This is a genomic window from Nakamurella sp. GG22 (assembly GCF_052976845.2).
In genome coordinates this window covers 1-57,671 of record NZ_JBRIIO020000016.1, presented here as the reverse complement: position 1 = coordinate 57,671, position 57,671 = coordinate 1, and the positions used below count along the sequence as shown (strand labels likewise).

Below are 57,671 nucleotides of genomic sequence, written 5' to 3'. Positions count from 1 at the left end.
TCTCAGTGACGCCCACCCTGGAATCCGCACTGGCGGGTCTGCCCGCAAAGCCGCGTGTGCACGAGCTCTCGAAGCGCATCGGCATCACCAACAAGGAGCTGTTGGCCGCGCTCGCCGAACGCGGCCTGACGATCAGCAGCGCATCGTCATCGGTACCCCTCCCGGTTGCGCAGGAGGTCATCCAGACCCTGCTCGGTGGCGCCGACACCGCAGTCCCCGCGGACAGCGAGCCGGCATCGGCAGCCGAGCCCGATACCGCCGAGTCGGCCGCGGGCGACTCGGTGACGGCCGGATCGAACATCCCCGGAGACTCTCCCAGCAGCGGTGGGCACGCCATCAACCCGCTGTTCCTGCCGCCGGCAGATGCGCCCGCAGCGCCCGCCCGGTCGTCGGACACCGATCAACCCGACCAGGACCGGGCCGAGTTAGAGGCCGACGCCGACGCCCCCACCGGAGGCGGCAGGCGCCGGCGCGGCAGATCCGGCAAGGGCCGCAGGTCGGCCGCCGACCGCGCTGCCGACCAGGAAACGGCCGAGCCGACCGACAGCACAGACGGTGCACCGGCGGATGCGACTCCGGTCGTCGAGACCGACACCGCCGCTCCAACCGAGCAGGACGGCGCCGCGCCGGCCCTGTCCGACGAGTCCGACGACGAATCGTCCGCACGCGGCAGGCGCCGTCGGCGTGGACGCCGTGGGCGTGGCCGGGTCGGCGACTCCGACAACCAGTCGGCGGACGACGGCCCGGACTCCTCTGCCACCGACGCCACGCAGGGCGACGCAGCTCCGGATGCCGACGACGCCGAACTACTGCCCCAGCATGCCGACGCGGCCGGCGGTGAGTCTGCGGAAACCTCGGATGACGCCCCCGACAACTCCGATGGCAACGGCGCCGATAGGGACACCTCCGACAGGAACGACTCTGATAGAGGCGACTCTGATAGGAACGACGCCGACAGCGAGCAGGACAGCGACGACGGTTCGCAGGGCGGTGCCGGCGGCAACCGCCGTCGCCGGCGGCGGCGCCGTCGCACGTCCGGTGACGAGACCCCTCGCGAGGACGATCCGGACAACACGGTGGTGCACGTCAGGGAGCCGCGGCTGTCCCAGGCGGCGACCGGCGGTTCCACCGGCGGCTCGAACACCGGAGCCTCCGACGAGGTGCAGGGCGTCCGTGGGTCGACCCGTCTGGAGGCCAAGCGGCAGCGTCGCCGGGACTCCAGGGACTCCTCGCGTAGGCGCCCGCAGATCCTGACCGAGGCCGAGTTCCTGGCCCGGCGGGAGTCGGTCGAGCGGGTGATGGCGGTGCGCCAGCGCGGCGGTCTCGCGCAGGTCGCGCTGCTCGAGGACGGCATCCTGGTCGAGCATTTCGTCTCGCAGACCGGGTCCGACTCGATGATCGGCAGCGTCTTCCTCGGCAAGGTGCAGAACGTCCTGCCGTCGATGGAGGCGGCCTTCGTCGACATCGGGCGCGGCCGCAACGCCGTCATCTACGCCGGCGAGGTCAATTGGGACGCAGCCGGTCTCAACGGCAAGGCGCGGCGCATCGAGACCGCACTGTCCAGTGGCGACACCATCCTGGCCCAGGTCTCGAAGGACCCGGTGGGCCACAAGGGCGCCCGGCTGACCACCCAGATATCCCTCCCCGGCCGGTTCGTGGTCTACGTCCCCGGGGGCGGTGCGACGGGCATCTCCCGCAAGCTGCCGGACACCGAACGCAAGCGACTGAAGTCGATCATGGACCGGATCGTCCCCGAGGACGCCGGCGTGATCATCCGCACCGCGGCGGAGGGCATCGCCGAGGAGGAGCTGGCCCGGGACGTCGAGCGACTCAAGTCCCAATGGGAGGAGATCTCCCGCCGGGCATCGGAGAAGACCAGCGCCCCGACCCAGCTCTATGCCGAACCGGGGACGCTGATCAAGGTCGTCCGCGACCTGTTCAACTCCGACATCACCAGGCTGGTCGTCGACGGCGACGAGGCGTACGAACCGGTTGCCGACTACGTCAACGCAGTCGCACCCGAACTCGCCGACCGGCTGGTCCGGTACGAGAGCGCCACCCCGGGCGGAGCCGACGTCTTCGCCGCCTACCGGATCGACGAGCAGATCGCCAAGGCGCTGGAGCGCAAGGTGCACCTGCCCTCCGGCGGCTCCCTGGTCATCGACCGCACCGAGGCGATGACGGTCGTCGACGTCAACACCGGCAAGTACACCGGCTCCGGCGGCAACCTCGAGGAGACGGTCACCAAGAACAACCTCGAGGCCGCCGAGGAGATGGTCCGCCAGCTCCGGCTGCGCGACATCGGCGGCATCATCGTCATCGACTTCATCGACATGGTGCTCGAGTCGAACCGGGAACTGGTGCTCCGCAGGCTCACCGAGGCCCTCGGCCGGGACCGCACGCGGCACCAGGTCGCCGAGGTCACGTCGCTGGGCCTGGTCCAGATGACCCGCAAGCGGATGGGCACCGGGCTCGTCGAGGCGTTCTCGGAGCCCTGCCCCCATTGCGGTGGGCGCGGCATCGTGTTGCACGACCTGCCGGTGGTGGCCTCCCCGGCGGAGGAGAACTCGTCCGAGCGCCGCACCGGCAAGGCACGCCGCTCACGCGGCAGGGACAGCGAGCGCGTCGAGGAGATCGTCGTGCCGCGGGTGGTGGAGCAGACCCCGGGTCGTCGGCCGGACCCGCGTGGTCCGAAGCCGCCGTCGTTCGGCAGCACCGAACGGGAACCCGTCGCGGCCATGGGGATCGAAAACGAGATCGACGAGCGTCCGGCCCGGGATTCCGACGGCGGCGGTCGCTCGCGCGGTCGGCGTCGGCGCGGATCGAGCCTGGAACGCGCCGCGGAGGTCAACGCGGCCGGCGACGAGATCGATTGGATCGAGGCCGCGGCACGGGCGGGTATCGCAGCGGCCGACGCCGCCGATTCCGACGACGAGGAGTTCGGTCACGCCGATTCGAGGCCGTCCGGCTACGAGGGGTCGGATGCCGGGTCGGACGGTGCTGCATCGGATGGCGCTGGATCGGACGGTGCCGCATCGGATGGCGCTGGATCGGTTTCGGAGGACCTGGGCACCGAGCCCGACGGTTCGGTTGACGCCGGGTCGGCCGATGGGGACGGCATCGAGATCATCGTCGCGGCGGACGACGTCCAGCCGACCGAGGTCAGCGTGACGATCGAACCCGTCGAGGCTGCTCCGGAAGCGGCAGCGGCCGCGGAGCCGGCCCCCCGGCGGCGCGGTCGGCGAGCGGCCGGGCGTCCCGCGGGTGCACCGGCAGCAGCGTCCGGTCCGGTGGACATCATCGTTCCGGAGGCGCCTGCCGCATCGGCCGCCAGCGGGGCGAACGGCGCCGCGACTGCTGGTTCCGGCTCGGTGGCTGCGGGATCCGAGCAGAGCAGGAACGGCGAGCCGGCCGATGTCGGGTCTGCGGCCGGCACCAACGGCGATCCGATTCAGCCCGCGGCCCCGGCTGCTCCGCCGCGGCGCCGTCGGGCAGCGTCAAGGCCTGCCGGCCCCGCGGCCGGCCCGGCCGGCGACGCGTTGGTCGTCACCCTTCCGGCCGAAACGCCGACGGGGTGAGCCGGTCGATGCGGGTCGGGTTTGCCCCGGCCCGCACCGGCCGCGTACTGTAGGCGGTCAGCACGCTGCTGCGCAGCGGGCTTTGCGATGCCCTGGTTCGCTTGCAGGTTGAGGCGGATCGAAGACCTCTGTGTTCTGCGGGTGGGATTCTCCGAGGGCGTCACCATCACGTTCGCCAGCACACCGGGGTCCGCCCCGGTGCCCCGCGGCGGGCACACCAGAACGAACAGAAGTCCACCGAACCGGGAACACACCGGCATCACAACAGGCAGGAAGGCGCGTCCAGCATGTACGCGATCGTCAAGACCGGCGGCAAGCAGTACAAGGTTGCCGAGGGTGACGTCATCGAGATCGAGAAGCTCGAGGGTGAGCCAGGTGCAGCGGTCACCCTTCCGGCCGTCCTGCTCGTTGATGGCCCTTCGGTCACCGCGACGCTCGACGCCCTCGCCGCGGTCACGGTTTCCGGCGAGGTCGTGGCCCACACCAAGGGCCCGAAGATCGTCATCCACAAGTTCAAGAACAAGACCGGGTACCACAAGCGGCAGGGCCATCGCCAGCCGTTGACCCAGGTCAAGGTCACCGGGATCTCCGTCGGGTCGGCTGCGGCCGCGTCCTCCTGATACACGGCTGAGTCACTTCTCTGTCAGAAAGGCGCCACCACCATGGCACACAAGAAGGGTGCTTCCAGCTCCCGGAACGGCCGCGATTCCAACGCACAGCGGCTGGGCATCAAGCGCTTCGGCGGTCAGACCGTGTCCGCGGGCGAAATCATCGTCCGGCAGCGCGGCACCAAGTTCCATCCGGGTGAGGGAGTCGGCCGCGGCAAGGACGACACCCTGTTCGCCCTCGTCCCCGGCGCCGTCGAGTTCGGCTCCAAGCGCGGACGCAAGACCGTGAACATCGTCGTGGAGGCCGGGTCGCTCGCCGACCAGACTCCCGTGCCGGTCGGGGCCTGACCCCGACGCATTTGTCGACAGTGCTGCGAGGGGCGGGCCCGGCCAACGGGTCCGCCCCTTGCGGCGTCTGACGACCGAAACACCTGCCGCATCGAGCGGCAACTGTCGTTGTCCCACTGACCGGAGCTGTCCGGTCCAGCACCCGAGGAGGTGTCCGTGGCCAGGTTCGTCGACCGCGCCGTCCTACATCTGCAGGCCGGCGATGGCGGCCACGGCTGCGCCTCGGTGCATCGCGAGAAGTTCAAGCCGCTCGGCGGACCCGACGGCGGGGACGGCGGCAACGGCGGTGACGTCACGCTGGTCGTCGACGACAACGTGCACACCCTGCTCGACTTCCATTACCGCCCGCATGCCAAGGCCGGCAACGGTCGCCCCGGTCAGGGCGACGACCGTGACGGCGCTAACGGCGAGGGCCTGGAACTGCGGGTCCCGTCCGGCACGGTCGTGCTGACCGAGGACGGAAGGGTGCTGGCCGACCTGGTCGGTCCCGGCGCCCACTACGTCGCGGCCCGCGGCGGTCGCGGTGGACTGGGCAACGGGGCGCTCGCGTCCCGCGCCCGGAAGGCTCCCGGCTTCGCCCTGCTCGGCGAACCCGGTGAGACGGTCGATGTCGTCCTCGAGCTCAAATCCGTCGCCGATGTCGGGCTGGTGGGCTTCCCCAGCGCCGGCAAGTCCTCGTTGGTGTCGGTGTTGTCGGCGGCCCGGCCGAAGATCGCCGACTACCCGTTCACCACGCTGGAGCCCAACCTCGGCGTGGTCACCGCCGGCTCCGAGGTCTACACCATCGCCGACGTTCCCGGTCTGATTCCCGGCGCGAGCCAGGGCAAGGGGCTGGGTCTGGAGTTCCTGCGGCACATCGAGCGGTGCTCCGTGCTCGTGCATGTCATCGACTGCGCGACGTACGAGGCCGGCCGCGACCCGCTGTCCGACATCGTGGCCCTCGAGCACGAGCTCGCCGAGTACACACCGGCCCTGAGCAGCGACCTCGCGGACCGCCCCAGGCTGGTCGTACTGAACAAGATCGATGTCCCCGAGGCGCGTGATCTCGCCGAATTCGTGCGGCCCGATCTGGAGAACGCGGGCTACCGGGTGTTCGCGATTTCCGCCGTCACGCACGAGGGTCTGCCGGAGCTGCGCTACGCGCTGGCCGAGGTCGTCGCCGCAGACAGGGCCGCCAAGCCGCTGGCTCCGGTGCCGCGGATCGTCGTGCGCCCGGCACCGGTGGACTCCGAGCAGTTCCACGTCGAACCGGACCGTGAGGTCGAGGGTGGTTTCATCGTCACCGGCCCGCGCCCGGAGCGCTGGATCCTGCAGACCGACTTCAACAACGACGAGGCGGTCGGCTACCTCGCCGACCGGCTCGCCAGGCTCGGTGTCGAGGCGCAGCTGGCGGCCCAGGGCGCCCGCCCGGGTGCGCCGGTGACCATCGGCCACGTCACCTTCGACTGGGAACCGACCACACTGGCCGGTGTGGACATGGTGCCGACGGGTCGCGGAACCGATCTTCGGCTCGACCAGCTGGACCGGATCGGTGCGGCGGAGCGGAAGGCGATGCACCGTCTACGCCGTGGGCTCGAGGTCGACGGGCACAGCTACGACTACGAGTCCGAGATTCCCGGCGTCCTCGGCGAGGACGGCGGCAGGTGACCACGGGTTCGGCGGTCGGTGCTGCGGTTGCGGCGACCCCGGACCCCGCGACCCCTGATTCCGGCGGACTCCCCACTGGAACCGCGGCTGCCTTGTCTTCGGCGCGGTTGTCGGTCGGCAGAGCGAAAGTCGTTGTGGTGAAGGTGGGCTCGTCATCGTTGACGACCTCTGCCGGTGGGCTCGATCCGGCCCGGCTGGATGCGCTGGTGGACGCGGTCGCGGGCCGGGTCGCCGCCGGATCGCAGGTCGTGCTGGTGTCCTCCGGTGCCATCGCTGCCGGGCTGGCACCGCTCGGACTGCAGAAGCGCCCGCGCGACCTCGCCACCCAGCAGGCCGCCGCGTCGGTCGGCCAGCAGTTGCTCGCCGAGCGGTACGCAGGCTCCTTCGCCCGGCACCGGCTCACGGTCGGCCAGATCCTGCTCACCAGCGACGATGTCGTGCGGCGCGCGCATTACCGCAACGCCCAGCGCACGTTCGGCAAACTCCTGACCTTCGGGGTGGTCCCGGTGGTCAACGAGAACGACACGGTCGCCACCGCGGAGATCCGCTTCGGCGACAACGACCGGCTCGCCGCACTGGTGGCGCACCTGGTCGGTGCCGGCGCCCTGATCCTGCTCTCCGACATCGACGCGCTGTACACCGGTGATCCTCGGCTCGCCGGGTCCGTGCCCGTCCGCGAGGTGCCGGACGCGGAGGCGCTGTCCGGTATCGGGATCGGCGCACCGGGCAACGACGTCGGCACCGGCGGCATGGAATCCAAGCTGACCTCCGCGCTGACCGCGACCGGTGCGGGAATACCCGTTCTGCTCGCGTCCGCGGCCGATGCCGTTGCCGCCCTGCGGATGTCGGATCCATCGGAGGACACCGACGGTCCAACGGTCGGTACGGCGTTCGCACCGGCCACCCGGCGGACCAGCGCCCGGTTGTTCTGGCTGCGGCACGCCGCCAGCGCGTCCGGCTCGATCAGTCTCGACCCTGGGGCGGTGGCGGCGGTGCTGCGTCGCCGGAAGTCGCTGCTGCCCGCCGGGATCACCGCGTGCACCGGCGACTTCGAGTCCGGCGACGTCGTCGACCTTCTGGGTCCCGACGGGCAGCTGGTGGCTCGGGGCTTCGTCGGCCATGACGCCGGCGAGATGCCGAGCATCATGGGCCGGTCGCTGTCCGAACTGGCTCCGGAATTGCGGCATCCGGTTGTCCACGCCGACGACCTGATCGCGGTGACGCCCGCATCTGTGACCGCCAGCGACGATCGACAGTTTCACCGCGGTGGTCCGCGGACCGAAGAAGGAGCACGGATATGACCACTCTCGACCGCACCGCGACCACCTCGGCGGCGTCCGGCCCTGGTTCGGCCGCGGCTCTCCCCGGTACGGCAGCGCCCGTCGCCGGCGATGCGGAGACCCCCGCGGGCGCGGCGACCCGCGAGGAAGTGCTGGCGTCGGCGCGGGCGTCTCAGGTTGCGGCCGCGGAGTTGGCCCTGCTGCCGCGCTCGGTCAAGGATCTTGCGCTGCAGTCGATGGCCGATGCGCTGCTGGATCGTCGTTCGGAGATCCTCGCCGCGAACGAGCTCGATGTGCAGGCAGCGATCGACGGCGGTACAGCGGAGTCGTTGGTCGACCGGTTGCGGCTCACCCCGTCGAGGGTGGACGCGATGGCGGCGGGGCTGCGCGAGCTCGCCGGACTTCCCGACCCGATCGGCACCGTGGTTCGTGGGTCGGTGCTGCCCAACGGACTGCACCTGACCCAGGTTCGGGTCCCACTCGGTGTGGTGGCGATCATCTACGAGGCGCGGCCGAACGTCACCGTCGATGCCGCCGGTATCGCGGTCAAGGCCGGCAACGCCGCGCTGTTGCGGGGTTCTACGTCCGCTCACCGCTCGAACTGGGTGCTCGTCGACATCCTCGCGGAGGCCGCGGTCGGCGCCGGGCTGCCGGCCGACGCGGTGCAGCTGGTGCCGGGAACGGACCGGGAGTCGGTGCGCCATCTGATGACCGCTCGCGGACTCGTCGACGTGATCATTCCGCGTGGCGGCGCGGGCCTGATCCAGGCGGTGGTGAACGGCTCGACGGTTCCCGTGATCGAGACGGGCGTCGGTAATTGCCACGTCTATGTCGATGCGACCGCAGACGAGGCGATGGCGCTGGAGATCCTCGTCAACTCGAAGGCCCGCCGGCCATCTGTCTGCAACGCCGCCGAGACCCTGCTGGTGCACGCTGATGTCGCGCAGACTTTTGTGCCGGCCGCGGTGGCCGCGTTGCGCGAGGCCGGTGTCACGCTGCATGCCGACGACGCGGTTCGCGCTCTGGTCGGTGACGTGCCGGGGGTCGTCCAGGCCACCGAATCCGATTACGACACCGAGTACCTCTCGCTCGACATCGCGGTTGCCGTCGTGCCGAGCATCGACGCGGCGATCGCCCACATCTCGGCGCACGGCACCGGCCACACCGAAGCGATCGTCACCTCGTCGCTGTCCGCCGCCGACGCGTTCGTGGCGAGGGTGGATGCTGCCGCGGTGATGGTGAACGCCTCCACCGCCTTCACGGACGGCGGTGAGTTCGGATTCGGCGCTGAGATCGGGATCTCGACGCAGAAACTGCATGCCCGTGGGCCGATGGGTCTGGCCGAATTGACCAGCACCAAGTACGTGGTGACCGGCAACGGCCAGATCCGGAGTTCGTCGTGATCGCTGCAGTCGCGTTCCGGTTGCTCGGGCTCCGGTTGCTCGGGCTCCGGTTGCCGTCGCCGGCCGCGGGTCTTGCGTGACGGGCGCCCGCGGCGCGGACGCCAGTAGCGTGGGTGCGGCTGCTGCACGCCGGATCGGTGTGATGGGTGGCACTTTCGACCCGATTCATCACGGCCACCTCGTTGCCGCCTCGGAGGTGGCCGACCAGTTCGCGCTGGACGAGGTGATCTTCGTACCCACCGGCCAGCCGTGGCAGAAGAGCAGCGTCAGCCCGGCGGAAGACCGGTATCTGATGACGGTGATCGCGACGGCCGCCAACCCCCGCTTCACCGTGTCCCGGGTCGATATCGACCGGCCGGGACCGACGTACACCAAGGACACGTTGACCGATCTGCGCGCCGCCGAACCCAGCGCCGAGTGGTACTTCATCACCGGTGCGGATGCGTTGTCCGCCATCATGTCCTGGCGCAACGTGGACGAGTTGTTCGACCTGGCGCATTTCATCGGCGTGACCCGGCCCGGCTACAACCTGCACGACCTGCCGCTGCCGGCGGGCGCGGCAACGCTGATCGAGGTTCCGGCCCTTGCGATTTCCTCGACGGACTGCCGGGTGCGGGTCAGGAGTGGGGCGCCGGTCTGGTACCTCGTTCCCGACGGTGTCGTGCAGTACATCGCCAAACACCGGCTGTATGCGGTGGACGTGTGACAGCGCACCGGCCGCCGCCCCCGCAGTACGCGGTCAAACGGCACCGGCGCCGGTGAACAGGCTCCACCGCAGTGAATGCACTTTCCAAGAGTCACACCGAATTCAGCAGTCAGAACAAGATTTCGATGCAGGGAGAGATATGACCGCAACACAAGAAGCCGTCGAACTGGCACAGGTGGCGGCCCAGGCCGCCGCGGACAAGCTGGCGAAGGACATCCTGCTGGTCGACGTGTCGGACCGGCTCGCGATCACGGATGTCTTCGTGATCGTCACCGGTGCCAACGAACGGCAGGTGAGCTCGATCGTCGACGCCGTCGAGGAGAAGATGCGGGCCGCCGGATCCCGGCCGCCGCGCCGCGAGGGCGAACGCGACGGTCGCTGGGTGCTGCTCGACTTCGTCGACGTCGTCGTGCACGTCCAGCACGCCGAGGAGCGGGTGTTCTACGCCCTCGACCGGCTGTGGAAGGACTGCCCGACACTGCCGTTCGTGGACGCCGCGCTCGAGGGAGCACCCGACCAGGCGACGACAGACCCCGACACCACCTCCGACGCCGACACGGACACCAGCGCCGGGGCGGGTGTCGAGGACACTGGCGCCGCGGACGCGCGGCCCGGCGTCATCGCTTCGCCGTGACGCTCGAGCACCTGATCCTGCTTCGTCATGGTGAGACGGACTGGAACCGGAACCAGCGACTGCAGGGTCACCGTGACATCCCGCTGAACGCCGCGGGGCACCACCAGGCCATCGGCGCCGCTCCGTCGATCGTCGCGCTGCGCCCATCCGTCATCGTGTCGTCCGACCTCGGTCGCGCGCGGGAAACGGCCTCTGCCGTATCGGTTCTCACCGGCATCGAGCCGACCGTCGACGCCCGGCTGCGCGAGACCTCCATGGGGCTCTGGGAGGGACTGACCCGGGACGAGGTCGTCGCGCAGTGGCCGGGGGAGTGGGATCGGTGGCGGACGACCTCGGCTCATGCCTCCCCACCGGGGGGCGAGTCGCGGTGGCAGGTCGCACAGCGCGCGAAGGAGGTCGTCGACGGGCTCGACAGCGGGACGGCGAGCCGGGCGTTGCTCGTCTCGCACGGTGGCCTGATCGTCGGGCTGACCGGATGCCTGCTGTCGCTGCCCGAGGACAGCTGGGGAACGCTGATCGGCGTCGGCAACTGCCACTGGGTGGTGCTGCACCGGTACGCCGGCGCATGGCGCCTGCACTCCTACAACGCGGGCCTCGGCGGGCTCGTCCTGCCGAAGGGCGAGGACCAGGTCGCCGGCACGTAGCCGACCAGTACACGGCCGTTTGAGGGACGAAGCAGGCAAAGACCGCTCGGAGTGCGACGGGCCGCCTTCGCAGGCTGGGGCGACTCCTTCATGGCACTTTCGGCACTTTCGCAGTCTGATTCTCGAATTGAGCCAGCAGGTCGAGGAGCGGCCGCATCATGGCTTCGCCTTCGAGCACAGCGGGCGCCTGGTGGCCGTACCACAGATCGATCCGAGCGGCGAGCTCCTCATCGGTCGCGTTGGTCAGCCAGCGCATCGATGCCGGCACCGCGTCGGCCCCGGCAGCGGCTTCCAACGAATGCAGGTACTGCTGCTGCATGCGGAAAGCCTGGAACTCTCCTTGGAAACTCGCCGAACTGCCGAAGACCGCGAGTTCCTGGAAATGATGGCTGGTCTCGTGGACCGCCCAGGAGCCAAAGGCCTCCGCGTTCATCCCTTCCTTGACGAACAGTCGCCCGGAAGTGGGGTCGTACCACGCCCTCAAGAGCGGGTCATTGACCTGATGCACGAATTCCTCGCCCATGTACTGCCGCACCGCCGATTCGTTCAGCGGATGCACACGACCTGCGCCGGCCATTCGATCGAATGTTTTCGCGTAGCCGACCTCGGCGTGCTTGGTCAGCAATTTCGTGACCTGGTTGAGGTCGGCGTGATTGTAGGTGTTCTCGATGGCGAGCAGGGTGTTGAGCACGCCTTCGTCGTGGCCCGCCATGCGACCGGCGGCGGCCGCCAAGCGGTTGGCATCTTCGAGCGGCAGCACCCTTCGGGCGGCCGTCGCGAAAGGAACCAGATCTCCGCCTTCGGCCAGTAGTTTCGCCGGGGCGCGGAGGGCGGTGATCGCCCGCCGGAGATCGGCGGCGCCGGCGACCAGGCCGACGAGATTGAGCATGATGGGCATGATTTCCGGGTCGTTGATCGAAATGTCGGCCAGCTCCGGATCGAGGGCGACGTTGTTGGCGGCCGTCTCGACGCCGTACTCCTTCACGCTCTTCGCGACCTCGTAGCCGCTGATGCCCATCGAGACCGCGGCGGCGATCAGTGCGGTCCCTCCGGTGGCCAGAGTGGCGACAACTCCGGCGACGACCCCGAGGGCGATGAACGCCTTGTGCAACAACCCTTCGTCGCTGCCCGTGGCGGCGTGCCGCTGCACCACCTGCATGAGCGGGGACTCGGGCGGGATGCCAAGATCTTGCAGGGTGAGATCGACGATGCCGCGCAGGTTCCACACCTTGAGCTCGTCATCAGCGATCGAACGCCGGGTGTCGGCGATGTTGGCCAGCAGTCTGCCGATTTCCGATCCGGTCGCGCGGGCGACCTCGTCGTCGGAGGCGGCCGTCAGCGCAGTCAGGTCCAGTCCCGGCCGGTACAAAATGGGGAACTGCAGCCGGATGGCGTCGCGCTCGGTGTTCAATTGTGCCAACTGCTCGTTGCTTGCGGAAAGATCGGGCAATTCGGGCGCCGTGGTGGCGTAGGAACCGGCACCGGCACCCGAGTTCTCGCCGCCTTCCACCGAGGTTGGCACCGTCGCGTCCCGGGCGGCCCGGTTGGCTGCTTGTTGCGCAGCCTGGATCTTTACGATTTCCCGATCGATCACCAGCACGCGGTGTGCGCCCCGGCGCAACCCACCGATGTCCTGGGGCTTGGTGGCGAAGTCGGCGGGATTGGCATTGGCCCCGGCTCCCACCCCGGGAATTCCGAGGCCGTACCGGTTCGCTTCATTGGTGGCCACTTCGGCGTTTTCCGACAACTGCTGAAAGGCGATCAACTTGGCCCGACGCACGAACAATTCCGGGAACTCTTTGGTCAGCGTCGACACCAAACCGGCCTCATCCTGGGCCCCGGCCCCTCGAACGATGGTGTCGATCAGCTCTTGCGTCCTGGTGATCTCGGCTTCGTCGTATGCGACCTGCTGCTGGAACGGGGCGAGTTCTGTATCCAGCGCGGCCATCTGGTCGTCAGGCAAACGAGCGGCCGGCATCCGGCCCGACATTTGCGATTGTTGGTAGGTGATGTCGTCCCGTAGTACCTCCCGGCGTTTGATGAGTTCCAGCACCGGCGCTCCCGGAGTGGTCCGCTTCAAGGTCTCGAGGTCGGAGCTTTCCATCTTGGGGATCCGGCTCAAGGTCGCGCGGGCCGCCAGGACCTTGGCTTGGGTCGCAGGTGGCATCACCGCCGCAGTGGCCGGATCAACGGGCTTGACCGGGTCGAGCGTGACCTCGTCGGGTCGCTCGTTGACCGAAATCAGGTCCTGGTTCGCGGATTTCGCGATCGCCGCGCCGAGCGGGTCGTACAGCGGCGGCGGCGCGACGTGACCGGACAGCACGCCGGTGACGCCCTTGTTTCCCACCTTCCGCTGCAGGTGGACGACGAGATCGTATGCGCTCGGTGGGGCCGGCGCGCCGTGGACCTGCTCGGCCGGGTCCGCCCGGTCCTGGTGGCCGGAGCGGGATGGCCGGCGGTGAATTGGAGGCGACTTGCGCCCCGGAACGGTCACCGGTATCGGTCTCGCAAGCCGGGCAGACCGGTGGTCAACACCGTGGTCTGCACGACAATCGGTCGGTCCAGCCGGCGCGTTGCGGTCCAGCGGTCGACCGCCACCGTGACGTTGCCGTCGTCGTCCTCGGTTTCGAGCCGGAAGCTGTCGAACTCGATTCGCTCTTGGCCATCGGGCAGGGTGGAGCGGACCGGTGGACGGCATCCCATCCGCGCGAGGTCCACCGGGTCGACGATGCCGCCGACGGCAGACCGCTCGGTCACGACAATGTCGAACGGGCCGCGCCGCATGTAGCGGGCGATGATCTCGGCCAACAAGCCTGCGCTCTGCGGCCACAGCACGGTCAGCAGCTGCTGGAAATCCAGTTGGTCTCCGAGGTCGAGGACGACATCTTCACGTTCGCTGAGCACCGCGGCCCCACGGAATCGTTCCCGGCCCGGCCCAGATGGCCCCCATCGGACGTCGAACAGGCGAACCGAATCCGGCAGCGGCGCGGTTCGCGGGCTGAACGGACGCAACACGGCACCGGTCGGCAGCATCAACCGCCCGGTCAAGAGTCGGGCGGCCTCGTCCGTGACCATCGGGCCCGCCCGACCGCGCATGCCTCCACGATAGGAACCGGCGGACGTGCTGTCACTGGGCCTTCGGGCACCGTCGCTGGCCCCTTCGGGCAGATCCGCCGATGCTCTTCCGATGCGCGTTGGCGGCCCGGCCTGCCCACTCACCCCACAGGTTGTCCCCATACACGTGATCAGTCCACATCGGACGGTGGTCAGCGAGTCGCGTCGTCGAGGCCCCATAGCTTCCATGACGTGCGCCCCCGCCCTGATCCGCTGAGCCGTCTTGCTGCCCTGCGCCGACTACCGGAATCGAGTACGGCACCAGAAGCCGCGGCTGCGCCTGAGCTTTCGGTCTTCACTGAACCGGCGGTAGGAGTCACCTTCGCCGGTGTGGCGGAGCCCGACGTGGAGTCGCCGGCGCCTGATCAGGCCGTGGTCGGAAGCGGTCGTCACCACCGTGCCGCTCCGAAGCAGGGCCCCGCCTGGGTGAATCGGACGGAAGATGCGTTGCTGGCGGAGCGACCCGGCGACTCGGGTCGGCACGTTGATACGCCGCCGCCCGAGTCCGGATCGGTGCTGGACGGGCCAGGTGGTCCGCCGTCGGTGCGGTCGCCCGATCCGCAACCGGTCATCGGAGGCTGGGTACCCGAGATCGGCCGGGTAGACCGGAGCGCCGAGGCAAGACGGTCCGCACCCGACCCGGACCAGATGTCCTGGTCGGAGAGTCCAGTCGGCTGGGCCGACAACGTCCAGAGCGAGGGCGCTCAGGAAGAGACGGAGCCCGGTGCGGTATTCGCTGGTCCGGCCGGCGGGCCAACCCGTGCTCACCTCGACGAAGGTCCTCCGCGACAGGACGTCGGCGACGGCGATGGCCGCCAGGAGCACACCACCACGGTCCGGCGCAGGGCTGTTCGAGCGCCGCGACTGGGCCGCCAGTGGGGTCGTTTCGCCGAACTGTGGGTGCCGGAACCACTGCGGGATGCACGCGTCGACCCTGGACGTCGCGGCGCACTGATCCTGCTGATGATCGCTGCGCTCGCGGCCGTCGTGACCGCGGTTGGCGTCTGGCGCAACCAGCCCGAACCGGTACCTGTGCCGATGGCTGCGTCAGCGGCCACGGTCGTCGGACTGTCCGGTGGCGCGGACGCACCCGCCGGGACTTCGGCAGCCCTGGGTCGGTCGGCGGCTGAGGAGTCCGCCGGCTCAGCCGTGGAGACGGCTGCCGTGACTCAGATCGTCGTCTCTGTCACGGGTTTGGTCAGGAAGGCCGGCCTGGTCACGGTGCCTCCCGGAGCCCGGGTCGCCGATGCCATCGACGCGGCGGGCGGGGCGACCGCTGACGCCGACCTGACGGGAATGAACCTCGCCGCGAAGCTGGCTGACGGCGATTCCATCGTGCTGAGCGATTCCCCCTCCGGCTCGTCGGCGCCCGGCGGTGGAGCCGCGCCGGCCGCTGCGGGGCGCGAGTCACCCGACGCGCCGGAATCGGCGCTGGTCAACCTGAACACCGCGGACGAGGCTGCGCTGGATTCCCTCCCGGGCGTGGGACCGGTGATGGCGCAGAACATCCTGGCCTGGCGGGACGCCAACGGCACCTTCACCAGCATCGAACAGCTGCAGGAGATCAGCGGTATCGGGCCGTCCCGCTTTGCCCAGATCTCGCCCCTGGTGACGGTGTGACCCGCACCGGCGCGGTGCGGCACCGATGGATGGACGACCAGGTCGTTCCGCCGGTGGACCTGCGCCTCATCCCGCCCGCGCTGGCGGTGTGGTCGGGAGCCGTGACGGCCCTCCTGGCACCCGGGACGGCCTGGTGGGCAGCAGGTATGGCCGTTGCGACCCTCGCGGCCACGGTGCGACTGGATCGACGCTGGCGTTACGGTGCGGTCGCGTCGCTGGCCTGCCTGGCGTCCGCGCTGGTGTTGACCAACCTGCGGGTGGCGGAACGCAGCTCCGATCCACTGGGGGCGGCCGCGGAACGCGGCTCCTGGGCTCTGCTGGTCGTGACGGTCGCCCGGTTCCCGGAATCTGCGCAGCCCACCTTCCCGGTGTCCGATAGCACTGGATCCCCGGTGAACGGCCAATCGGTCGCGGTGCCGACCAGATGGCGGGTCGCGGCCACGGTCGAGACGGCCATCGTGGCCGGTGTGACGTGGACGTCGCACACGACGATCACCATCGATGGCGCAGGGGCCAACTGGTCGGCAATCATTCCAGGGCAACGGGTCTCAGTGTCCGGCCGGCTTCGGATGGTGCCGCTGGGTGGCCTTCCGGCCATCACGGTCCGGGCCCGGGATCCGCCGGACCTCATCCACGGTGCCCCGTGGTGGTTCGTCGTGGCAGGCGCGATCAGAACCGACCTGACGTCCAACGCCGCCGCGTTGGACGAGGACGAGGGTGGGTTGCTGCGCGGACTGGTCGTCGGCGACACCGGCGGCATCAATGACCGACTGGACGCCGACGCGAAGGCGACAGGTCTCAGTCATCTGCTGGCGGTATCGGGTTCCCATTTCGCGATCCTCTGCGGCATCGTCATCGTCATTCTGCGGCGCGCTGGTCCGCGGTTTGCTGCACTCGGTGGAGCCGTCACCATGGTCGCGCTGGTCATCCTCGTCGGTCCACAGCCGTCGGTGCTGCGGGCGGCCCTGATGGGCGGTATCGGCATGCTCGCACTGCTCAGTGGACGCAGCCGAACAGCGGTGCCGGCGCTCGCGACAGCGGTCATCGGGTTGCTGCTGATCCAGCCGGAATTGGCGCTGTCGGTCGGATTCGCGCTCTCTGTCGTGGCAACCGGCGGGCTGGTGCTGCTGGCGCCACCGTGGTCAGCAGCGCTCCAGCGGCGCGGTATTCCCCGCGGCTGGGCGGATGTCCTGACCGTGCCGGTTGCCGCGCAGATCGTCACGATGCCGATCATCGTGCTGATCAGCGACTCGATCTCCGCCGTCGGCGTGCTGGCCAACCTGGTGGTAGCACCGGTGATGGCGCCAGCCCTGGTGCTCGGAGTGCTGTGTGCGCTGACCGGACCGTGGTTCCCCTGGGCGGCTGCGGCTTTCGCTCAGCTGACGGCACCGTTGGTGAGGTGGGTCGCCGGTACCGCGCACCACCTGGCGGCCTGGCCCAATGCCACCGTGCCGTGGCCCGGGACCCCGACCGGCGCGCTGGCACTGGCCTTGCTCAGCCTGTTGGTGTCGATGTTGTTGCGACACAGCCGGGTTCGGACGGTCTTCGCGGCGGCCGCGGCCGGTGTGCTGGTCGTCTTCATCCCGACCCGGTTCGTCGCACCCGGGTGGCCGGTCACCGGCTGGTTGATGACGGCCTGTGAGATCGGACAAGGCGACGCCGTCGTGCTGTCGACAGGGCAGCCAGGCGCTGCGGTCGTGGTCGACACGGGGCCAGATCCGGGCCCGATGAACGCCTGCCTGGACCGGTTGGGTGTCGACACCATCCCGCTGTTGGTGCTGACGCACCTGCACGCCGATCACATCGACGGTCTCGAAGGAGCGCTGCACGGACGGACAGTCGGGACCATCGCGGTTGGACCGGGGAGGGAGCCGAGCCAGGCGTGGGCGAGGGTTCAGCAGGAGGCCGCTGATTTGGGCATACCCCTGGTGGAGGTCTCACCCGGCGAACAGTGGTCGGCCGGCGACCTCCACCTGACTGTCCTGGCACCGGCGCGGGAATTCCGCGGCACGGACTCGGACCCGAACAACGACTCGGTGGTGATGATGGCCGTGCGGGGCGGGGAGCGCATGTTGCTGACCGGTGACATCGAGATCGAGGCGCAGCAGGCACTGTTGAATTCCGGCGCCGATCTGGCCGCCGACGTCCTCAAAGTGCCGCACCATGGCTCATCGAAGTTGCTTGCCGAATTCGTCACGGCCGTATTACCCGCGGTTGCTGTGATCTCGGTGGGCGTGGGCAACGACTACGGCCACCCCAGCGACCGTGCTCTGACGACGCTCGATCATGCCGGCGTGACAACTGTTCTGCGCACGGACATCCAAGGCGACGTCTCGGTCGGCGTCACCGACGGAGACCTGTCCATGGCGAATCGAGGTGCGAGCGGACCACCCGGTTGACTGAGCCACACCGATGCAAGGACACCACTTCCTGTGCTGCAGCTCTGGCCGACCGCCGCCTCCATCGCGGCGCGGGCGCCGGGCAGGCGGAGCTATCGGCGTGCCTCCGGCAACGCGTCGAGTTCCGCGCGGACCTGTGCAAGTTCGGCGGCGAGCGCGTCCGCCCGGGCCTGCGCGGCAGTGCGCTGCTCGTCGAGGATGGCGCCGACGGCCTGGCTGAGCGCGTCGTTGTCGAGCAGACGGACGAACTCCCAGACCCGTGCCGGCGACACCACTGCCGATCGGACCGCGACCTTCGTCCCGATCCGCGCCTCGATCCTCCACTCAACGGGCTCTGACGATGTCGTGGCCACCGTGATGGAGACCGGCGGCGTTCGGCGGGCGCCCTTGGTCGGTCGGGTTTTGGGCACAGGCACTGTCGCTCGCGGTGCGTTCCGCTCGACCGGCGCGGGTCGTGCGGGCTCGCGAGCGGAATCCGCAGCCGCTGCAGGACGAACAGCGGGGGCCGGCACTGTGGGCTCATCGGACGGAGGCCGCTCCATGCCGGCTCCGGCTCGATCGGCGTGCTCAGCGGTTGGGGGCCGGGGGGCGCTGGCGGGAGCGGGGGCGGGCGCGGGGCGTGCGGTCGTTGACCGTGCGGGTGTGACCGGAAACTGTGCCGGCGGGCGGCCTCTCATCGCAGGCGTCAGGTCTGCGGGGGTGAAGGGAAGGATGTCCCGGGTGCCGTTGAGGCTCAGCTCGACCTGGACGTATTCGTCACCGTCGACGTCGGGGTTTCCGACATGCCGGATCCGTCCGGTGCCACCTTCGGGGAACTGGGCGGATCTGGTGATGCCGACCCGGACGATCTTTCCCTCGGCGAGTTTGCTCCGTACCGCCTCCACGTCGATCGGGGGCGGGGCGGCGGCACGGCGGCGGGGAGGCATGTCTCCGATCCTCCCACCGGCCACCGACATCGGGGGAGAGCACGCGCGTTCGCGCGCTACCGACCTTTCTGCGCAGCGCTCACCTGATCGCCGGTCCACGACATGCGAAGGAGTGCAGGCGGGCTCGCGCCCAGCCTGAGTCAGCGCAGGGCTGCGTCGCGGGACCGGCCGCGACGCCGTTCGCGAACGACAACCAGCACGACGAACAGCGGCCATAAGGACTGGAAGCCGGCCAGCAGGCGTTCGCTCAGTCCCAGGTAGTTCCCTCCCCGCAGCTCAACCCCGAGCCAGATCAGCAGCGCCAGCATCACCCCGGACGCGGCGGTACCGCTCCGCCGGCCGGGCAGTGCGGACAACGCCGGCCACAACGCCAGCGCACCGAAACCGACGGCGGCGGCGGGGATGTGCGCCGCGGCCGGCTGCGGAGAGGCAGCAACCACAACGGTGGCCGCGCCACCCAGTGCCAGCAGGAGTCGCCCGGCTTGAGCGGCCTCGGTCAGCCCGGCGGCCGTTACCAGGTGGCAGGCACCGAGCACGAACAGGCCTGTTGTCATGATCCAGCGGTCATCGGCGCCCTGGGCGGCGAGCGCGCTGATGGTGTCGCGGATCTGGTCGAATCCGCCCGATTGCCGCGACGCCGCAAGGGTCCACCCGCCGATCAGCGCCACCGGAGCAGCGGCCGCCGACACCAACACCCAGTTGCGCACCTTCCGAGTCTGCACGACCCCGCCGAGATGTCGGGGACCTTCGCGGGCTACCGAGCTCGCTTGGCAGGGTTGGGGGAGTCGACTGGGTCAGGCCGACCGGTTCTCACCGGCACGCCCAGACCATCCGCGCGACATCCGCTGGTCCGCTCCACGGTGGGAAGACTGTGCGAGCCTGACGCCCGATGATCAAGATGCCGGCAGGATCCACTCGTCCTTTGCATCGCAAATACTGACACTGTCACCGCACGGAGCTGCGCACCGTTCACCCCACTCCAGTGGGGCCACAGCATGCCGCCCGTCGCTGACTCCGTTGGCGTTCCGTAACCCTCGAAACCGACGGCACCCGAGCTGTGTCGGATCGCGAATGAGCCAAGCCGCAATGTGGCGGTTGGCACACGAATCCGCGCCGGCTGACTCATCTCGCCGTCCCCGGCCTCAGAACTCGCATTCTCGGCCTGAGCACAGGTGAATCCAGACACTGTGCGCGGCAACAGGTTTGGATTGAGCACGATCGTATCGCGTCGCGGTCACGATACGCAGTAGAGATGGTTTGGCGCTGGTCACCCCTCGTGCGCGCCTGGTCGCGCCCAACGGATACCGCGACTCCGCGTTCCCTTCAGCGTTCCGCCAGACTCAGGGTTCATGCCCCAGCCGGTCGCGCTGTCGAGGCGGCTGGGTCAAGCCCATTCGCGTGGTGTATTGAGTTCGGTCACCGGTGATCCCTCGTCGGTCAGGCGGTGAGGGTTTCGGCTGGTCTGGTAGTGACCTCCTTCGTCGGGCTGGACGGATCGCCCGTGTTGTCGGTAGCGAGGGTGATGCGGGAGCGGGCCAGGACGTCCAGGCCGAGGTAGCGGCGGCCTTCGGTCCATTCGTCGTGTTGCTCGGCGAGCACGGCGCCGACGAGGCGGATCAGGGCGGTGCGGTCGGGGAAGATGCCGACGACGTCGGTGCGCCGGCGGATCTCCTTGTTCAGTCGTTCCTGGGGGTTGTTGGACCAGATCTGCCGCCAGATCTCCTTCGGGAATGCGGTGAACGCGAGCAGTTCGTCGCGGGCCTCGTCGAGGTGATCAGCGACCGCGGGAAGCTTCTCACCGAGCGCTTCGGTGACCCGGTCGAACTGGGCGGCAACGGCTTTGGCGTCGATCTGGTCGTATACCGAGTGCAACATGGTCTTCACCCACGGCCAGCTGGCTTTCGGGGTGATTGCCATCAGGTTGACCGCGTAATGCGTCCTGCACCGCTGCCACGACGCTCCGGGCAGGGTGGCACCGATCGCGGACACCAGCCCGCTGTGCGCATCGCTGGTGACCAGTTTGACCCCGGACAGGCCGCGGGCCACCAGGCCGCGGAAGAACGCCAACCAGCCGGCCCCGTCCTCGGCCGAGGTGACGTCCAGGCCGAGGATCTCTCGGTGCCCGTCGGCGTTCACCGCGGTCGCGAGCAGGGCGTGCACCCGGACCACCCGGCCGCCTTCCCGGACCTTGAGGACCAGCGCGTCGGCGGCGACGAACGTGTACGGGCCCTGGTCCAACGGGCGGGACCGGAACGCCTCGACCTGCTCGTCCAGGTCCCTGGCCATCACCGACACCTGCGACTTCGACAGCGATGTCACCCCAAGGGATTGCACAAGCTTCTCCATCCGGCGGGTCGACACACCCAGCAGGTAACACGTCGCGACCACCGACGTCAGCGCCCGCTCGGCCCGTTTGCGCCGCTCGAGCAACCAGTCCGGGAAGTAGGACCCGGACCGCAGTTTCGGGATCGCCACGTCCAGGGTGCCGGCGCGGGTGTCGAAGTCGCGGTGCCGGTACCCGTTGCGGGAGTTCACCCGCTCATCGCTGCGTTCGCCGTACCCGGCGCCGCAGATGGTGTCGGCCTCGGCGCCCATCAGCGCCTGGACGAACGTGGACAACATCGAGCGCAGCAGGTCCGGGCTCGCCGCGGCGAGCTGATCGGCCAGGAAGGTTTCGGGGTCGATAGGGTGAGCAGAGGTCATCGCGTGGTACTCCTTCGGCAGACTGTGAGAGGTCCTTCGAAGAATCACGCGGTGACCGTCCTCGTCCCAGCCCGACACGCCCACGATCAAGATGGGCGTGTGGCCGTACACCACTCTGCAGGACTCAACTGGCGGCTGAGGTGATCGCCGTGTCCTACCACCGGCAGATAGCGAACGGTCCTTATGCGATTCTGCCGTCGTGGCGACAATCGAAACTGGTACTGCAGAAAACACGGCGTTTCAGCGGTGGGATCGGGCGATGGAGTGGCCCCTTGTCGGGGTTGCAGTGCTGTTCGCGGCCGCGTACGCCTGGCAGGTCCTCGGCGAGCCACAAGGCGCGGCCCTCGTCTTCAGTCAGGTCATCGTCTTCGGGTCCTGGCTGATGTTCGCCGTCGACTACGTCGCCCGGCTTACTTTGGCCGGTGACCGACGGCGCTGGTTCTTCCGAAACATCCTGTCCCTGCTTGTTGTAGCGCTACCCGTTCTCCGGCCGTTGCGACTCATCCGACTACTCACGCTGTTCACCGTCTTCCAGCGCGCGGCCGGCACCGCGCTGCGGGGTCGGGTCGTCGTGTACGCAGCCGCTTCAACAACGCTGCTGGTATTCGTGGCCGCACTTGCCGTCTTCGACGCCGAACGGAACGCGCCCGGCGCGGACATCACCACGTTCGGTGGTGCTCTGTGGTGGGCCTGCGTCACGATCACCACGGTTGGCTACGGCGACCTGAGTCCTATCACCTTTGAGGGGCGCTGTATCGCGGTGGCGATGATGGTGTGCGGGATCGCTTTGCTCGGAACGGTCACCGCGATCATCGGCTCGTGGTTGATCGAAGGGGTCGCGGCCGCGGAGGAGGCCGGCCAAGCGGCCACCCGGACTCAGGTGAAGGACCTTTCCGACCAGGTCCAGCACCTGCACTCCATGCTGACAGAGTTCGTAGCGGATTCCCGCCGCGATCATCCCAGCCTCGATCCGGACGATCACCGGCAAGGTGGGTAGCGGCCCGAATCGTCAGTCCTTGAAGTCTGCCTGTCCCACCGTCTGATGCTGCCGCGCAACAGCTGATCGTCGGGCTCGACGATTAGCAAAGCAGTCTTGACGACTGTGCGCCTCACGGAGCAGCGATACATTGCACCGCTGCGGTCGGTGAAGCACTTGTGATCGGCCCGTGTACGCAGTGGTCACGATCTGAGAGTCTGGGTCCCTCTCCGGGGCGCGCTCTTGCCATTCCGGCTCACCGGGTGTGCTGCCGTATTCACGATGCGCCGAATGGCCCGTCGCTGCGGGAATGCGAGCGTATGAGCGTCGGGTTTGAGGACGCTAGTCGACGTTGACCCCGTAGTCCCGGGCCAGGCCGGCGAGCCCGTCCGACCAGCCCTGTCCGACCGCGCGCAGGCGCCACTTGCCGTTGCGGAGGTAGAGCTCGCCCCAGACCAACGCGCTCACGCCAGTGGCGTCGGCAGGTCGAAACCGAAAGTCGATCCCACTATCCGGCTGGTGGAGCACAGCGGTCACATTCGCCACGGAGGCGTCGCCGCCAGCGCTGACAACGAGGATCAATCGTTCGCAGTGCTGCGGCAACAGGTCGGTGGCGACGCTTGCACTGTTCCCGGTCAACGTCACGGCGCCATGAGCGCTTCGTGGATTGTTGTAAAAAACGAAGTCCTCATCGCGGTCGACACGTCCACTCGCCCCGACCAGGAGCACGGACAAGTCCGCGTTGTTCGCCAGCAGAGTCAGCTGAAGCCGTGACTCGCCAAGTGGCACGTTCTGGCCGGCAACCAACTCTTGCTGCTCCGCCGTTTGCGCTGGCGACACGACTTCGTTCGTCACCACGGGACCTGCTGGCCGGGGTAGGGGCTCGGGGTCGGAATCGGTGTCCTGGGTGTAATCGGCCTCCAGTGAGCCGGTCAGTTCTATCGGCTCTACCGCCTGAAGCCTGCTCGGGTCTTTGCTGATCCGCGCCTCCAGATGATTTAAGCAGTCCACAGTGTTGACGCGGGCGAGGTCGATCTGCAGAAATCGCTCGCGGGATGTAGCGAGGGCGATGAGGCAGCGGCGGACTTCGCGACCGGTGGCCGGGTCGGTGTCGTTCACATAGCCGTTGAAAACGACAGTGCGGACCGCGCCTCCCCGGTCGGCCTCCAGTACCTCTTGGACGACCCGTAGGGCCGTCTGCCGCAGCACTTCGGCGTAGATGCTGCGGATCTGCGTAGCTGGGCGCGCGGACGGGGTGATCGTGTCGGTGCCCTTGACGTATTTGTAGCCCTTGACGTTGGGTACCACATCCAAACCCGGCAAGTTGTACTCGATGTCGAGGTGCCCGGAGGCCGCCGCGTAGCCGAGTCGCCACGAGTGCGGGAAACCGTCGGGGTACTCGGCGGCTTCCAGCACGAGGTCCAGGTAAGCGACGACGGCCGCCGGTTGACGCACCGCCAAGCCGCTCTGAAGCGCGCTGATCGCTTCAACGTGCTGCCTGTGCTCGTACATCTGACGGTTGACTTCTGCCTCGTGCCGTCTATGTGCCTCCTCCAAGCGCTGTGCATGTTGTTGCGCAGCGGCCCTGTAGCCGTGAAGGGCTTGTTGGTACTCGGCTTGACGCTGCTCAGCCCGAGCCGCGTGCTTCGAGGCGGCGAAGACGCGCCCCAAAGCTGATGGGCCTTCCACAGCGAAGTCACCCTCGCGTGGGGGCGAGGGCGGCGTTCCGAAAGCGAGCGGATCGAATACTGGGTTCGGCGGAGGTTGCTTGAGGGCCTCGAGGTCCAGGTAGTCATCGACGCGGAGGGTGGCCGAGAGCACGCTCTGCAGGGCCTTTACCTGACCCTCAAGCTGCGCGGTGTCCTCTGCGGCCTCCCGAGTCCGGTCTTCCGTGTACATGCGGGCCCTGGTTTTCTGGTCGTTGACAGCCGCGCGTGTGCGGGCGGTAGCTGCGGCGCGTTGCGATTTAGCGGCTTCGCGAGCTTGACGTGCTCGCTGCCGCTCGGCTTCCCGCTGCATCCGCACGAGTGCGGCGACGACTCCGCTTCGACGGGCCATGGGTTCTGTCCTCCTTACCGGCTCAGGTCGACGCCGGGACGGTTGTTTCCGGAGTGCTGGGTTTGGCTTTGCCGCCACTCGGGGGCCTCCGCAAGCTCGCGGAATTCCACCACGTGATTGGTTCCGACCTTCTCCAGCGCGGTCCGAACCTCGGCGAGGCTCACCCGGAAGAACTCACGCCGCCGGTTGACTTGGTTGACCCGCCGCTGGTCGAACTCTCGGTGCAGTGCTGTCTCCAGCGTTACGGCGTCGTGGCTGAAGACGAGTGCGTGCACGTCGAACTTGAAGGGCACCGATGCGCTGCCGAGCTCATAAACCCTTTGCATCGGGTCCTCCCGGCGGGTCATGCCAATCTTGACCACGCGATCACCGAATGCACCCACATTGGAAATGACGTACACGTAGCCGACACGGGTGTTCGCCGCCATCTCCTCCACTTCCTCGATGCTCTCGGTGATCTCGGCGAGCCGTTCACGCGCCTCGAGTATTCCTGCCTGGTCGCCGTTGATCCGAGACCTCTCCAGCAGGCTCTGATAGTGCGCCTGTTCCTTGAATAGGTCTTTCTTCCGCCGCTTGAATTCCTCTTGGGCTTTGGCTTCCTCTCGCTGCCGCTGCCGTTCCTCGCGCGCATCCTCCTTCTCTTGCTCGACCCGAAGGTGGTGGTCCGCGGTCAGTTGGAGCTCCTCCAGGCGTAGCGCGTGAAAGGTCTCGTCGATCGCAACACCCATCGTGCTGCCGTTTCTGACGATCGCCTCACGTGTCCGATCCAGCCGCTTCTTCGCCGAGTCGACCGTGTGGGCGCGCACGGTTCGAACGCAGTTGTCGGCCTCGATGTTGTACGTACGCAGCATCAGGTCGCTGAACTGGCGAACCAGAGCCGCCCCCTCTTTCAGCGATCCGTTCACCATCCAGCCGGATTTGCCGCGGACGGCCGTCCGCTGGCCGATCGCTTTCTTGATCTCCGCACGGAGGCCGTCCAGGCGCTGCTTCGAGGACAAGACGTCGTCCAGCGGGTGCCGGAACTGGTAGTAGCCCGCTTCTTGCAGCAGCATGAGTTCATTGGTTTCGACGATCAATTCGCGCGCAGCGTGCACTTGCCGTTCGAGCGCCGCGACTTCCTGAATCAATGCGTCCCTGCGCAGGTTCAGCCGCTCCAGATCTGACTGAACGGGCACAGTGTCCGATTTCAGCGCTGGCGTCGCCGGCTGGTCGGGCTCGGCGTCAACCTTGACGCCGTACTCACGGGCCAGTCCGGCCAGACCGTCGGCCCAACCCTGGCCCACGGCGCGGACCCGCCATCCGCCGCCGCGGCGGTAGACCTCCAAAAGGACCGCGGCCGGCAGACCGGCAAGACTCGGCGGTGTGAATGTAAGTTTCGCATCGCTTTCCACCGAAACCGTCAGTTGATCGAGCTGGCCTTCCCCATCGCTGTTCGCTGCAACGATAATGCGCTCGACGGCCCCCGGGAGGCGGCGCAGGTCCAGCTGTAGTTCCTCGCCCGCGAGCGTGACGCTGCCGCTTGGGTGGCGAGGAGCGTTGTAGAAAACGAAGTCATCATCGGATCTGACCTGGCCCCGCTCGTCGAGCAAAAGGGCGACGAGGTCGACCTGGGCTTGCGCCGGCTGAAGCAACCGCACGTTCGCGGCCTCGGCGGCAAGGGCGACGTTCTGGCCGGCCATCAGATCCATGCGCTGCACCACTTCCGCTCTTAGAGATGCGAACCTTGCAGGCATCTTGCCCGGTGCAACCGACAGCGCGGACGTCCGCCGCGCGGTCTTGCCACCTGGACACGATGATCGACGGCATCCTGCTGCTCAAAGGCTGGAACTTCGCACGAGTTTCGAGAGACGCGAACCGACGCACTGGGAGGTTTGCGTTGTGCGGTGAACACCCGCAATGGCTGCGGTGCTGGGTGGCTTCGCCGCTATGGTCCACGCTGAGAGCACCTCAAGTGCGCATAGACACTCAGTGCGGCCCCAGCTCCGTAAGGGATCAGCCCAGCGCTGCTGCCGCCGCCTCGGCCGCGCCCGGTAGCGCCTTGCCGATGCGTTCCAGCGCCTCGTCGTCGTGGGCGGCCGAGACGAACCACGCCTCGAACGCCGACGGGGGCAGATAAACACCGGCGTCGAGCATCCCGTGGAAGAACGCGGCGTAGGCGGCGACGGACTGACCGCGTGCCTGGTCGTAGTTGCTCACCTGGTGTTCGGCGAAGAAGATCGAGAACAGGTTCCCTGCCCGCTGCAGCCGATGCGGAACGCCGGCGTGCTGCAGGGCGTCGGACGCCAGTTGCCCCACCGTCTCTGCCGTCTTGTCCAGGTGCCGGTACACCTCCTCGTCGCAGGCCCGCAGGGTGGCCAGGCCGGCCGCGGTCGCGATCGGGTTCCCGGACAGCGTGCCCGCCTGGTACACCGGTCCGATCGGTGCGAGGTGTTCCATGATGTCGGCGCGACCGCCGAAGGCGCCGACCGGCAACCCGCCGCCGATCACCTTCCCGAACGTCATCAGATCGGGACGCCATCCCTCGACAGCCCCGTCGAGGCCGAACATCCCGGATCGGCTCACCCGGAACCCCGTCATCACCTCGTCGGTGATCAGCAGGGCACCGTCGGCGTGCGCCAGCCGGGCCAGGCCGGCGTTGAACCCAGGCTCTGGTGTGACCACGCCCATGTTGGCCGGCGCCGCTTCGGTGATGACAGCGGCGATCTCACCCGGATGGGCGGCGAAAGCCGCTTCGACCGCCCCGAGGTCGTTGTACGGCAGGACGACCACCTCTGCCGTCGTGGCGGCGGTGACGCCGGCCGAATCGGGCAGTGCGAACGTCGCGACGCCGGAGCCCGCGGACGCCAGCAACGCATCGACATGCCCGTGGTAGCACCCGGCGAACTTGATGATCTTGGACCGCTGGGTGAAGCCGCGGGCCAGGCGAATGGCCGACATCGTCGCCTCGGTGCCGGAGGAGACCAGCCGAAGTTGCTCGACAGGCCCCACCCGCTCGACGATCTCCTCGGCCAGCAGCACCTCGCCCTCGCCGGGGGTCCCGAAGGACAGGCCTCGCGTCACGGCGCTCGAGACCGCATCCAGCACAGCGGGATGGGCGTGCCCGAGGATCATCGGTCCCCATGATCCGACGAGATCGACGTAGCTGTTCCCATCGGCGTCGGTGATGGTGGCGCCCTTGCCGGAGGTCATGAACCGCGGGGTTCCGCCCACCGAGCGGAACGCCCGCACCGGGGAGTTGACCCCGCCGGGGGTGACTGCCAGTGCCCGCTCGAAGAGGGCGGCGCTGTTGGTGTCGGTCATCGGGTGCACTCCAGTGGGCAAGGTGGCGGGTAGGACATCACAGTGGCGGGTAGGAAATCACAGTGGCGGCCGGGACATCACAGTGACGGGCAGGGCATCACAGTGACGGGCAGGGCATCACAGTGGCGGGCAGGACATCACAGTGGCGGGCAGGACATCACAGCTCTTGGCCGGCAGACAGTTTGCCGGCGACCTCGGCGGCCCAATAGCTCAGGATGATCTGCGCGCCCGCCCGTTTGATCGAGGTCAGCGACTCCACGACGGCCCGGTCCCGGTCGATCCAACCGTTCGACGCGGCGGCGGAGATCATCGCGTACTCGCCCGAGACCTGGTATGCAGCAACGGGAACGTCCACCGACGCGGCGACGTCGGACAGCACGTCGAGGTAGGACATGGCGGGCTTCACCATCACCAGGTCGGCGCCCTCGGCGATGTCGAGTTCGACCTCGCGGGCCGATTCGTGCCGGTTCGCGGGGTCCTGCTGATAGCTCCGTCGGTCGCCGACCAGTGCGGAATCGACCGCCTCGCGGAACGGCCCGTAGAAGGCGGATGCGTACTTGGCCGCGTAGGCGAAGACGGAGGTGTCGATCAGCCCGGACTCGTCCAGCGCCGCACGGACGGCGCCGACCTGGCCGTCCATCATTCCGGAGGTGCCGACCATGTCCGCGCCCGATTCCGCGAGGGCGACAGCCATCTCGCGATACCGCTGCAGCGTCGCGTCGTTGTCCACCGCGCCTGAGGCGGTCAGCACCCCGCAATGCCCGTGGTCGGTGAACTCGTCCAGACACAGGTCGGCCATCAGCACCGTGTCCCTACCGACCTCGGAACGCAGGTCGGACAGTGCGACGTTCAGGATCCCGGCCGGGTCGGTGGCCTGCGAGCCGATGGCGTCACGCGTCGCCGGGATCCCGAACAGCATCAACCCGCCGACCCCGGCGGAGACCGCCTCGACGGCAGCCGCTTTCAGCGAGTCCCTGGTGTGCTGCAGGACCCCGGGCATCGAAGCGAGCGGGACTGGTTCACGCAGCGACTCCTTGACGAACATCGGCAGCACCAGATCGGCCGCATGCAAACGGGTCTCGGCGACCAACCGGCGGATCGCCGGGGTACGGCGAAGCCGGCGCGGCCGGGTGACGGGGAAGGCTGGAGTCATCTGGAGATCACGCTTTCACGTTGCGGGGATGGTCGACGGCGAACCTCACCAGTGCATCGACCAGCGATGGAGCGGTCGGTCCGGCCGCCGTCATATGCACCGGTCGACCGGTGGCGGCCGCGGCTGCGGTGGTCGGGCGGCCGATCGCACACAGCACTGTCGAAGGCGGTAGTGGCACGGCGCTGAGCGCCTGCACCGTGCTCGGCGAGGTGAACAGCACAGCGTCGAACGCCCCGGCCGACAGTTCGGCGGCCAGCGGCTGCGGGACCGGCTGGACCTCGGTGCGGTAGGCGGTGACCGCATCGACCCGGTATCCCATGGCCGACAGGGCCGTGGGGAGTCCGGGAGTCGCGATGTCGGAACGGGGTAGCAGCACTGCGGCGTCGCCGGACGGATGCGGCCAGACGGCTGCCAACGCGTCGGCCGAGCCGCCCGCCGTTGGCTGCAGGTCGACCGGCAGTCCCGCGGCTCGCAGCGCCGCGGCGGTTGCCGGACCGACGGCTGCGACCCGGGTGTCGCCAGGTACCGCCGGGTACAGTCCGAGCTGTCCAGCGCGCCCCAGCACGGCGTCCACAGCCGCGGCCGAGGTGAACCCGAGCCAGGCGTATTCACCGCGGGCCAGTGCGACAAGACGCAGGTCCAACCCGCCCTCGTCCAGGGCGGGCTCGATCGAGATCAGCGGGACGGCAACGGGTGTCGCCCCGGCGGCGGTCAGCAGGTCCACCAGTTCAGTGGACCGCTCGGGCGGTCGCGGCACCAGCACCCGCCAGCCGGCGAGCGGGCCGGTTGCGAGCGGACCGGTGGGCGGGTCGGGTGCGATCGGGCCTGGTGCAGGCGGAGCCGAACGGGAATCCGCGTCGGCACGCGGAGAAGAGTGGTTCACCGCACCGCTCCCAGCAGCCCCGCCGCACCCCGGGACAGCAGGTCGAGGGCGAGTGAGGTCCCCAGGGCGGCTGCGTCACCGGTCGCCCCGGCGAGTTCGCCGCGGACAGCGGACGTGCCGTCGACGGCGATGACCGCGCCGGTCAGCCGCAACCGATCGCCTGAAACCTGTGCATATGCACCGACCGGGGCGATGCAGCCGGCCTCCAGCGTGCTCAGCATCGCGCGCTCCGCGGCCGCGGCCGCACGAGTGGATGCGCAGTCGAGGGAGGCCACAGCCGTGCCGTACCAGTCGTTGTCGGTAGCGGCACGGCACTCGACAGCGAGTGCGCCCTGCGCCGGCGCCGGCAGCATTTCCGAAGGGGTGAAGGTCTGGGTGATCGCAGCGGACCGATCGAGCCTCGCGAGACCGGCGGCGGCGAGAACGACGGCGTCCAGCACTCCGTCGGTGACCATCCGCAGCCGGGTGTCGACGTTGCCGCGAACGGCGACGACCCGCAGATCGGGGCGGTGCTGCAGCAGTTGAGCGGTCCGCCGGGGCGATCCGGTGCCGACCTGCGCGCCGATCGGCAGGGTTTCCAGTGTGAGACCGTCCCGCGCGCACAAGGCGTCGGACGGGTCCTCCCGGGTGGGCACCGCGGCCAGCACCAGACCATCGGCCGGGGCAGTGGGCAGATCTTTGTACGAGTGGACGATGGCGTCGACCCGGCCGGCTGCAAGAGCGGTGCGGACGGCGGTGACGAACACGCCGGTGCCGCCGATCGCGGCGAGCGGGCCGGTATTGACGTCGCCCTCGGTTCTGATCCGGACCAGTTCCCAGTGCGCGTCGGCCCTCTCGGCGATCCGCGCCGCGACGGCACCGGATTGCGCCAACGCCAGCGCACTGCCCCGGGTACCGACGCGCAGCACCCTGTCGGTCACCGGCTCACCCCGACGTCCCGCGAATGCCGGACGCCGCCAATCGTTCCGGGTCGACCGCTGCGGTGTCCGGGTTGCCCGCCCAGTCTGCGGCCGAGTCGACGGCGCCTGTCGTCGGCTTGGTCACCCTGGAGTTGACACAGCAGCGGGTGGCGCAGAAGTCGGGGCGCTGGGCGGCACCGGCCAACACCTGCGGGGTGGCGGTCCGGGTGCCCAACCGCTCCTCGACGAGGTCGGCGAGTTCCCCGACGAACCGTGGGTCGGTGCCGGGCGTCCGGACCCGGGCGAAGAACAGCTGATGCTCGGCCGCGGTCTCCGCTGCCTCGTTGTCCAGGTCCCACACCACTTCCACGTGGTCGGACACGAACCCGATCGGCACGACGATCACACCGCGGCGACCGGCGGCGGCGAGATCGATGATCACATCGTTGATGTCGGGATCGAGCCAGGGCACCGACGGGGGCCCGGAGCGGGACTGGTAGGCCAGTTGCCAGTCCGGTGTGCTGCCGAACTCGGCGCCGACAGCGGCGATGACCGCGGCCGCAACCGCCAGGTGCTGGGTGACGTAGGCCCCGCCCGCTCCGTGGTCGCCGAGGTCCGCGGACCCGGACGTGTCCGCCATCGTCAGCGGGATGGAGTGGGTGGTGAAGACGATCTGCAGATCGCCGGCGCCGAGACCGGCCGCCGCGGCGTCCCGTAATGCGGCGACGGTGCCGTCGACGAAGGGCTGCCGGAATCCCGGTCGGTCGAAGTAGGGGCGCACCTTGTCGATGCGCACAGATCCGACGAGATCCGTTGCTGCCAGCGCCATCCCGAAGTCCTCGCGGTACTGCCGGCACGACGAGTAGGAGGAGTACGCGGAGGTGGACAGGCCGAGCAGCCGGACCGCGCCTTCGCTGTGGGCCCGGGTGATGACGTCCGGCAGGTACGGCGCCCAGTTGCGGTTTCCCCAGAAGACCGGCAGGTCGACGCCGCGGCGCGTCAGCTCGTCGCGCAGTGCCGCCTGCAGCGCGCGGTTCTGCTCGTTGATCGGGGAGGCACCGCCCAGGGCCTGGTAATGATGCGAGACCTCGACGAGCCTTTCCTCCGGGATCCCGCGGCCGCGGGTCACGTTGCGCAGGAACGGCATCACGTCGTCGGGACCCTCCGGGCCGCCGAATCCGGCGAGCAGGACGGCGTCGTACCCCTCCCGGCGTGGATCGGTGGCTTCGGCGGACTTGCCCGATCCCGCGGTGACGGTCGGCGTCACGCCAGCACCTCGACGACCCCGGCCTCGTCCACCCGGCGGCCGGAGAAGAACGGGGTCTCCTCGCGGACATGCATTCTCGCGCCGGACGCGCGCAGGTGACGCATCAGGTCGACGGTGTCGTGCAACTCGTCGGCCTCGAGCGCCAGCAGCCATTCGTAGTCGCCGAGGGCGAACGCCGCGACGGTGTTCGACAGCACCTGGTCGTACTCGCGGCCCATCATTCCGTGCTCGACGAGCATCCCGCGCCGTTCGGCATCGGGCAGCAGGTACCACTCGTAGGACCGGACGAACGGGTAGACCGTGGCCCAGTTCTTGGCGCCGGCTCCGGCCAGGAAGGCCGGGACGTGGCCCTTGTTGAACTCCGCCGGCCGATGCAGGCCCATCGCGGACCAGGTCGGGGACAGGGTCCGGCCGACCGCGGTCCGGCGCAGCGAGCGGGCCGCGGCCTGTAGGGCCTCGGCGGTGGGCGCGTGCCACCACACCATCAGATCTGCGTCCGCGCGCAGCGCCGATACGTCGTAGAAGCCGCGCACCGTCACTCCCTGCTCGGTGAGGTCGGCGACCAGGTCGACCAGTTCGGCGGTGGCCTTCTCCCGCGGCGCATCCAGGTCGCCGGCCCGCGAGTACACCGCGAACGCCGTATAGACGATCTGCGCATTGATCTCGCGTGCTGTCGGGCGCGTCCGTGGGCCCGTTTCGGTCGGATGTGCCGGCTCGGCGCCGGGGGTGCTGGCGGGGTCGGTGGTCTGGTTGGTCACCACTCCATACTCCCTCACCACCGGTCGGGCCCGGGGGCCGCGGGCGGCGAAGCTGCCGCGATCCCGGACACAACGTCGAGGTCCGCGACGAGACAAGAGGCCTGCAACGTCGCATCGGCCACCACACCGGCGAGGCCGCTGCCGGCCACCGACGCGCCGACGACGGCGAGCCCGAGCGGGCGGGCCGCGGTTCTGAGGGCGTGAACGGCCTCGGCGTGACCGGGGCGCGGCGCCGGCAGCGCGGACGTCCAGCGGACCACCGCGGAGTCGACCAGTGCCGACCCGGCGAGCGGCACACCGAGCAACTCTGCCGCGTCCGCCAACGCGATCGCCGGCAGGGCATCCTCGTCGGGCAGCGTCCCGCCGCGGCCGTAGGAGAGCCGCAGCACATGACGTCCCGGGCCGACGGCGTCCGCCAGCCAGGGCCACTTCGCCGTTGCGTGGGTGAGCGCCTTCGCCTGGACACCTCGGGCGTGCGCCGAGACCAGCACCCCGGTACCCCGGGGTGCGGTGTCGAGCCGCGGATCGTCGACGACCAAGGTGCAGATCAATACCGGGGTGATGGGTGCGTCCAGGACCGGGAGGGCAACGCGCGCAACCGATGTGCTGGCGAGCAGTGCGGCGGCGGTCGGCGCCGGCACGGCCAGGACGACGGCGCCCGCCGTGAGGTCCCTGTCGCCGGTCAGCCGCACCCGCCACCCCTCGTCGGTCTGCGACAGGCCAGTGACGCCGGTGCCGGTGCGCACCTCGCCACCGGCGGCCAGCACGGCTCGGACGAGGGCCGGAACCAGGGTGTGCAAACCGCCGGTCAGCGTTGCCACGGCCGATCCGGCCCGCTCGCCGCCGCCGCGCAGCAACCGCACCGCACCGGCCAGGGAGCCCGTCTCCCGCAGGGAGCGATCGAGCATCGGGGCGACCGTCGTCACGTCCAACCGGTCGGGATCGGCGGCATACACGCCGCCGGCGACCGGTTCGACGAGCCGGTCGAGCACCCGTGCGCCCATCCGCGAGCGCACCACCGCTCCGAGCGTCGAGCCGGGCGGCAGGCCGGATCGACCGGGCAGCACGGCGTCGACGAGAGCGCGTGCGGCACCGGCGGCACCGATGACCCGCCGGACGTCACCCGCCCACGGACGACCCGGAATGCCCAGCAACGCCATCGCCGGCAACGGCGCGGACCCGCCGCGGTGCCGAACCCAGGCACCTGCCGGGTTGGGCACGGTGACTCGATCCGCCAGGCCCAGTTCGGTCAACAGGTCGGTGACCGACGGCCTGGCCGTGGCGAACGACTCCGCCCCGGCGTCCAGGGTCAGGCCGCCGACCCGGTGCGCCGACAGCACGCCACCGCAGGTGACGCCGGTTTCGACGACGACCGGCCGGTGACCCGCGCGGGCCACCCCCAAGGCCGTGACGAGCCCGCCGACTCCGCCGCCGATCACCAGGACCGGGACAGCCTCCGGCGTGCCGGCGGCGGTCACCGAGTCGCGTCGGCGGGGTAGCCGTGGATGAAGTCGACCAGCCGGGTGAGCACGTCCGGGTCGGTCTCCGGCGGGACACCGTGGCCGAGGTTCAGCACATGGCCCGGCGCCGCGGCGCCGCGCCGGATCACGTCAGCGGCGGCCGCATGCAGCGCGGTGCTGCCCGCAAACAACAGGGCCGGATCGATGTTGCCCTGCAACGGTGTTCGTCCGCCGAGCCGCTCGTTCGCGGTGTCCAGCGGGACGCGGTGGTCGATTCCCATGACGTCGGCGCCCGCGTCGCGCATCGCGACCAGGAGCTCCCCGGTACCGACCCCGAAGTGGACCCGAGGAATGCCGAGATCGGCCACCCCGGCCAGCACCGCCTGGGAATGCGGAGCGACGTAGCGGAGGTAGTCCGGCAGCGACAGTGCGCCGGCCCACGAGTCGAACAGCTGCACCGCGGACGCGCCGGCCACGGCCTGTGCGCGCAGGAAGGCGTGGGTGATGCCGGCGACCCAGCCGGCCAGTGCGTCCCAGGTCTCGGGGTCGCCGTGCATCAGGGCCTTGGTGCGCAGATGTTCACGGCTGGGACCGCCCTCGACCAGGTAGGACGCCAGGGTGAACGGTGCACCGGCGAATCCGATCAGCGGCGTGCCGCCGAGCGCGCCGACGGTGGCAGCCGCGGCGTCGATGATCGGCCGAAGCGCCGACGGATCCAACTGCGGCAGCGCGCCGACATCGGCCGCGGTGCGGATCGGGTGCGCCACCACCGGGCCGGTCCCGGGAACGATCTCCACGTCGATGCCCGCCAGCTTCAGCGGCACCACGATGTCGCTGAACAGGATCGCTGCGTCCACCCCGTGCCGGCGCACCGGTTGCAGGGTGATCTCGGCGGCGAGGTCCGGCGTCAGGCAGGCCTCGAGCATGCCGGTGCCGCCGCGTGCCTCGCGGTACTCCGGCAGCGATCGTCCCGCCTGCCGCATGAACCACACCGGCCTGGTCGTCGGTCGCTCGCCGCGGTACGCCGCAAGCAGCGCAGAACCGGTTGTCCGGCCGTCCCGGAGTGGGTGGCTGTCCGGCAAGCCGGCACCGGTGTGCGGGGCGGCTGTCACCGAGGTCGGGTCGGTGGGGGCGGTGGAGGAAATGGCAGTCATGATGCGTCCATGGTGTCACCCGACGTCGCCGGGTCGCTTCGGGCAGCTCAGGAGGCGGGAAGCGACCCAGCTCACGTCGGTGTATCTCCGCAGGTCAGGGGATTTTCGGCGGCCGAGGTTAGGCTGCCCTTCTTAACGCTGTCAGCCTCCGCACCCATATCATTGACCCATGCTCATGGTTCTCGGCGCCAGCCATCACGACCTGGGGCTGACGCAACTGGACCGGCTCACCAGCGGCTCGGATGTTCTCAGCCGGGCCCTGGTGTCCCGGGTGCACCACGAGGATTCACCGGTCGACGGCGTCGTCGTCGTGTCGACGTGCAACCGGCTCGAGATCTACCTCGACGCGGTCCGCTTCCACGACGCCATCGACGAGGTGACCGCCGCGGTCTCGCAGGTATCGGGGATCCCCGCCGACGAGGTCAGCGGACTGCTGAAGGTTCGGGTCGGCGCGCCCGTTGTGGCGCACCTGTTCACCGTGGCATCCGGATTGGACTCGATGGTCGTCGGCGAGGCCGAAATCGGCGGCCAGATCGCCAGGGCCCTGCGTGAGTCGCAGATCGCCGGGACAGCGTCACCGGCCATCAACCTGCTGTTCCAGTCCGCCGCCCGCACCGCCAAGCAGGTCGCCACGGACACCGGGGTCGGCGCCGCCGGTCGATCCATCGCCTCCGTGGCCCTGGATCTCGCCGGCCAGACGGTTGCGCTGGTCGGGGCGTCCGCCCTGGTCGTCGGCACCGGCGCCTACGCGCGGGTGGTCGCCGCGGAACTACGGTCCCGCGGCTGCAGCAACCTGTTCGTGTTCTCGCCGAGCGGCCGGGCGAGCGGGTTCGCCGACCGGCACGGCGCGGTCCCCATCGAGGCCGGCGAACTTGCCGTTGCGACGGCCGAAGCTGACCTTGTCGTCACCTGCAGCGGCACCTCGGCCGACACGTTGACCGAAGAGGTCCTGACCAGTGCGGTGGCACGGCGCGACAAGCCGCTGCCGGTGATCGATCTCGCTCTGCACTCCGACGTCTCCGCGTCGGCGCGGGCAGTTCCCGGCATCCGGGTGATCGACCTGCACACCGTCTCCGAGCAGGTCGATCCCTCCCATGTCACTGCCGTCAGCGACGCGCAGGACATCGTCATCGCCGCAGTGGCGGCCTTCGAGGACCGGATGGCGGTCCGCCGCCTCGATCCGGCGATTGTCGCGCTCCGCCAGCATGTCTCGGTCGCGGTGAAGAAGGAGATGACCCGGCTGCGCGCGAAGTACCCGGCCGAGGTGGCCGCCGACGTCGAACTGGCTCTGCACAGGGTCACCCAGTCGCTGCTGCACACCCCGACGATGCGAGCCGGCGAACTGGCACGGACCGGCGACGGCGCCGACTACCTGCAGGCCCTGCACACCCTGTTCGGCATCGACCTGACCGACCAGGCCGGCACCCACGCCGGCTCGCTGCGGCTGAGCAGCTGACCGCTGAACCGGTCAGGGTTCAGCCACCGGCCACCGCGGGAATGATCGAGAGTGTCGTCCCCGGTGCGACATCGGTCTGCAACCCGTCACCGAACCGGACATCCTCGTCATCGACGTACACGTTGACGAAGCGACGGATCTGGCCGGCCTCGTCCAGCACCCGGGCACGGATGCCCGGGTGCTCGCTCTCCAGCCTGGTGATGAGATCGCCGACGCTGCAACCCGTACCGGCGTCGACGGTCACGGTGGACGCACCGCCGGTGTAGGCACGCAGGATCGTCGGCACCCGCACCGTCACCGGCGGCGCCGTGGACGCCGGTTGCCCGGCGGCGCTCATGCCAGCCCGGCCTGCTCGAAGGCGGCCAGCGTCGGTGCGATGGTCGCGGTCGGCCCGACCGAGCCGGCAATGGCGTCAAGGGTTTTCAGGCCGTCACCGGTGTTAAAGACCACGGTCTCGGCGTCCGGGTCGAGCTGCCCGGTGGCGAGCAGCTTGCGCAGCACCGCGATCGTCACCCCGCCGGCGGTCTCGGCGAAGATTCCCTCGGTCCGGGCCAGCAGCTTGATGGCGTCGATCACCTCGTCGTCGCTGACGTCCTCGACGGCGCCGCCGGTCCGCCGGGTGACGTCGAGAACGTACGGGCCGTCCGCGGGGTTGCCGATCGCCAGTGACTTGGCGATGGTGTCGGGCCGCACCGGCTTCACGGTGTCCTCGCCGGCCTTGAACGCCGCCGAGACGGGGGAGCAGCCGGTCGCCTGCGCTCCGAACACCTTGTAGGGCGTGGCTTCCACCAGCCCGAGCTCGGCCAGCTCGGTGAACCCCTTGTCCACCTTGACCAGCTGGGCGCCGGACGCGATCGGGATGACGACCTGCTGCGGCAGCCGCCAGCCCAGCTGTTCGGCGACCTCGTAGCCGAGGGTCTTGGAGCCCTCGGCGTAGTAGGGCCGGACGTTGACGTTGACGAACGCCCAGTCCTCCTGCTCGGCGGCGATCTGCCCGGCCAACCGGTTGATGTCGTCGTAGTTGCCTTCGACGGCGACCAGGGTGCCGCCGTACGCGGCGGTGGTGAGGATCTTCTGCTGCTCGAGGTTGCTGGGAACCAGTACCACCGAACGGATCCCGGCCCTGGCGGCGGCGGCGGCGACCGCGTTCGCGAGGTTGCCGGTCGACGGGCAGGCCAGCACGGAGAAGCCCAGCTGCTGGGCGGCGGCCAGCGCGACGGCCACCACCCGGTCCTTGAACGAGTGGGTGGGATTGCCCGAGTCGTCCTTCACCCACAGCGTCTTCATGCCGAGCTCGCGGGCGAGGTTGTCGGCCCTGATCAGCTTGGTGGAACCCGGATTCATGTTCCGGGTGGCGGCGACGTCCGCTGGAACGGGCAGCAGCGGCGCGTACCGCCAGATGTTGTCCGGCCCGGACTCGATCGCGGCTTTCAGTGCGGCGCCGGACAGCGTGAATTCGTAGGCCACCTCGAGCGGCCCGAAACACTCGGTACAGGCGTAGTACGGGCCGAGATCGATGCGGTGCCCGCACTCCCGACAGGAGAGTGCGACTGCGGGACCCAGGTCGAGACCGGGCGAGCCGGTGCCGGGCGCGGCGGTGCCGCCGGTGGGCGCAGGTGTGGACAGGACAGTAGTCATGGCGAGGCCTTTCTCTCATCTTCCCCGCTGCTGCGGGACGGATGTGGCACCTACTGTCGATCGGCCTCGCTCAGGCTGATGCCGTCACGAGATGGTGATCATCGACAGTGGTTGCCGGGGCTTCGTCGGGCCGTATCCCTCTGCCCCTCTGGATGAGTGGGTGATGAAGTTGTCCGGTGATGGTAGCGCACCGCAGCGCTGCCTCCGAGCCGCTCCGGCTCGGCATTCGGGGGTCAACCGGCGATGGACACCGGGGTCACTCGGCGATGGACACCGGGGTCACTCGGCGATGGACACCGTCGAGATGGTGACCGGCTGGACCGGTGCGGTGGCATTCCCCGAGCCGGTGATGCCCTGCGCCGCAATGCCCGTGATGACGTCGAGTCCCTCGGTGATGGTGCCGAACACGGTGTAATCGGGCGGCAGGGTGGAGTCGGCGTAGACCAGGAAGAACTGCGATCCGTTGGTATCCGGACCAGCATTGGCCATCGCGACAGTGCCTGCGGGATAGGTCATGTCGGCCGTCGTCTCGTCGGCGAACCGGTAACCGGGACCTCCGCCGCCGGTGCCCGACGGGTCGCCGCACTGCAGCACCGACAGCGACGGCGACGCCGTCAGTCGGTGGCACGGGGTGTCGTCGAAGTAGCCGCTCTGCGCGAGGTGCACGAAGCTGCCGACCGTGCACGGCGCGGTCGCCCTGTCCAGGTCCACGACCACCGGCCCGCCGGTCAACTCGATGGTCGCCGTCGCCGTGCCCGTCGCCGATTCGATCGCGGGCGGCGGCTCGACCTGCCTGGCCGCTGCCCGTTCACCCGGCAGGTAGTCGCAGGCCACGCTGCCGGCCGGCGGCGACTGCTGTGCGGCGGGGGATGCGGCGGGGGATGCGGTGGAGGCGCATCCAGCCAGGAGGAGGACCGTCGCGGCGACGACGGCCGCGACCGCCGTTCGAGCCGCGCTGCGGTGGTCGGTGGAGCGACGGGACGGACGGGCGGGGGCGACGGATGGCACGGGCGTCCTTCGGTGTGGCGGCAGAAGTTCAGCTGCGGTGAGCGGGATCCGGCGGCCGGGAACTGCGGCAGCCGCGGGAATTGGCAGCCTACCGACGGCGGCTGAGTGGGCGGTGGACGCGCGGACCGCGGTGTCGGGGTGGCCTGGCACGATGAGCGCATGACGGCCGGCAAAGACAGCAGTCGTGCCGAACCACCGGCGCTGACGCTCATCACGGGCGACGAGATGCTGCTCGTCGACCGTGCGATCTGGCGGGCCACCGCGGCCGCGCGGCGGGTCGAGCCCGGGGCCGAGCGCCGTGACGCAGTCGGAGCCGGTCTGGCGGCGGGAGAGTTCTGGGATCTGGTGGCGCCGAGCCTGTTCGCGGAGCCGCGGGTGGTCGTGATCCGCGGGGCGCAGGAAGCTGCGAAGGACCTGGCCACCGCGCTGATCGGGTACTGCGCGGATCCCGTCGAGGGAGTGACGCTGCTGGTGCACCATGCCGGCGGTGCGCGGAACAAGCCGATCGCCGATGCGCTGACCAAGGCCGGCGCCGCGGTGGTGGTCTGCAACAAGATCACCCGGCTCGCCGAGCGCATCGACTTCGTCCGTTCCGAGATCCGCAAGGCGGGTGGGACCACGACCCCGGATGCCGTTGCGGCGCTGGTCGACGCGGTCGGTGCTGACCTGCGGGAACTCGCGTCGGCGGCCAGTCAGATGGTGGCCGACACCGGCGGGATGGTCGACGAGACCGCGGTCCACCGGTATCACCGGGGCAGGGCCGAGGTGACCGGCTTCACCGTTGCCGACTCGGTGATGGCGGGCGACCTGCCGGCTTCCCTCGAATCCCTGCGCTGGGCAACGGGTGTCGGGGTGGCACCGGTCCTGATCGCCGATGCGTTGGCCGATGGGGTGCGGACGATCGCCAGGGTGTCCGGTGCCCGCGGCGGGAACTCCTACGCGCTGGCATCGCAGCTGGGTATGCCGCCGTGGAAGGTCGACAAAGCCCGGACGGCGGGACGCGGCTGGACGTCGGACGGCCTGGTGGCCGGAATGGCGGTGGTGGCGCAGCTCAACGCCGACGTCAAGGGCGCCGCGGTCGATCCGGAGTACGCCCTGGAGCGGGCGGTGCTCGACCTCGTTGCTGCGCGCAAGCGCCGCTGACGGCCGATCAGCAGCAGCTGGAAGTCGGCGAATTACCACCGCAGGTGACGCCAAAAAGCCGCCCGGCGGTTGACCGGACGGCGTTGGTGGCGCTGGTACTGCTCGGTGACGCGGGCGCTGCGGTCAGCACCCGGCGGTCAGAGCTGGTTGACCAGCTGGGCGAGCGCGGACTTGCGGTTCGCGGCCTGGTTGGCGTGGATGACGCCCTTGGACGCTGCCTTGTCGAGGCTGCGCGAGGCAACCGCGAGCTCGGTCTGCGCGGCGGCCTTGTCGCCGGAACTGGCTGCTGCACGCACGCGGCGGACGGCCGTCTTCAGCGCAGACTTGACCGACTTGTTGCGCAGGCGCGCAGCCTCGTTGGTACGAATGCGCTTGATCTGGGACTTGATATTGGCCACGCCGGATTGCCTTCATTTCGTCGGGGGAATGATGCACATGATGCGTGCGCCACTGCGGCGCACACGACCTTCGAGGTTACCAGCTGCACACAGTCGCGCCCAAATCCGCTGCTGCCCGCTGACGGACCTAGCCCTGGTCAGCCGCAGGTGAAGGCCGACGGATCGGGGGAGCCGCCCGAGTCGAGCGCCTCGACGACCCAGGACACAACGCCCGGATCCGCTCGCAGTCCGAGGTGATCCAGCCGGGAGCCGGGGCACCGGTCCTGCACGATCAGCGACGTGACCCGATCCGCCGGGCCGACGGGCGCCTGCGCGGACACCGGCGTGACGATCATGTCGAGGTTGCTGGAGATCACCGCGTAGCGGACGTCGCCATCCAGATCGCCGCCCGCGTCCAGTTCCTTCAGCAGCGCCGATCCGGCCGCCTGATCGGCGCCCGCCGGGCAGAGCGCCGGCGGCAGTGCGGTGAGCAGCGGCGACGTGCTGCCGTGGAAGGTCGGGGCGATGAGCACCGCGACGGCAACCCGCGGTGCGAGCCCTTCGAGACGCAGCGCGGTGCGCAGCACCAGTCCGCCTTGTGAATAGCCGATGACGTCGACCTGGTCGGCGCCTGTCGTCTCCAGGACCCGGTCGATGAAGGCGGTCACCGTCTTCGCGGAGCTGCGGACCGAACGGGTGCCGCCCATCCCGTAGTCGAGTGTGAAGACGCAGCGCCCCGTTGCCTGGAGCGCGGGCGCGAGCACGCTGAAATCGCCCTGTGCGGTGGCCAGTGTTCCGTGCAGCAGGACCACCGGGCGGTGCTCGGAGCTGCACGTCGGATCGTTCACTCCGGACAGGCCCACGTCCGCAAACGGTACGGGTGCGCCGGCGGGGGAGGTGACGAGCGACGGTGCGGACGGGGCCAATGGCGCGGGGCTTGACGGCACCGTGCTCGATTGCACAGTGGCCGACGTCGGCGGGCTTGACGGCGCGGCCGACGGAGCGCCGGACGTCGAACATCCGGCGGCGGTGAGCAGCAGCACCATCAGCGCCCCGACCGCCCGCGTCATCCGGGTGGTGACGGCGCGGCGGCCAGGATTGGTCAGCCTGTCCCCCTCACGCTATCCGCCGCGCGCACTGCACCATGGGCACATGCACCTTCTCCGAGTCCTGTCCGGCACCGAGATCAGCGTTCCGAAGGTGCGGCTGTTCCTGATCGCTCTCCTCGCGGGCTCCGGGGTCATGCACTTCGTCCGTCCGGGGCCGTTCGTGGCCATCGTCCCCAAGGCGCTCCCGCGTCCCGCCGAGCTGGTCGCGATCAGCGGTGTCGCTGAGCTCGCCTGCGCGGCGCTGCTCGCCCATCCCGCCACCCGGCGATGGGGCGGGCCGGTCACTGCGGCGCTGTTCGTCGCCGTCTTCCCGGCCAACATCTCGATGACGGTTCGATCGCGGCGGCGACCGCTCTGGTACCGGGCTGTGCTGTTCGCCCGGTTGCCGTTGCAGGTGCCGCTGGTGCTGTGGGCGTTGCGGGTGGGCCGGTCGGCCGCGACCTGAGCCGTCCGCCGACCGACACCAAACACGCCGACGCAGTCAGCCCGCCGACCAACCTCCCCCGTAGCCGCCGGGCATCGTGCGGTGCACGAACGCAGCCGGGGCGATGCCGGGCACCGGGCCGTCGGGGCCACCGAACCACTCCGCCCCTTCCGGGCCGTCCGGGCCTGCTGGACCCGCGCCATCGTTCCCGGGCTCACCGCCCGCGCCGAGCAGGGACCTGCTCAGCGCCTGCGTCTCCGAGACGAAGTCCTGCAGAACCGCCGCGAGCACACCGTCGTCGACGACAGGTGGGTCCACCGACGGATCCGCGTCCAGCGCGCGAAGGACCGCCCGGCGCATCAATTCCTTGATCGCCGACGCGGTCGCGCCCTCGGTGGCCGCGACCAACGGCTCGACGTCGGCGGTCACGGCGGCACCACCCCGGTAGAGCTCGGCCAGTTGCCGTCGGCCGTCGGCGTCCGGCCGCGGTATCTCGACCGCGAGGTCGATCCGGCCGGGCCGCTGGACGAGAGCCTCCTCCAGCATGGTGGCCCGGTTGGTGGTCAGCACGAACGTCACGTCGGCGTCTGCGGCGACCCCGTCCATCGCGTCCAGGAGGCTGAACAGCACCGGGTTCCCCATCGGCGAGAACGACCGGTCCTGCGCGATCAGGTCGACGTCCTCGACCACCACCACACTGGGCGCCAGCCGGCGGGCCAGGGCCGCGGCCTGGTCGATGAACATCAGGCCGTTGCCGGTGAGGACGATGACCGTGCTGTCCGCGAGACGCCCCATCAAGTAGCGAACGGTGTGGGTCTTCCCGGTGCCGGGCGGGCCGTGCAGCAGGACGCCGCGCTTGAGATGGATGCCGAGCTGCAGCAGCCGCTCCGCACGCTCGGCCGGTCCGGAGACGTGCTTCTCGATCGTCGGCAGCACGTTGGGCGGGAGGATGACGTCCGACGCCGCAACCGAGGGCCGGGGCAGGAAACTGACCATCTGGTTGCCCTGATGCTCGTTGACGGTGAACGACAGCACCTGCCCGCGCAGGATGTCGTGCTCCGCGACCAATTCCTGCAGGCGGGTGAGGAGGCCGGATGCGACGCCGCGGTCTGCGGCCATCAACTCGACCGACATCTGCGGCGGGCCTGCCATCTGCGTCTCTCGCATCACGATCACCACAGGGTGGCCCGCGACGTCGATGGTGCGCACCAGCCCACTGGACACGACGTCCTGGGTGTCCGTCGGGCTGATCGGCAGCAAGAGGTAATCGGCGGTGGTCAACCGCTCCGCCGGGTCCATCTGCAGCAGGGACGGCAGATCGTTGTGCATCCGCATGGGGCCGCCCGGCAGCCCGATCCACTCCGCATCGGGGGTGACCGCGGCCAGGTGAGCGGCCACTCCCCGATGCAGAGACACGTGTTCCCACGGCGCCCAGTAATGGCTGACGATGGTGGCTTGCCGGGCGTCCACCCCTAAGTGCTCGGACAGCGCGGACACCAGTGGCGACGGCGCGCCGCCGGTCACCTCCGTGCGCGCGGTGTCGATCAGGTCGGCCAGCGCCCTGGCCATCGAGAGGACCTGTGCGCGGTCCAGTCCCGTGGAGTCGGGCTGCTCCGCCGTCATCGCCCGGCCACCTGACCGGTGCGCGTCGCCTCGTCGTAGGTGTAGACCCCGCGCCCGGCGATGAAGACCCGCAGCGCCCGCTGCATCACGTCCAGCGGATCACCGCTCCACAACACCACGTCGGCGTCCTTCCCCACGGCCAGCGAGCCGAGTCGGGTGTCGAGGCCCATCACCCGTGCCGGGTTAATCGTCAGCGAGCGGAGCGCCGTTTCCGGGTCCAGTCCCTCCTTGACCGCGTGCGTCGCCTGGTGGACCAGGAAGTGGATGGGCACGACGGGGTGGTCGGTGATGATCGAGATCTCCACCCCGGCGGCGGCCAGCCTGCCCGGGTTGGCCATCGACCGCTGCCGCAGTTCGACCTTCGAGCGCGAGGTGAACAACGGCCCGATCAGCACCGGAATGTTCTTCTGCGCCAGCACATCTGCGATCAGATGAGCCTCGGTGCCATGGTCGATGACGAGCCGGTAGCCGAACTCGTCGGCGATCCGCACGGCCGTGGCGATGTCGTCCGCCCGGTGGCAGTGCTGCCGCCACGGGATGGTGCCGCGCAGGACCGCGGCCAGGGCCTCCGACGTCAGGTTGCGCCCGGGCGGCGGCTTGCCGGGTTCGGCGTGATCGTGTTTGTCGAGGTAGTTCTGCGCGTCCACGAACGCCGCCCTGATCACCGCCGCCGTGCCCAGTCGCGTCGACGGGTTCTGCTTCTTCTCGCTGTACACCCGCTTCGGGTTCTCGCCGAGGGCGGACTTCAGCCCGGACGGTGAGCGGAGCACCATCTCGTCGACCGTCCGGCCGTGGGTGTGGATCGCGACGGTGAGCCCGCCGATCGGGTTGCCGGACCCGGGGTTGACGTTGACCGCGGTCACCCCGCCGCTGAGCGCGTCGTCGAAGCCCATCTCGGTGGGGTTGATCGCGTCCAGGGCGCGGACCGCCGCGGTGACCGGATCGGTCAGTTCGTTGGTGTCGTTACCGGCCCACCCCTCGCCCTCCTCGTGCACACCGAGGTGGGTGTGTGCGTCGAGGAATCCGGGCAGCAGCCACTTCCCATCGGCCTCGATGACGGTGGCGTCAGCCGGGATCGTGACGTCCTTGCCCATGGCGGCGATACGGCCGCCGTGCAGCAGCACCGTGCCGTCGAACGGCGTGCCGTCGATGGGTACGACGTGCGCCCCCGTGATGGCGATCACCGTGTGGGTGGACAGAGTGCCGGCGGACGGGGAATTGGTCGGGTACGAGGTTCGGGCGTCAGACATGCGCCAACTGTGCCAGCCACCACACGCCGGTCCCGGCCAGGGTTCGCCGCCGCCGGGCGATCAGATGTCAGTCCCGATCAGCGCGGGATCGGCCGCGACACCGAGATCCGTCGCGGCCGCGGCCAGTTTCTTGTCGTGCGTCCACAGGGTGGCGTCGGGCGTCAGCTTCGTCGCCGCGAGAAGCTGAACGTCGACATAGCCGATCCCCCGACCCATCAGCCGGAATCGATCGACGAGCACGAGAACCTCAGTCGGCGACGCGACCGTGCAGGTCGGCAACCGGGTGAGCAGACCGAGGATCTCGTCACGCCTGTCGAGCCGACCCAGCGCAAGCTCGCCGACCACCCAGGGGTGGCACAGCACCGCACCGGCCTCGAGGAGACGCGCCAGGCCGGGATCGCCGCGCCGGAGGTGGTCGACCCAGACGGAGGTGTCGACGAGGATCACGTTGTATCGGAGCGCCGCCGAGGGGTCTCCGTGATGTTCTGCTCGCTGCCCCCGAGTCGAGCGAGCCGGCGAGCGCTTTCCCGCTCGATCAGCGCACGTAGTGCTTCGCGCACCAGGGCTGTCTTCTCCGTGGTGCCGGTCAGTCGCTGCGCGTCGGCCAGAAGGTCGTCATCCAGGGACAGGGTTGTTCGCATGGTCGCGTCTCCGCATCACGATGGGCATCAGTTGATGACTCTACTCGTGCATCGAGTCGGCGTTCCGCCGTGCCGCCGGGTGGGTAGCAACACCGGTGCGGCCTCGATGGGCGCTCCCGCGTGGGACGATGAGGGGACCGCTCGATCTGCCAAGAAAGACTCCTGTGACCTCTGGAAGCCTCGCCTCGCGTGCACACCGCACGTTCACCCCGCCGGAGCTGATCCGGAACTTCTGCATCATCGCGCACATCGACCACGGCAAATCGACCCTGGCCGACCGCATGCTGCAGCTGACCGGGGTGGTCGAAGGCCGCGACATGCGCGCCCAGTACCTCGACCGGATGGACATCGAGCGCGAGCGCGGGATCACCATCAAGTCGCAGGCCGTGCGGCTGCCGTGGGCTGCCCCGGGCGTCGACGGTGTGCGCACGGATCACGTGCTGAACCTCATCGACACCCCCGGGCACGTCGACTTCACCTACGAGGTGTCCCGGTCGCTCGCTGCCTGCGAGGGTGCCGTGCTGCTGGTCGATGCCGCCCAGGGCATCGAGGCGCAGACCCTGGCGAACCTGTACCTGGCGCTGGAGAACGACCTGCACGTCATCCCGGTGCTGAACAAGATCGACCTGCCCGCTGCGCAGCCCGAGCGGTACGCGGAGGAGATCGCGCACATCGTCGGCGGCTCGCCGGAGGACGTGCTCCGGGTGTCCGGCAAGACCGGGGCCGGCGTCAAGGAGCTGCTCGACAAGGTTGTCGCGGAGATCCCGCACCCGGTGGGCGACCCGACGGCTGCGGCGCGGGCGATGATCTTCGACTCGGTGTACGACATCTACCGCGGCGTGATCACCTACATCCGGGTCATCGACGGCAAGATCACCCCGCGCGAGCGGATCCAGATGATGTCCACCCGGGCAACCCACGAGTTGCTCGAGGTCGGCGTCATCTCGCCCGAGCCAATCCCCACCGTCGGACTCGGTGTCGGAGAGGTCGGGTACCTGATCACCGGGGTGAAGGACGTCCGGCAGTCCAAGGTCGGCGACACCATCACGTCGGCGTCGAAGGGCGCCACCGTTCCGCTCGGCGGCTACCGCGAGCCGCGACCGATGGTCTACTCCGGGCTGTATCCGCTGGACGGGTCCGAGTACCCGCTGCTGCGTGACGCCCTGGACAAGCTGCGGTTGAACGACGCCGCCCTGACCTACGAACCGGAGACCTCCGCCGCGCTCGGTTTCGGTTACCGCTGCGGCTATCTCGGGCTGCTGCACCTGGAGATCACCCGGGATCGGCTGGAACGGGAGTTCGGCCTCGACCTGATCTCCACCGCGCCGAACGTCGTCTACAACATCGTGATGGAGGACGGCACCGAGCACGTCGTCACCAACCCGTCTGATTGGCCGGCGGGCAAGATCTCCACCATCAGCGAACCCATCGTGAAATGCACGATCATCACCCCGAGCGAGTACATCGGGGCGATCATGGAACTGTGCCAGTCCCGGCGAGGCACTCTGGGCGGCATGGACTATCTGTCCGAAACCCGGGTGGAGCTCCGCTACACGCTGCCGCTGGGTGAGATCATCTTCGACTTCTTCGACGCGCTGAAGTCGCGCACCCGTGGCTACGCGTCGCTGGACTACGAGGAGACCGGCATGCAGCCGGCCGACCTGGTGAAGGTCGACATCCTGCTGCAGGGCGAACCCGTCGACGCGTTCTCGGCCATCGTGCACCGCGACTCCGCTTACGGCTACGGGGTCTCCATGACGGCGAAGCTTCGCGAGCTGATCCCGCGGCAGCAGTTCGAGGTGCCGATCCAGGCCGCCGTCGGTTCCAGGGTGATCGCCCGGGAGACGATCCGCGCGATGCGCAAGGACGTCCTAGCCAAGTGCTACGGCGGCGACATCACCCGTAAGCGCAAGTTGCTGGAGAAGCAGAAAGAGGGCAAGAAGCGGATGAAGATGGTCGGCCGGGTCGAGGTGCCCCAGGAGGCCTTCATCGCCGCGCTGTCCAGCGAACCGGCAGGATCGGCGGGCGGCCGCGAGAAGAAGTAGCGGCCGCCGTCAGGTGCTTGCCTCGCGCTTCAGTCGCCGTCAGGTCGGCGCACCGGAATCCGCAGGTGCGTCACCCGCTCGCTCGGGATGCAGACGTCCGGGTCGGCCAGCGGGACGTCCTCGATCGACAGCCCGGGGAAAAACGGCCGGCCGCCGCCCATGACGACCGGCACCAGGTCGATCGCCACCACGTCGAGCAGGTCGAGTTCGAGGCATTGCGCGGCAATCGTCCCAGCGGCGACCGCGACTGTTCTGGGTCCCGCGATCTGCTGCGCCCGGGCGACGGCCGCAGCGACGCCGTCGGTGACGAACTCGAAGGGCGCGTCAGGGTGCTCCCGCACCCACTCTGACGGCACACTGTGGGTCACCACCACGACCGGCGCATCCATCGTGTGCCGCCCACCCCATCCGTCGGTGACGTCGAAAAGTGTTCGGCCGCAGACGATCGCACCCAGCCCTGCCGTCCATTCCCGCCAGTAGGCGGCGCTGGCCGGGGTGAGGTGAAAGGTGATGGCGGGGGTCGCGGTCGGGACCTCCAGTTCTCCCACCTGGTACCAGTCGAACAACCGACCGATGGTGTTGTCGGCCTTGGCGATGTAGCCGTCGAGTGACATCGACGCCTGCGCGACCACTGTTCCCATGGTGTCCTCCTGGGCCTTGTCGGCACCCTTGCGAGCCGATCGGCCCGCTCCTGTTCCGACCCCGGCGTGCCGCTCGAATCATCGGCCGCTCCCGTTGCTCTTGTCGCGACGCGCTGCTCGACCCGGGTGCGGGTTGCTCGTGCTGCAGCTCGAGCGGGGGACAGGCAAGGAAGTGAGGGCACAGGAAGCGGCCGAGCGATCCGACCGAGGAGGGGGGCTTAGCCCTACCCGGTTCGGCGTGCTGGGCGGCGGGTGCCGGCCCGTCCGGGCGGACAGCATGGGGACATGACGACAGCATTCGCCTGGCCCTACGACCAGCACCCTGCGGCGGCACCCGCCCCCTCCGACGCTGCTCGGCCGGCCGTCGCGCAGGGCGTTGGGCTCCGCTCACCCCGCTCGTGGGCCGAACTGGTCTACGTGGTGATCGATCTCGTTCCGTCGATCCTGTTCTTGGTGCTGCCGGTGACACTGCTCGCGGTCGGGCTCGGCCTGGCGGTCATCTACGTCGGCGTTCCGCTGCTGGCGTTGGGCCTGCTCGTCGCCAGGTTCGGCGGAATGGTGCAGCGCACCATGGCCCTCGCCCTGCTCGGCCTCCCGAGCGCCGCGCCCGGGTGGCGGGAGCCGCGCCGGCCCGGGCCGATCAGTGCGCTGACCGCCGTGCTGCGGGACGGCGTCGGGTGGCGGGCGGTGGGCTATTTCGTGATCAAGCTGGCGCTCGCGCCGGTCACCTTCGCGGTCGCTGTCGCGTTCTACGCCGCGGGTCTCGGGGCGCTGACTTACCCGGTCTGGCACGGCTACCTGCCGGAGCAGGCGGCGTCCGACGGCTCGCTGCACCGCGGAATGCAGTGGTGGCCCGACTTCTTCGTGGACGGCTGGGCGAGCATGGCGGTGCTGGCGCTGATCGGGGCGGGGATTCTGTGGTGCGCGCCGCGGGTGGTCGGTTTTCTCACCACGATCGATCGCATGCTCATCGCAGCACTGTTGTAGACGAGCACTGCTGTAGAGACGAGCACTGTTGTAGAGACGAGCACTGCTGTCCGCGCAGGATCGGGATCGCTGAGGCGCCCGGATGGCAGGATCGCGTCATGGCCGAGCCCGCGTTGTCCGACGCCCACGCCGCAGTGCTGGACCGCACGCCGTTGCCGGCCGGATCCGTGATCGACACCGGGCCGGTGGACTACGTTCTCGACGGCACCGCACTGCAGGGTTACTTCGCTGCTGACGTCACCAGCCCGCTGCTTCGACCGGGTGTGCTGGTGGTTCACGACTGGGGCGGGATCGGCGAATACGTCCGGGTCCGCGCCCAGATGCTGGCACGGCTGGGGTACGTGGCGCTGGCAGCCGACATCTACGGCGCCGACGTCCGACCCAGCCCGGCGGAGGCCCCCGTCGTGGCCGGCGGCTACTACCGGGATCCTGCGTTGACCAGGGCTCGGGTGGCGGCAGGATTGGAGCAACTACGGGCGCACCCGCTGGTCGACCCACGACGGATAGCCGTGATCGGCTACTGCTTCGGCGGCTGGGTCGCGCTGGAACTGGCCCGCAGCGGTGCCGACCTGACCGGTGTCGTGACCTTCCACGCCGCGCTCAGCGCGTCCGACCCAGCGGACGCGGCCACCATCTCGGGCAAGGTGCTGGTGCTCTCCGGCGCCTCGGATCCCGTGGTGCCGGACGAGCAGATCCTCGCGTTCGAGAACGAGATGCGGGCCGCCGGCGTCGACTGGCAGTTGGTCCGGTACGGCGGCGCACTGCACGCCTTCACCCAGCCGGAGGTCAACATGCCCGAGCACGGAGCCGCCTACCAACCCGCCGCCGAACGCCGGTCGTGGACGGCGATGCGCGACTTCTTCGACGAGATGTTCGGCTGACCGGCGCCAGCAGCCACCCTGGTGCACGGTCAGGCGGGCACCGTCAGGACGAGTTTGCCCGGTGTGCCGCTCTCCAGCAGGTCCAACGCCACCTTGCCCTCTCGCAGCGAGAAGGTGCGGTCGACGACCGGCCGCACCCCGGTGGCATCACAGAACGCGATGAGCCGGCGGAATTCGTCGAGAGTGCCCATGGTGGAACCGATCACGGAGATCTGCAGGAAGAATAGCCGCTGCAGGTCGGCGGACGGGTCGGCCCCGGCCGTTGCTCCGCAGCAGACGATCACCCCGCCGGGCCGGACGGCCCGCATGGAGTGCGACCAGGTGGATTTGCCGACCGATTCGAAGACGCCGTCGACCCGTTCCGGCAGCCTGGCACCCTGCTCGAAGACCTGGTGCGCACCGAGGTCCGCGGCGCGCGAGCGGCCTTCCTCGGAGCGGGAGGTGACCCAGACCCGCATCCCGATCGCCCGGCCCAGCTGGATCAGTGCGGTGGAGACGCCGCCGCTGGCGCCCTGGACGAGGATGGTCGACCCGGCCGGCAACCCGCTGCGGGTGACCAGCATCCGGTACGCCGTCAGGTAGGTGGTGCCCAGCGCGGCCGCCTGTTCGTGCGACAGCGTGTCGGGCATCGGCAGCACATTGCGGCGGGGGACCGTCACGTATTCGGCGAACGTCCCCTGGTACTTCTCGGTCAGCAGGGTGCGGCCCGGGTCCATGGTCTCGTCGCCGGAAAACCCTGGCGTGCCGATGATCGGGTACAGCACGACGTTCCGGCCGTCCTCGGTGACGCCCGCGCCGTCGCAGCCCAGGATCATCGGGAATTGGTCAGGCTTGATGCCGACACCGCGCAAGGTCCACAGATCGTGCCGGTTCAGTGAGGCGGCGCGGACCCGGACCCGCTCCCATCCGTCGGGCACGTCTGGGTCGGGTCGTTCGCCGACCTGCGCCCCTTCGAGGGGGTCGTCGGGATGGGGTTCGGAGGCGTACACGGCCAGCATGAGCGACACGCTAGACCGAGCCGTTCGACCGGCGCTTCTCGACTGCCACCCCGGCCGGCTCGGCGGCCGGCAGCTCCCGTAGCGGCACTCCCGTATCGGTGGCCTCAGACCTGCGGCTGGACGAGCACGGCGACGCTCCGCGCCGGAACCGTCACCGTCCCGCCGGGTCCGTCGATCGCGACCCCGTCGCGCAGCACCGGGTCCGACCCGCCGGCCTGGACAGGGCTGAGCCGCAGCAGTTCCGCCGCGCCGACCCGGACGGGCTGGGGAGCCGGCGACGCGTTGAAGATCACCACGACCCGGTCGAGGGCGGGATCGACGTCCGGTCCGAGCGTGTCGTCGATGACCATGAGGATGACGCCCGGAGTCTGTGCAGGCCCGCCGGTGGGGAACGAGACCTTCTGCCCGATCAGCTCCGCGGAGCCGAGCCGGAACAGCGGTGTCGAGAAGCGCAGCGCGAGCAGCTCCCTGGCGGCGGCCGCGGCGGCGGCCATGTCTGCCGGGGACGGTGGGTCGACGGCGGCGAGCAACGGCCGCTGGTAGTCCCACTTCGAGCCGTTCTCGGCCCACGGTGGCAGTCCGGAGCCGAACGTGTTCCGCTGCCCGGTCCAGTCGACCCGGTTGAACCAGTCACCGGAGTTGAAACTGTTGCGGTCCAGCGACTTCGACCGCAACAGGTCGGTCCCGGCGTGCCAGAGCATCGGCCCCTGGCCCAGCGCCGTCGTCGCCAGGCACACCGTGTTCATCCGAACCCGGTCGGCCATCGAGGTGCTCACCGGAAGCTTGAGAAGCAGTGCGTCGAAGAGGGTTTCGTTGTCATGCGCGTCGACATAGGTCATCACGTCCGACGGCTCCGCCGCATACCCGCCGGGCGAACCGTTGTAGTCGACCTGCGCCCCGGTCACCGTGGCGCCGGTCGCGTCGACAAACGGGTAGCCGGCGAGGTTCCCGGTCAACCCCACCTTGATCAGGTCCTGGTCGTGCAGCAGCCGGGCCCGCTGTACGGCCGCCGATCCGTTGGCGGAGGAGTCATTCGGGTCGGTGGCCAACCCGGTGCCGAACCCCTGCACCCGCGGGTCGTCGTCGGACGGCCCGCCGCCCCGGACGGCGTCCCGCAGCCGGTCGGAGAAGGTGGCGATGCCGGTGCCGGACATGTTCGCCTGGGTGGCCTGCTCGAACCTGGCGTTGTCGGCGACCTCGCCGAAGTTCCAGCCCTCGCCGTACAGGATGATCCGGCTGCCGTCGACGCCGTCCCGGTCCGGCGTCAGTGCATCCAGCGCGGCGCGCACGTCGAGCATGTTCCGCTTGCTGTGGTGGCCCATCAGGTCGAAACGGAAACCGTCCACCTTGTAGTGCCGCGCCCAGCTGAGCACCGAATCCGTCATCAGCTTCCCCATCATCGCGTGCTCGGTCGCGGTGTTGGCGCAGCAAGTTGACGTCTCCTGTGCGCCGGTGGCCGAGAGTCGGTGGTAGTAGCCGGGAACGACCCGGTCCAGCACGGACTTCGGGTCCTGGCCGGACGCGGCCGTGTGGTTGTAGACGACGTCCATCACCACCCGCAGGCCGATGCCGTTCAGCGCCGCGACCATCCTGCGGAACTCCACGGTGCGCCCGGCGCCTTCGGGATTCGTCGCGTACGACCCTTCGGGCGCGGAGTAGTGCAGCGGGTCGTACCCCCAGTTGAACCCGTCGGTGTCGGCGACCGCGGCGACACAGACCTGCTGCTGGTCGCTGTCGGGTGGCAGGGACGGCAGGTCACAGTCGGGGGTCCGCTGCGCGGACCGGTCCTCCTCGATGGTGGCGATATCGAAGACCGGCAGCAGGTGAACGGTGTTCAGGCCCGCATCGACAAGCCGCACAAGGTGTCTCATCCCGGGGGTGTCCGGTTCGGTGAAGGCCAGGTAGCTCCCGCGGACCGTATCGGGAAGCGACGCGTCACCGATGGAGAAGTCCCGGACGTGCAGTTCGTAGATCGCCGAATCCACCGGATGACCCAGCACGGGTTTGACCAGGGCCGTCCAACCCTCCGGCATCAGCAATGGTGACGCCAGGTCCGCGATCACCGACGCGGTCGAGTTCGTGGTCAGCGCCACGCTGTAGGGGTCCGTGACGACGTTGCGTTCCACCGTGCCGGTCGCCGGCACGTACACCTCGACGGCGTACCGATACCTGGCCCCGTCCCAGTCCGGACCGCCCTGCACCGCCCACACACCGTCCTGATCGCGGCTCATCGCCACCGCGGACTCGACGGACGCCCCGGCGGCACGGATCAGCAGCGTGACGCACTTCGCGGTTGGCGCCCAGACCGACAGAACCGGGAGACCGGACTCCCATCGCAGCCCGAGCTCCCGCTGCACCGCGCCGGCGTAGAGATCGTCCAGCACGGCAGGTACCTGGACCCCCGTCGCATCGACGAACCCGCCGGATTCGTCGTATCCGGCCACGACCAACTGGCCGGTGAGAATTCCCGAGACCTGCTCGCGGCTGAGATCCTCCGCCGGGCGCAGCGCAAGGGAGCCGGCGAGATGCGGCCAGGCACTGCTCACGTCGGCCGGCAAGCCAAGAGGATCGACCGTCAACGGAATCCACGACCCGCCGGTGATTCTGGCCCCGTCGAAGGACAACCCACCCTGCCCGGCATGGTGCAGCCCGAATGTCGTCGCGCGGGTGCCGTCGAGCACTGACGGATCCACGGCCAGCAGCCCGCGGAGCAGCCAGTGCGCACTGCTCGGCACCTGCCGGAGCGGGCCGTTCGGGAGCGGCGGACGTGCGGCGGCGGGTCCGGTGTTCATCGGCATCCTCCAGCGCAGCGGGGCGATCCGGCTGATCCTCTCCCGGCCGGCCCGAGTTTTCCGAAGCTGGAGTGCCGGCGCCCCGGGGCCGATAGCCTGGCGAGGTGATCTGGCAAACCGTCCTCGACGTCATCGACGCCGTCGAGTCCTGGGTTGCCGGGCAGTCGTACTGGATCCAGGTCATCCTGCTGCTCGGCGTCCTCGGGCCGCTGTGCTACTTCCTGGCGGGCTTCATCGACCGGATGGTCGAGGCGGTGCTGGCCTGGCACAGCCGCCGGGACCAGCCCCCCGGATCCCCGGTCGACACCACCGTCAGCACGAACGTCGGCGCACCGGTCGGCACCGCTGCTCATTCCCCCAGGGCCGACCGGTGAGCCGCCGCCCGCTGCCGGTCTTGACCCGGCGCTGGATGACGATCGCCCTGGTTGCGATGATCATCGTGGCGCTGCTGGTCGCGGTCAGCCGCTGACCCAGCCGGGCAGCCGCTTCTCGGCGAAGGACAGCGCCCCCTCGCGGGCCTCCTCGGTGATGAACTGCGCCGCCGACACCTCCAGCAGCCGTGCGTACCTGGCGTCGGAATCGTCGTGGTGGGCACCCAGCAGCGCCTTGGTGCCGGACAGTGCGGTCGGTCCGCCGGCCAGCAGCGCCCGCAGGTAACCGGCCACCGCGGCGTCCAGGTCGTCGCTGACGGCGTTGACCAGACCGATCTCACGCGCCCGCTCCGCACCGAAAACCTTTCCGGTGAGCAGCAACTCGCGCGCGGCGGTGGGGCCGACCCGGTGCAGGACGGGAACCGTGATGACCGCCGGGATCAGCCCGATGCGCACCTCGGAGAAGGCGAACGTCACCGACGGTGCGGCGACCACGATGTCGGCGGCGGCCACGATGCCGATGCCGCCGGCCCTGGCCGGACCGGCCACCCGCGCCAGCACCGGCTTCGGGCAGCGGGCGATCCGCTGCAGGATCGCCGGGAGTTCCCGGACGCCCTGCCGGCCCGGTGCGGCGTGCGCCTCCTCCTTCAAGTCCATCCCCGCGCAGAACACCGGCCCCCGGTGGGTGAGCACGATGACCCGGACGGCGGCGTCAGACGCGGCGACATCCAGCGCACCGATCAACTGCTCACGGACCGCGGCCGACAACGCGTTGCGGTTGGTGGGCGAATCGAGCGTGATGGTGGCCACGGCGTCGCTCACCTCCAGCCGCACCAGCGCCGCTGCGGCAGCTCCGGCAGCGGGGGTGCGGTCCGGCGCTTCGGTCATCGGGTCCTCCGGGCGGGTTCAGAATGAAAGGGTGCCGTCCACCCTGCCCGAAGGCGACCCCGTTCCGCCGGACGGGTCGCTGCCCGACCAGGCCTACGCGGGGATGGCCGACCGCAGCTTGTCCTTTTATCTGCACGTGCCGTTCTGCGCGACCCGTTGCGGGTATTGCGACTTCAACACCTACACCGCGGGCGAACTGGGCTCAGCGGCGTCGCCGGAGTCCTGGCTCGGCGCGGCCCTGACGGAGATCGACCTGGCCGCCAAGGTGCTCACCGCACAGGGCACCCACCGGCCGGTCTCGACGGTCTTCGTCGGCGGCGGAACTCCATCGCTGGTCGGCGCGGGACCGCTGCGCACCCTGCTGGCCGCCATCGACGACCGCATCGGACTCGCTCCGGACGCGGAGGTGACCACCGAAGCCAACCCCGAATCGACCGATCCGGCGCTGCTGTCGGCGCTCCGGACGGCCGGTTACACGCGGCTCTCGTTGGGCATGCAGTCGTCCTCGGCGCGGGTGCTGCAGATCCTCGATCGGACCCACACCACCGGACGGGCGCTGGACGTCGTCGGTTGGGCCCGCGCCGCCGGCTTCGACCATGTCAACCTGGACCTGATTTACGGCACCCCGGGCGAGACCGACCAGGAGTTCGCCGACTCGCTGGCGGCCGCTGTCGGCAGCGGCGTCGACCACGTGTCGACGTACTCGCTGATCGTCGAGCCCGGGACTCGGATGGCCCGGCAGGTCCGGTCCGGTGTCCTGCCGATGCCGGACGAGGACGTCCTCGCCGACCGGTACCTGCAGGCCGAGGAGGCGCTGACCGCCGCCGGGCTCGGCTGGTACGAGGTGTCGAACTGGGCGGCGGACGAGGCCGCCCGCTGCCGGCACAACCTCGCCTACTGGACCGGGGATGACTGGTGGGGGATCGGGCCGGGAGCGCATTCGCACGTCGGGGGCGTGCGGTGGTGGAACGTCAAGCACCCCGCCGCCTACGCGGCCGCCTCATCAGCTGGCCGCAGCCCCGGGCTCGCCCGCGAGGTGCTGGGCCCGGATGACCGCCGGCTGGAGGACATCCTGCTCCGGCTGCGGCTGATCGACGGCGTCGCCGTCGGGTCCCTGTCGGCCGCCGGTCGGGAGGCCGCTCGCGCGGCCGCCGGCGACGGTCTGCTCGACGCAGCGCAATTGGCCGGTGGTCGGGCGATCCTGACGCTGCGCGGGCGCCTGCTGGCTGACGGCTTGGCGCTGCAGTTGGCGGAGTAGACGCTGCTCTCGGCGCAAAGAACTGTCGGGTCAGGAGACGGGGCGGTGGATCAGCGCCGAGCTGCGGGCTGCCGCCCGGGCGGGCGACCGGGCTGCACGTTCGGGTGGGCGGCCAGATCGGCCGAACCGCCGGCCAGCACAGCGTCGTAGTTGTAGATGCGAACGTGGATGACGGTTCGCTGCTGCAGCGCGGCTCGGAGTGCGCGGTGCAGCCCGTCCTCGAGGTAGATCTGCCCCTGCCACAGCACGGCGTGCCCGAACAGGTCGCCGTAGAAGGTGGAGTCCTCGTCGAGGAGCGCGTCGAGCCGGAGTTCCCGCTTGGTGGTGACGAGTTCGTCCATCCGGATCTGCCGCGGCGGGATGCGGGCCCAATCACGCATCGACAGGCCGTGGTCCGGGTAAGGCCGCCCGTCTCGCACGTCCTTGAAGATCATTTTCGGACCCTTCGTCGCATCTGCCGGTGTCAGGGTATCGGTCGGCGGCCCTCCGGCGACGGTTGGCACCGCTGCACAGTTGGAGCTGCATCGTCGGAGCGGTGTTGTCCGCGCGGTGTTGTCCACGTGGTGTTGTGGGATCGATTCGTGCTCGATGAACCGGGCGCTTAATAGCTTAATCACCGACTG

At 69.5% G+C, this 57,671-nt stretch carries 49 protein-coding genes and 1 riboswitch; of the genes, 20 read left to right on the top strand and 29 right to left on the bottom strand.

From position 1 onward, the window contains the following. The first annotated feature begins 5 nt into the window (after positions 1-5). The 9 genes from ACVBEQ_RS16625 (at position 6) to ACVBEQ_RS16585 (ending at position 10,848) form a co-directional block, all read left to right on the top strand. Positions 6-3,578: an Rne/Rng family ribonuclease gene (locus tag ACVBEQ_RS16625; RefSeq protein ID WP_447154419.1), complete on the top strand. Its 3,573-nt coding sequence runs from the start codon at positions 6-8 to the stop codon at positions 3,576-3,578. A 287-nt stretch (positions 3,579-3,865) separates the two neighbouring features. Continuing rightward, complete coding sequence (rplU, locus tag ACVBEQ_RS16620) at positions 3,866-4,198, top strand: 50S ribosomal protein L21 (RefSeq protein WP_447154418.1); 333 nt, start codon at positions 3,866-3,868, stop codon at positions 4,196-4,198. 42 nt (positions 4,199-4,240) lie between these two features. Next, a complete protein-coding gene (gene rpmA, locus ACVBEQ_RS16615; RefSeq protein WP_447154417.1) occupies positions 4,241-4,534 on the top strand; it encodes a 50S ribosomal protein L27 in 294 nt (97 codons plus the stop codon). A gap of 156 nt (positions 4,535-4,690) precedes the next feature. After that, on the top strand, positions 4,691-6,181 hold the full coding sequence (obgE, locus tag ACVBEQ_RS16610; RefSeq protein ID WP_447154416.1) for a GTPase ObgE: 1,491 nt from the start codon (positions 4,691-4,693) through the stop codon (positions 6,179-6,181). Between the two features lie 92 nt (positions 6,182-6,273). After that, positions 6,274-7,482, top strand: coding sequence for a glutamate 5-kinase (gene proB / locus ACVBEQ_RS16605; RefSeq protein WP_447154492.1), 1,209 nt, complete (start codon positions 6,274-6,276; stop codon positions 7,480-7,482). Beyond that, on the top strand, positions 7,479-8,864 hold the full coding sequence (locus tag ACVBEQ_RS16600) for a glutamate-5-semialdehyde dehydrogenase (RefSeq protein WP_447154415.1): 1,386 nt from the start codon (positions 7,479-7,481) through the stop codon (positions 8,862-8,864). Before proB ends, ACVBEQ_RS16600 begins: the two co-directional genes overlap by 4 nt. A 142-nt stretch (positions 8,865-9,006) precedes the next feature. Beyond that, positions 9,007-9,570 carry a nicotinate-nucleotide adenylyltransferase gene (gene nadD / locus ACVBEQ_RS16595; protein WP_447154414.1) on the top strand — a complete coding sequence of 188 codons (564 nt, stop codon included), beginning with the start codon at positions 9,007-9,009 and terminating at the stop codon, positions 9,568-9,570. A 139-nt stretch (positions 9,571-9,709) separates the two neighbouring features. Then, positions 9,710-10,204 carry a ribosome silencing factor gene (gene rsfS, locus ACVBEQ_RS16590; RefSeq protein ID WP_447154413.1) on the top strand — a complete coding sequence of 165 codons (495 nt, stop codon included), beginning with the start codon at positions 9,710-9,712 and terminating at the stop codon, positions 10,202-10,204. After that, positions 10,201-10,848, top strand: coding sequence for a histidine phosphatase family protein (locus ACVBEQ_RS16585; RefSeq protein WP_447154412.1), 648 nt, complete (start codon positions 10,201-10,203; stop codon positions 10,846-10,848). The genes rsfS and ACVBEQ_RS16585 overlap by 4 nt, the downstream gene beginning before the upstream one ends. Positions 10,849-10,936: 88 nt before the next feature. Here ACVBEQ_RS16585 and ACVBEQ_RS16580 read toward each other — a convergent pair whose 3' ends face one another. Both ACVBEQ_RS16580 and ACVBEQ_RS16575 read right to left on the bottom strand, forming a co-directional pair. Then, positions 10,937-13,195, bottom strand: a complete 2,259-nt coding sequence (locus tag ACVBEQ_RS16580; protein WP_447154411.1) for a hypothetical protein — start codon at positions 13,193-13,195, stop codon at positions 10,937-10,939. 143 nt (positions 13,196-13,338) lie between these two features. Further along, positions 13,339-13,944: a hypothetical protein gene (locus tag ACVBEQ_RS16575; RefSeq protein WP_447154410.1), complete on the bottom strand. Its 606-nt coding sequence runs from the start codon at positions 13,942-13,944 to the stop codon at positions 13,339-13,341. A gap of 444 nt (positions 13,945-14,388) precedes the next feature. On the opposite strand from ACVBEQ_RS16575, the gene ACVBEQ_RS16570 reads away from it, so the two are divergent. Continuing rightward, the gene (locus ACVBEQ_RS16570) at positions 14,389-15,582 is read left to right on the top strand and encodes a ComEA family DNA-binding protein (protein WP_447154409.1); all 1,194 of its coding nucleotides are present in this window, start codon (positions 14,389-14,391) and stop codon (positions 15,580-15,582) included. Then, positions 15,579-17,981, top strand: a complete 2,403-nt coding sequence (locus tag ACVBEQ_RS16565) for a DNA internalization-related competence protein ComEC/Rec2 (RefSeq protein ID WP_447154408.1) — start codon at positions 15,579-15,581, stop codon at positions 17,979-17,981. Before ACVBEQ_RS16570 ends, ACVBEQ_RS16565 begins: the two co-directional genes overlap by 4 nt. Before the next feature lie 92 nt (positions 17,982-18,073). Here ACVBEQ_RS16565 and ACVBEQ_RS16560 read toward each other — a convergent pair whose 3' ends face one another. The 3 genes from ACVBEQ_RS16560 to ACVBEQ_RS16550 form a co-directional block, all read right to left on the bottom strand. Further along, on the bottom strand, positions 18,074-18,907 hold the full coding sequence (locus ACVBEQ_RS16560; RefSeq protein ID WP_447154407.1) for a DUF6319 family protein: 834 nt from the start codon (positions 18,905-18,907) through the stop codon (positions 18,074-18,076). A 140-nt stretch (positions 18,908-19,047) separates the two neighbouring features. After that, the gene (locus ACVBEQ_RS16555) at positions 19,048-19,614 is read right to left on the bottom strand and encodes a DUF998 domain-containing protein (protein WP_447154406.1); all 567 of its coding nucleotides are present in this window, start codon (positions 19,612-19,614) and stop codon (positions 19,048-19,050) included. 730 nt (positions 19,615-20,344) lie between these two features. Continuing rightward, positions 20,345-21,610, bottom strand: a complete 1,266-nt coding sequence (locus tag ACVBEQ_RS16550; protein ID WP_447154110.1) for an IS256 family transposase — start codon at positions 21,608-21,610, stop codon at positions 20,345-20,347. 259 nt (positions 21,611-21,869) lie between these two features. Between ACVBEQ_RS16550 and ACVBEQ_RS16545 the strand changes: the two genes are divergently transcribed. Then, positions 21,870-22,607: a potassium channel family protein gene (locus ACVBEQ_RS16545; protein WP_447154405.1), complete on the top strand. Its 738-nt coding sequence runs from the start codon at positions 21,870-21,872 to the stop codon at positions 22,605-22,607. A 321-nt stretch (positions 22,608-22,928) separates the two neighbouring features. On the opposite strand, the gene ACVBEQ_RS16540 is transcribed toward ACVBEQ_RS16545, so the two are convergent. From ACVBEQ_RS16540 to hemE, 10 genes are all read right to left on the bottom strand, one after another. After that, positions 22,929-24,644 (bottom strand): TerD family protein, encoded by a 1,716-nt coding sequence (locus tag ACVBEQ_RS16540; RefSeq protein ID WP_447154404.1) that lies wholly within the window; start codon positions 24,642-24,644, stop codon positions 22,929-22,931. 14 nt (positions 24,645-24,658) lie between these two features. Then, positions 24,659-26,332, bottom strand: a complete 1,674-nt coding sequence (locus ACVBEQ_RS16535) for an SNIPE associated domain-containing protein (RefSeq protein ID WP_447154403.1) — start codon at positions 26,330-26,332, stop codon at positions 24,659-24,661. A 304-nt stretch (positions 26,333-26,636) separates the two neighbouring features. Continuing rightward, a complete protein-coding gene (gene hemL / locus ACVBEQ_RS16530; protein WP_447154402.1) occupies positions 26,637-27,944 on the bottom strand; it encodes a glutamate-1-semialdehyde 2,1-aminomutase in 1,308 nt (435 codons plus the stop codon). A gap of 157 nt (positions 27,945-28,101) precedes the next feature. Beyond that, the gene (hemB, locus tag ACVBEQ_RS16525; protein WP_447154401.1) at positions 28,102-29,097 is read right to left on the bottom strand and encodes a porphobilinogen synthase; all 996 of its coding nucleotides are present in this window, start codon (positions 29,095-29,097) and stop codon (positions 28,102-28,104) included. Positions 29,098-29,104: 7 nt separating this feature from the next. Continuing rightward, positions 29,105-29,980 carry a uroporphyrinogen-III synthase gene (locus ACVBEQ_RS16520; protein ID WP_447154400.1) on the bottom strand — a complete coding sequence of 292 codons (876 nt, stop codon included), beginning with the start codon at positions 29,978-29,980 and terminating at the stop codon, positions 29,105-29,107. Beyond that, entirely contained in the window at positions 29,977-30,900 is a 924-nt protein-coding gene (gene hemC / locus ACVBEQ_RS16515) for a hydroxymethylbilane synthase (RefSeq protein ID WP_447154399.1), read from the bottom strand. Before hemC ends, ACVBEQ_RS16520 begins: the two co-directional genes overlap by 4 nt. A gap of 4 nt (positions 30,901-30,904) precedes the next feature. Next, positions 30,905-32,146 carry a ferrochelatase gene (locus tag ACVBEQ_RS16510; protein WP_447154398.1) on the bottom strand — a complete coding sequence of 414 codons (1,242 nt, stop codon included), beginning with the start codon at positions 32,144-32,146 and terminating at the stop codon, positions 30,905-30,907. After that, on the bottom strand, positions 32,143-32,904 hold the full coding sequence (gene hemQ, locus ACVBEQ_RS16505; protein ID WP_447154491.1) for a hydrogen peroxide-dependent heme synthase: 762 nt from the start codon (positions 32,902-32,904) through the stop codon (positions 32,143-32,145). Before hemQ ends, ACVBEQ_RS16510 begins: the two co-directional genes overlap by 4 nt. Positions 32,905-32,918: 14 nt before the next feature. Further along, positions 32,919-34,382 carry a protoporphyrinogen/coproporphyrinogen oxidase gene (locus ACVBEQ_RS16500; protein ID WP_447154397.1) on the bottom strand — a complete coding sequence of 488 codons (1,464 nt, stop codon included), beginning with the start codon at positions 34,380-34,382 and terminating at the stop codon, positions 32,919-32,921. Then, the gene (hemE, locus tag ACVBEQ_RS16495; protein WP_447154396.1) at positions 34,379-35,518 is read right to left on the bottom strand and encodes a uroporphyrinogen decarboxylase; all 1,140 of its coding nucleotides are present in this window, start codon (positions 35,516-35,518) and stop codon (positions 34,379-34,381) included. The genes ACVBEQ_RS16500 and hemE overlap by 4 nt, the downstream gene beginning before the upstream one ends. A 169-nt stretch (positions 35,519-35,687) precedes the next feature. On the opposite strand from hemE, the gene ACVBEQ_RS16490 reads away from it, so the two are divergent. Beyond that, positions 35,688-36,974, top strand: a complete 1,287-nt coding sequence (locus tag ACVBEQ_RS16490) for a glutamyl-tRNA reductase (protein WP_447154395.1) — start codon at positions 35,688-35,690, stop codon at positions 36,972-36,974. A gap of 19 nt (positions 36,975-36,993) precedes the next feature. On the opposite strand, the gene ACVBEQ_RS16485 is transcribed toward ACVBEQ_RS16490, so the two are convergent. From ACVBEQ_RS16485 to ACVBEQ_RS16475, 3 genes are all read right to left on the bottom strand, one after another. Then, positions 36,994-37,311 carry a ubiquitin-like small modifier protein 1 gene (locus ACVBEQ_RS16485; protein ID WP_447154394.1) on the bottom strand — a complete coding sequence of 106 codons (318 nt, stop codon included), beginning with the start codon at positions 37,309-37,311 and terminating at the stop codon, positions 36,994-36,996. After that, on the bottom strand, positions 37,308-38,612 hold the full coding sequence (thrC, locus tag ACVBEQ_RS16480; protein WP_447154393.1) for a threonine synthase: 1,305 nt from the start codon (positions 38,610-38,612) through the stop codon (positions 37,308-37,310). Before thrC ends, ACVBEQ_RS16485 begins: the two co-directional genes overlap by 4 nt. Before the next feature lie 12 nt (positions 38,613-38,624). Continuing rightward, a riboswitch (SAM riboswitch) is annotated at positions 38,625-38,771 on the bottom strand. A 120-nt stretch (positions 38,772-38,891) separates the two neighbouring features. Then, a complete protein-coding gene (locus tag ACVBEQ_RS16475; protein WP_447154392.1) occupies positions 38,892-39,620 on the bottom strand; it encodes a peptidylprolyl isomerase in 729 nt (242 codons plus the stop codon). A 159-nt stretch (positions 39,621-39,779) separates the two neighbouring features. Between ACVBEQ_RS16475 and holA the strand changes: the two genes are divergently transcribed. Continuing rightward, entirely contained in the window at positions 39,780-40,763 is a 984-nt protein-coding gene (gene holA, locus ACVBEQ_RS16470) for a DNA polymerase III subunit delta (protein WP_447154391.1), read from the top strand. A gap of 137 nt (positions 40,764-40,900) precedes the next feature. Here holA and rpsT read toward each other — a convergent pair whose 3' ends face one another. Continuing rightward, positions 40,901-41,161, bottom strand: a complete 261-nt coding sequence (gene rpsT, locus ACVBEQ_RS16465) for a 30S ribosomal protein S20 (protein ID WP_447154390.1) — start codon at positions 41,159-41,161, stop codon at positions 40,901-40,903. A gap of 137 nt (positions 41,162-41,298) precedes the next feature. Continuing rightward, a complete protein-coding gene (locus tag ACVBEQ_RS16460; RefSeq protein WP_447154389.1) occupies positions 41,299-42,003 on the bottom strand; it encodes an esterase/lipase family protein in 705 nt (234 codons plus the stop codon). A 34-nt stretch (positions 42,004-42,037) separates the two neighbouring features. Here ACVBEQ_RS16460 and ACVBEQ_RS16455 point away from each other — a divergent pair, with 34 nt between their 5' ends. Beyond that, the gene (locus ACVBEQ_RS16455; RefSeq protein WP_447154388.1) at positions 42,038-42,694 is read left to right on the top strand and encodes a DoxX family protein; all 657 of its coding nucleotides are present in this window, start codon (positions 42,038-42,040) and stop codon (positions 42,692-42,694) included. 36 nt (positions 42,695-42,730) lie between these two features. Here ACVBEQ_RS16455 and ACVBEQ_RS16450 read toward each other — a convergent pair whose 3' ends face one another. The 4 genes from ACVBEQ_RS16450 to ACVBEQ_RS16435 are packed head-to-tail and all read right to left on the bottom strand — an operon-like array spanning position 42,731 to position 46,187. Beyond that, positions 42,731-44,296 carry an AAA family ATPase gene (locus tag ACVBEQ_RS16450; protein ID WP_447154387.1) on the bottom strand — a complete coding sequence of 522 codons (1,566 nt, stop codon included), beginning with the start codon at positions 44,294-44,296 and terminating at the stop codon, positions 42,731-42,733. Further along, positions 44,293-45,546, bottom strand: a complete 1,254-nt coding sequence (locus ACVBEQ_RS16445; RefSeq protein WP_447154386.1) for an amidohydrolase — start codon at positions 45,544-45,546, stop codon at positions 44,293-44,295. The genes ACVBEQ_RS16450 and ACVBEQ_RS16445 overlap by 4 nt, the downstream gene beginning before the upstream one ends. 60 nt (positions 45,547-45,606) lie before the next feature. Then, on the bottom strand, positions 45,607-45,993 hold the full coding sequence (locus ACVBEQ_RS16440; RefSeq protein WP_447154385.1) for a type II toxin-antitoxin system VapC family toxin: 387 nt from the start codon (positions 45,991-45,993) through the stop codon (positions 45,607-45,609). Further along, positions 45,990-46,187, bottom strand: coding sequence for a type II toxin-antitoxin system VapB family antitoxin (locus tag ACVBEQ_RS16435; protein WP_447154384.1), 198 nt, complete (start codon positions 46,185-46,187; stop codon positions 45,990-45,992). Before ACVBEQ_RS16435 ends, ACVBEQ_RS16440 begins: the two co-directional genes overlap by 4 nt. Before the next feature lie 128 nt (positions 46,188-46,315). Between ACVBEQ_RS16435 and lepA the strand changes: the two genes are divergently transcribed. Continuing rightward, positions 46,316-48,232 carry a translation elongation factor 4 gene (gene lepA / locus ACVBEQ_RS16430; protein ID WP_447154383.1) on the top strand — a complete coding sequence of 639 codons (1,917 nt, stop codon included), beginning with the start codon at positions 46,316-46,318 and terminating at the stop codon, positions 48,230-48,232. 29 nt (positions 48,233-48,261) lie between these two features. Here the strand turns inward: lepA and ACVBEQ_RS16425 are convergent, their stop codons facing one another. Next, complete coding sequence (locus ACVBEQ_RS16425; protein ID WP_447154382.1) at positions 48,262-48,873, bottom strand: dihydrofolate reductase family protein; 612 nt, start codon at positions 48,871-48,873, stop codon at positions 48,262-48,264. Positions 48,874-49,158: 285 nt separating this feature from the next. Here ACVBEQ_RS16425 and ACVBEQ_RS16420 point away from each other — a divergent pair, with 285 nt between their 5' ends. Together ACVBEQ_RS16420 and ACVBEQ_RS16415 are read left to right on the top strand one after the other, a co-directional pair. Continuing rightward, positions 49,159-49,860 (top strand): sensor domain-containing protein, encoded by a 702-nt coding sequence (locus tag ACVBEQ_RS16420; protein ID WP_447154381.1) that lies wholly within the window; start codon positions 49,159-49,161, stop codon positions 49,858-49,860. Positions 49,861-49,958: 98 nt separating this feature from the next. Then, positions 49,959-50,741, top strand: coding sequence for a dienelactone hydrolase family protein (locus tag ACVBEQ_RS16415; RefSeq protein WP_447154380.1), 783 nt, complete (start codon positions 49,959-49,961; stop codon positions 50,739-50,741). Positions 50,742-50,770: 29 nt separating this feature from the next. Here the strand turns inward: ACVBEQ_RS16415 and ACVBEQ_RS16410 are convergent, their stop codons facing one another. Further along, positions 50,771-51,739, bottom strand: a complete 969-nt coding sequence (locus ACVBEQ_RS16410; RefSeq protein WP_447154379.1) for a zinc-binding dehydrogenase — start codon at positions 51,737-51,739, stop codon at positions 50,771-50,773. Positions 51,740-51,843: 104 nt separating this feature from the next. Beyond that, on the bottom strand, positions 51,844-54,531 hold the full coding sequence (gene pulA, locus ACVBEQ_RS16405) for a pullulanase-type alpha-1,6-glucosidase (RefSeq protein ID WP_447154378.1): 2,688 nt from the start codon (positions 54,529-54,531) through the stop codon (positions 51,844-51,846). Between the two features lie 104 nt (positions 54,532-54,635). Here pulA and ACVBEQ_RS16400 point away from each other — a divergent pair, with 104 nt between their 5' ends. Further along, positions 54,636-54,905, top strand: coding sequence for a hypothetical protein (locus ACVBEQ_RS16400; RefSeq protein WP_447154377.1), 270 nt, complete (start codon positions 54,636-54,638; stop codon positions 54,903-54,905). Between the two features lie 84 nt (positions 54,906-54,989). On the opposite strand, the gene ACVBEQ_RS16395 is transcribed toward ACVBEQ_RS16400, so the two are convergent. Further along, a complete protein-coding gene (locus ACVBEQ_RS16395; protein ID WP_447154376.1) occupies positions 54,990-55,790 on the bottom strand; it encodes an enoyl-CoA hydratase-related protein in 801 nt (266 codons plus the stop codon). Between the two features lie 31 nt (positions 55,791-55,821). Between ACVBEQ_RS16395 and hemW the strand changes: the two genes are divergently transcribed. Beyond that, positions 55,822-57,048 carry a radical SAM family heme chaperone HemW gene (hemW, locus tag ACVBEQ_RS16390; RefSeq protein ID WP_447154375.1) on the top strand — a complete coding sequence of 409 codons (1,227 nt, stop codon included), beginning with the start codon at positions 55,822-55,824 and terminating at the stop codon, positions 57,046-57,048. Positions 57,049-57,098: 50 nt separating this feature from the next. Here the strand turns inward: hemW and ACVBEQ_RS16385 are convergent, their stop codons facing one another. Then, positions 57,099-57,482: a type II toxin-antitoxin system VapB family antitoxin gene (locus ACVBEQ_RS16385; protein WP_447154374.1), complete on the bottom strand. Its 384-nt coding sequence runs from the start codon at positions 57,480-57,482 to the stop codon at positions 57,099-57,101. Between the last annotated feature and the right edge of the window lie 189 nt (positions 57,483-57,671).

Excerpts from the sequence above, each read along its gene's own strand:
- ACVBEQ_RS16575 (WP_447154410.1), bottom strand. The coding sequence starts at position 13,944 with ATGCGCGGTCGGGCGGGCCCGATGGTCACGGACGAGGCCGCCCGACTC.
- ACVBEQ_RS16600 (WP_447154415.1), top strand. The coding sequence starts at position 7,479 with ATGACCACTCTCGACCGCACCGCGACCACCTCGGCGGCGTCCGGCCCT.
- rplU (WP_447154418.1), top strand. The coding sequence starts at position 3,866 with ATGTACGCGATCGTCAAGACCGGCGGCAAGCAGTACAAGGTTGCCGAG.
- pulA (WP_447154378.1), bottom strand. The coding sequence starts at position 54,531 with ATGAACACCGGACCCGCCGCCGCACGTCCGCCGCTCCCGAACGGCCCG.
- ACVBEQ_RS16425 (WP_447154382.1), bottom strand. The coding sequence starts at position 48,873 with ATGGGAACAGTGGTCGCGCAGGCGTCGATGTCACTCGACGGCTACATC.
- ACVBEQ_RS16410 (WP_447154379.1), bottom strand. The coding sequence starts at position 51,739 with ATGCTGGCCGTGTACGCCTCCGAACCCCATCCCGACGACCCCCTCGAA.
- ACVBEQ_RS16535 (WP_447154403.1), bottom strand. The coding sequence starts at position 26,332 with ATGGATCTGATGGCCGGCCAGAACGTCGCCCTTGCCGCCGAGGCCGCG.
- ACVBEQ_RS16550 (WP_447154110.1), bottom strand. The coding sequence starts at position 21,610 with ATGACCTCTGCTCACCCTATCGACCCCGAAACCTTCCTGGCCGATCAG.
- thrC (WP_447154393.1), bottom strand. The coding sequence starts at position 38,612 with ATGACTACTGTCCTGTCCACACCTGCGCCCACCGGCGGCACCGCCGCG.
- ACVBEQ_RS16385 (WP_447154374.1), bottom strand. The coding sequence starts at position 57,482 with ATGATCTTCAAGGACGTGCGAGACGGGCGGCCTTACCCGGACCACGGC.
- hemB (WP_447154401.1), bottom strand. The coding sequence starts at position 29,097 with ATGACTCCAGCCTTCCCCGTCACCCGGCCGCGCCGGCTTCGCCGTACC.
- ACVBEQ_RS16415 (WP_447154380.1), top strand. The coding sequence starts at position 49,959 with ATGGCCGAGCCCGCGTTGTCCGACGCCCACGCCGCAGTGCTGGACCGC.
- ACVBEQ_RS16395 (WP_447154376.1), bottom strand. The coding sequence starts at position 55,790 with ATGACCGAAGCGCCGGACCGCACCCCCGCTGCCGGAGCTGCCGCAGCG.
- rsfS (WP_447154413.1), top strand. The coding sequence starts at position 9,710 with ATGACCGCAACACAAGAAGCCGTCGAACTGGCACAGGTGGCGGCCCAG.
- rpmA (WP_447154417.1), top strand. The coding sequence starts at position 4,241 with ATGGCACACAAGAAGGGTGCTTCCAGCTCCCGGAACGGCCGCGATTCC.
- lepA (WP_447154383.1), top strand. The coding sequence starts at position 46,316 with ATGAGGGGACCGCTCGATCTGCCAAGAAAGACTCCTGTGACCTCTGGA.
- holA (WP_447154391.1), top strand. The coding sequence starts at position 39,780 with ATGACGGCCGGCAAAGACAGCAGTCGTGCCGAACCACCGGCGCTGACG.
- ACVBEQ_RS16420 (WP_447154381.1), top strand. The coding sequence starts at position 49,159 with ATGACGACAGCATTCGCCTGGCCCTACGACCAGCACCCTGCGGCGGCA.
- hemE (WP_447154396.1), bottom strand. The coding sequence starts at position 35,518 with ATGACTGCCATTTCCTCCACCGCCCCCACCGACCCGACCTCGGTGACA.
- ACVBEQ_RS16490 (WP_447154395.1), top strand. The coding sequence starts at position 35,688 with ATGCTCATGGTTCTCGGCGCCAGCCATCACGACCTGGGGCTGACGCAA.
- nadD (WP_447154414.1), top strand. The coding sequence starts at position 9,007 with ATGGGTGGCACTTTCGACCCGATTCATCACGGCCACCTCGTTGCCGCC.
- ACVBEQ_RS16450 (WP_447154387.1), bottom strand. The coding sequence starts at position 44,296 with ATGACGGCGGAGCAGCCCGACTCCACGGGACTGGACCGCGCACAGGTC.
- ACVBEQ_RS16435 (WP_447154384.1), bottom strand. The coding sequence starts at position 46,187 with ATGCGAACAACCCTGTCCCTGGATGACGACCTTCTGGCCGACGCGCAG.
- ACVBEQ_RS16485 (WP_447154394.1), bottom strand. The coding sequence starts at position 37,311 with ATGAGCGCCGCCGGGCAACCGGCGTCCACGGCGCCGCCGGTGACGGTG.
- hemL (WP_447154402.1), bottom strand. The coding sequence starts at position 27,944 with ATGACCGACACCAACAGCGCCGCCCTCTTCGAGCGGGCACTGGCAGTC.
- ACVBEQ_RS16540 (WP_447154404.1), bottom strand. The coding sequence starts at position 24,644 with ATGGCCCGTCGAAGCGGAGTCGTCGCCGCACTCGTGCGGATGCAGCGG.
- ACVBEQ_RS16445 (WP_447154386.1), bottom strand. The coding sequence starts at position 45,546 with ATGTCTGACGCCCGAACCTCGTACCCGACCAATTCCCCGTCCGCCGGC.
- ACVBEQ_RS16545 (WP_447154405.1), top strand. The coding sequence starts at position 21,870 with ATGGAGTGGCCCCTTGTCGGGGTTGCAGTGCTGTTCGCGGCCGCGTAC.
- ACVBEQ_RS16560 (WP_447154407.1), bottom strand. The coding sequence starts at position 18,907 with ATGCCTCCCCGCCGCCGTGCCGCCGCCCCGCCCCCGATCGACGTGGAG.